Annotated in this window: 57 protein-coding genes (1 of these 57 only partly in view); 32 read left to right on the forward strand and 25 right to left on the reverse strand. The window is 64.7% G+C overall.

Annotated elements, in window-relative coordinates; genetic code table 11:
• Positions 1 to 178 precede the first annotated feature (178 nt).
• The 3 genes from IVA93_RS25150 to IVA93_RS25160 form a co-directional block, all read right to left on the reverse strand.
• Positions 179 to 490 carry a conotoxin gene (locus tag IVA93_RS25150; protein WP_231188696.1) on the reverse strand — a complete coding sequence of 104 codons (312 nt, stop codon included), beginning with the start codon at positions 488 to 490 and terminating at the stop codon, positions 179 to 181.
• A 153-nt stretch (positions 491 to 643) separates the two neighbouring features.
• Positions 644 to 1,552: a DUF1259 domain-containing protein gene (locus tag IVA93_RS25155; RefSeq protein ID WP_247370915.1), complete on the reverse strand. Its 909-nt coding sequence runs from the start codon at positions 1,550 to 1,552 to the stop codon at positions 644 to 646.
• A gap of 16 nt (positions 1,553 to 1,568) precedes the next feature.
• On the reverse strand, positions 1,569 to 1,802 hold the full coding sequence (locus tag IVA93_RS25160) for a hypothetical protein (RefSeq protein ID WP_026233600.1): 234 nt from the start codon (positions 1,800 to 1,802) through the stop codon (positions 1,569 to 1,571).
• Positions 1,803 to 2,283: 481 nt separating this feature from the next.
• Here IVA93_RS25160 and IVA93_RS25165 point away from each other — a divergent pair, with 481 nt between their 5' ends.
• From IVA93_RS25165 to IVA93_RS25175, 3 genes are read left to right on the forward strand one after another with little or no spacing between them, the layout of a single operon-like run.
• Entirely contained in the window at positions 2,284 to 3,318 is a 1,035-nt protein-coding gene (locus tag IVA93_RS25165) for a Cj0069 family protein (protein WP_204510700.1), read from the forward strand.
• Between the two features lie 3 nt (positions 3,319 to 3,321).
• The gene (locus IVA93_RS25170; RefSeq protein WP_085395539.1) at positions 3,322 to 3,918 is read left to right on the forward strand and encodes an ABC transporter ATP-binding protein; all 597 of its coding nucleotides are present in this window, start codon (positions 3,322 to 3,324) and stop codon (positions 3,916 to 3,918) included.
• Positions 3,915 to 4,715, forward strand: a complete 801-nt coding sequence (locus tag IVA93_RS25175; RefSeq protein WP_247370918.1) for an ABC transporter permease — start codon at positions 3,915 to 3,917, stop codon at positions 4,713 to 4,715. The genes IVA93_RS25170 and IVA93_RS25175 overlap by 4 nt, the downstream gene beginning before the upstream one ends.
• Positions 4,716 to 4,727: 12 nt before the next feature.
• On the opposite strand, the gene IVA93_RS25180 is transcribed toward IVA93_RS25175, so the two are convergent.
• From IVA93_RS25180 to IVA93_RS25190, 3 genes are all read right to left on the reverse strand, one after another.
• The gene (locus IVA93_RS25180; protein WP_247371111.1) at positions 4,728 to 5,909 is read right to left on the reverse strand and encodes an MFS transporter; all 1,182 of its coding nucleotides are present in this window, start codon (positions 5,907 to 5,909) and stop codon (positions 4,728 to 4,730) included.
• Positions 5,910 to 6,024: 115 nt separating this feature from the next.
• A complete protein-coding gene (locus IVA93_RS25185) occupies positions 6,025 to 7,392 on the reverse strand; it encodes an NAD(P)-binding domain-containing protein (protein WP_247370922.1) in 1,368 nt (455 codons plus the stop codon).
• A gap of 51 nt (positions 7,393 to 7,443) precedes the next feature.
• The gene (locus IVA93_RS25190; protein ID WP_018458504.1) at positions 7,444 to 7,761 is read right to left on the reverse strand and encodes an ArsR/SmtB family transcription factor; all 318 of its coding nucleotides are present in this window, start codon (positions 7,759 to 7,761) and stop codon (positions 7,444 to 7,446) included.
• Between the two features lie 129 nt (positions 7,762 to 7,890).
• Between IVA93_RS25190 and IVA93_RS25195 the strand changes: the two genes are divergently transcribed.
• Genes IVA93_RS25195 through arsC form a run of 3 tightly spaced genes read left to right on the forward strand, consistent with a single transcriptional unit; the run spans position 7,891 to position 9,348 of the window.
• Positions 7,891 to 8,253: an ArsR/SmtB family transcription factor gene (locus IVA93_RS25195; protein ID WP_247370925.1), complete on the forward strand. Its 363-nt coding sequence runs from the start codon at positions 7,891 to 7,893 to the stop codon at positions 8,251 to 8,253.
• On the forward strand, positions 8,246 to 8,950 hold the full coding sequence (locus IVA93_RS25200; RefSeq protein WP_247789261.1) for an aquaporin: 705 nt from the start codon (positions 8,246 to 8,248) through the stop codon (positions 8,948 to 8,950). The genes IVA93_RS25195 and IVA93_RS25200 overlap by 8 nt, the downstream gene beginning before the upstream one ends.
• The gene (gene arsC / locus IVA93_RS25205) at positions 8,947 to 9,348 is read left to right on the forward strand and encodes an arsenate reductase (glutaredoxin) (RefSeq protein ID WP_018458501.1); all 402 of its coding nucleotides are present in this window, start codon (positions 8,947 to 8,949) and stop codon (positions 9,346 to 9,348) included. The genes IVA93_RS25200 and arsC overlap by 4 nt, the downstream gene beginning before the upstream one ends.
• A gap of 34 nt (positions 9,349 to 9,382) precedes the next feature.
• On the opposite strand, the gene IVA93_RS25210 is transcribed toward arsC, so the two are convergent.
• From IVA93_RS25210 to IVA93_RS25225, 4 genes are all read right to left on the reverse strand, one after another.
• Positions 9,383 to 10,789, reverse strand: a complete 1,407-nt coding sequence (locus IVA93_RS25210; RefSeq protein WP_247370931.1) for a carbohydrate porin — start codon at positions 10,787 to 10,789, stop codon at positions 9,383 to 9,385.
• A 151-nt stretch (positions 10,790 to 10,940) separates the two neighbouring features.
• Complete coding sequence (locus IVA93_RS25215; protein WP_085362376.1) at positions 10,941 to 11,918, reverse strand: tripartite tricarboxylate transporter substrate binding protein; 978 nt, start codon at positions 11,916 to 11,918, stop codon at positions 10,941 to 10,943.
• A 75-nt stretch (positions 11,919 to 11,993) separates the two neighbouring features.
• A complete protein-coding gene (locus IVA93_RS25220; protein ID WP_247370934.1) occupies positions 11,994 to 12,899 on the reverse strand; it encodes a VOC family protein in 906 nt (301 codons plus the stop codon).
• Between the two features lie 16 nt (positions 12,900 to 12,915).
• Entirely contained in the window at positions 12,916 to 13,908 is a 993-nt protein-coding gene (locus IVA93_RS25225; protein ID WP_247370938.1) for a zinc-dependent alcohol dehydrogenase family protein, read from the reverse strand.
• Positions 13,909 to 14,020: 112 nt separating this feature from the next.
• On the opposite strand from IVA93_RS25225, the gene IVA93_RS25230 reads away from it, so the two are divergent.
• The 3 genes from IVA93_RS25230 to IVA93_RS25240 all read left to right on the forward strand — a co-directional run bounded on the left by IVA93_RS25230 (position 14,021) and on the right by IVA93_RS25240 (position 16,282).
• A complete protein-coding gene (locus IVA93_RS25230) occupies positions 14,021 to 14,722 on the forward strand; it encodes a GntR family transcriptional regulator (RefSeq protein ID WP_247370941.1) in 702 nt (233 codons plus the stop codon).
• A gap of 93 nt (positions 14,723 to 14,815) precedes the next feature.
• On the forward strand, positions 14,816 to 15,679 hold the full coding sequence (locus tag IVA93_RS25235; RefSeq protein WP_018458495.1) for a fumarylacetoacetate hydrolase family protein: 864 nt from the start codon (positions 14,816 to 14,818) through the stop codon (positions 15,677 to 15,679).
• A gap of 9 nt (positions 15,680 to 15,688) precedes the next feature.
• A complete protein-coding gene (locus IVA93_RS25240) occupies positions 15,689 to 16,282 on the forward strand; it encodes an amino acid synthesis family protein (RefSeq protein WP_018458494.1) in 594 nt (197 codons plus the stop codon).
• A gap of 9 nt (positions 16,283 to 16,291) precedes the next feature.
• Here the strand turns inward: IVA93_RS25240 and IVA93_RS25245 are convergent, their stop codons facing one another.
• The gene (locus IVA93_RS25245) at positions 16,292 to 17,119 is read right to left on the reverse strand and encodes an MBL fold metallo-hydrolase (protein ID WP_247541251.1); all 828 of its coding nucleotides are present in this window, start codon (positions 17,117 to 17,119) and stop codon (positions 16,292 to 16,294) included.
• 94 nt (positions 17,120 to 17,213) lie between these two features.
• Between IVA93_RS25245 and IVA93_RS25250 the strand changes: the two genes are divergently transcribed.
• Positions 17,214 to 18,071 carry a LysR family transcriptional regulator gene (locus tag IVA93_RS25250; RefSeq protein ID WP_247370944.1) on the forward strand — a complete coding sequence of 286 codons (858 nt, stop codon included), beginning with the start codon at positions 17,214 to 17,216 and terminating at the stop codon, positions 18,069 to 18,071.
• On the opposite strand, the gene IVA93_RS25255 is transcribed toward IVA93_RS25250, so the two are convergent.
• Together IVA93_RS25255 and IVA93_RS25260 are read right to left on the reverse strand one after the other, a co-directional pair.
• Complete coding sequence (locus tag IVA93_RS25255; protein ID WP_247370947.1) at positions 18,068 to 18,829, reverse strand: hypothetical protein; 762 nt, start codon at positions 18,827 to 18,829, stop codon at positions 18,068 to 18,070. The two genes, IVA93_RS25250 and IVA93_RS25255, sit on opposite strands and share 4 nt — an antisense overlap.
• 15 nt (positions 18,830 to 18,844) lie before the next feature.
• Complete coding sequence (locus IVA93_RS25260; protein ID WP_018458490.1) at positions 18,845 to 19,033, reverse strand: hypothetical protein; 189 nt, start codon at positions 19,031 to 19,033, stop codon at positions 18,845 to 18,847.
• Between the two features lie 254 nt (positions 19,034 to 19,287).
• On the opposite strand from IVA93_RS25260, the gene IVA93_RS25265 reads away from it, so the two are divergent.
• On the forward strand, positions 19,288 to 20,274 hold the full coding sequence (locus IVA93_RS25265) for a DUF2336 domain-containing protein (protein WP_085352274.1): 987 nt from the start codon (positions 19,288 to 19,290) through the stop codon (positions 20,272 to 20,274).
• Here the strand turns inward: IVA93_RS25265 and IVA93_RS25270 are convergent.
• The 3 genes from IVA93_RS25270 to IVA93_RS25280 are packed head-to-tail and all read right to left on the reverse strand — an operon-like array spanning position 20,271 to position 23,275.
• Entirely contained in the window at positions 20,271 to 20,615 is a 345-nt protein-coding gene (locus tag IVA93_RS25270; protein ID WP_018458488.1) for a DUF1491 family protein, read from the reverse strand. The genes IVA93_RS25265 and IVA93_RS25270 overlap by 4 nt on opposite strands.
• Before the next feature lie 55 nt (positions 20,616 to 20,670).
• A complete protein-coding gene (locus tag IVA93_RS25275; protein WP_018458487.1) occupies positions 20,671 to 21,366 on the reverse strand; it encodes a peptidoglycan-binding domain-containing protein in 696 nt (231 codons plus the stop codon).
• Positions 21,359 to 23,275 (reverse strand): PAS domain-containing sensor histidine kinase, encoded by a 1,917-nt coding sequence (locus IVA93_RS25280; protein ID WP_247370952.1) that lies wholly within the window; start codon positions 23,273 to 23,275, stop codon positions 21,359 to 21,361. Before IVA93_RS25280 ends, IVA93_RS25275 begins: the two co-directional genes overlap by 8 nt.
• 384 nt (positions 23,276 to 23,659) lie before the next feature.
• Between IVA93_RS25280 and IVA93_RS25285 the strand changes: the two genes are divergently transcribed.
• Together IVA93_RS25285 and IVA93_RS25290 are read left to right on the forward strand one after the other, a co-directional pair.
• Positions 23,660 to 24,085 carry a DUF5330 domain-containing protein gene (locus tag IVA93_RS25285; RefSeq protein ID WP_247370955.1) on the forward strand — a complete coding sequence of 142 codons (426 nt, stop codon included), beginning with the start codon at positions 23,660 to 23,662 and terminating at the stop codon, positions 24,083 to 24,085.
• A 68-nt stretch (positions 24,086 to 24,153) separates the two neighbouring features.
• Entirely contained in the window at positions 24,154 to 24,585 is a 432-nt protein-coding gene (locus tag IVA93_RS25290) for a SufE family protein (RefSeq protein ID WP_018456863.1), read from the forward strand.
• Positions 24,586 to 24,590: 5 nt separating this feature from the next.
• Here IVA93_RS25290 and IVA93_RS25295 read toward each other — a convergent pair whose 3' ends face one another.
• Positions 24,591 to 25,007 carry a Ros/MucR family transcriptional regulator gene (locus IVA93_RS25295; protein WP_018456864.1) on the reverse strand — a complete coding sequence of 139 codons (417 nt, stop codon included), beginning with the start codon at positions 25,005 to 25,007 and terminating at the stop codon, positions 24,591 to 24,593.
• Positions 25,008 to 25,198: 191 nt separating this feature from the next.
• Complete coding sequence (locus IVA93_RS25300; protein ID WP_166517692.1) at positions 25,199 to 26,074, reverse strand: DUF308 domain-containing protein; 876 nt, start codon at positions 26,072 to 26,074, stop codon at positions 25,199 to 25,201.
• A 313-nt stretch (positions 26,075 to 26,387) separates the two neighbouring features.
• Between IVA93_RS25300 and IVA93_RS25305 the strand changes: the two genes are divergently transcribed.
• Entirely contained in the window at positions 26,388 to 28,037 is a 1,650-nt protein-coding gene (locus IVA93_RS25305) for a glycosyltransferase family 39 protein (RefSeq protein ID WP_247370959.1), read from the forward strand.
• A gap of 187 nt (positions 28,038 to 28,224) precedes the next feature.
• A complete protein-coding gene (locus IVA93_RS25310) occupies positions 28,225 to 29,004 on the forward strand; it encodes a class II aldolase/adducin family protein (RefSeq protein ID WP_018456867.1) in 780 nt (259 codons plus the stop codon).
• A 196-nt stretch (positions 29,005 to 29,200) separates the two neighbouring features.
• Here the strand turns inward: IVA93_RS25310 and IVA93_RS25315 are convergent, their stop codons facing one another.
• The 3 genes from IVA93_RS25315 to IVA93_RS25325 all read right to left on the reverse strand — a co-directional run bounded on the left by IVA93_RS25315 (position 29,201) and on the right by IVA93_RS25325 (position 33,739).
• Positions 29,201 to 30,595, reverse strand: a complete 1,395-nt coding sequence (locus tag IVA93_RS25315) for a M20/M25/M40 family metallo-hydrolase (RefSeq protein ID WP_247541252.1) — start codon at positions 30,593 to 30,595, stop codon at positions 29,201 to 29,203.
• Positions 30,596 to 30,648: 53 nt separating this feature from the next.
• Complete coding sequence (locus tag IVA93_RS25320) at positions 30,649 to 31,977, reverse strand: glycosyltransferase family 87 protein (protein WP_026233257.1); 1,329 nt, start codon at positions 31,975 to 31,977, stop codon at positions 30,649 to 30,651.
• A gap of 133 nt (positions 31,978 to 32,110) precedes the next feature.
• Positions 32,111 to 33,739: a helicase HerA-like domain-containing protein gene (locus IVA93_RS25325; protein WP_085362366.1), complete on the reverse strand. Its 1,629-nt coding sequence runs from the start codon at positions 33,737 to 33,739 to the stop codon at positions 32,111 to 32,113.
• Between the two features lie 346 nt (positions 33,740 to 34,085).
• Here IVA93_RS25325 and IVA93_RS25330 point away from each other — a divergent pair, with 346 nt between their 5' ends.
• From IVA93_RS25330 to IVA93_RS25400, 15 genes are all read left to right on the forward strand, one after another.
• Positions 34,086 to 34,451: a hypothetical protein gene (locus IVA93_RS25330; RefSeq protein WP_018456871.1), complete on the forward strand. Its 366-nt coding sequence runs from the start codon at positions 34,086 to 34,088 to the stop codon at positions 34,449 to 34,451.
• A gap of 26 nt (positions 34,452 to 34,477) precedes the next feature.
• Entirely contained in the window at positions 34,478 to 34,885 is a 408-nt protein-coding gene (locus tag IVA93_RS25335) for a DUF4332 domain-containing protein (RefSeq protein ID WP_247370964.1), read from the forward strand.
• A 271-nt stretch (positions 34,886 to 35,156) separates the two neighbouring features.
• Entirely contained in the window at positions 35,157 to 36,017 is an 861-nt protein-coding gene (folP, locus tag IVA93_RS25340; protein ID WP_247370970.1) for a dihydropteroate synthase, read from the forward strand.
• Positions 36,014 to 36,382, forward strand: a complete 369-nt coding sequence (gene folB / locus IVA93_RS25345) for a dihydroneopterin aldolase (protein WP_018456874.1) — start codon at positions 36,014 to 36,016, stop codon at positions 36,380 to 36,382. Before folP ends, folB begins: the two co-directional genes overlap by 4 nt.
• Position 36,383: 1 nt before the next feature.
• Positions 36,384 to 36,875 carry a 2-amino-4-hydroxy-6-hydroxymethyldihydropteridine diphosphokinase gene (gene folK / locus IVA93_RS25350; RefSeq protein WP_018456875.1) on the forward strand — a complete coding sequence of 164 codons (492 nt, stop codon included), beginning with the start codon at positions 36,384 to 36,386 and terminating at the stop codon, positions 36,873 to 36,875.
• A gap of 81 nt (positions 36,876 to 36,956) precedes the next feature.
• A complete protein-coding gene (locus IVA93_RS25355; protein WP_247370974.1) occupies positions 36,957 to 38,828 on the forward strand; it encodes a methylmalonyl-CoA mutase family protein in 1,872 nt (623 codons plus the stop codon).
• Entirely contained in the window at positions 38,825 to 39,289 is a 465-nt protein-coding gene (locus tag IVA93_RS25360; protein WP_007608185.1) for a GFA family protein, read from the forward strand. Before IVA93_RS25355 ends, IVA93_RS25360 begins: the two co-directional genes overlap by 4 nt.
• A 9-nt stretch (positions 39,290 to 39,298) precedes the next feature.
• Complete coding sequence (locus tag IVA93_RS25365; protein ID WP_018456878.1) at positions 39,299 to 39,484, forward strand: hypothetical protein; 186 nt, start codon at positions 39,299 to 39,301, stop codon at positions 39,482 to 39,484.
• A complete protein-coding gene (gene scpA / locus IVA93_RS25370) occupies positions 39,481 to 41,637 on the forward strand; it encodes a methylmalonyl-CoA mutase (RefSeq protein WP_085362363.1) in 2,157 nt (718 codons plus the stop codon). The genes IVA93_RS25365 and scpA overlap by 4 nt, the downstream gene beginning before the upstream one ends.
• A 366-nt stretch (positions 41,638 to 42,003) precedes the next feature.
• The gene (locus tag IVA93_RS25375; protein WP_247370977.1) at positions 42,004 to 42,996 is read left to right on the forward strand and encodes a tripartite tricarboxylate transporter substrate binding protein; all 993 of its coding nucleotides are present in this window, start codon (positions 42,004 to 42,006) and stop codon (positions 42,994 to 42,996) included.
• 173 nt (positions 42,997 to 43,169) lie between these two features.
• Complete coding sequence (locus IVA93_RS25380) at positions 43,170 to 43,664, forward strand: tripartite tricarboxylate transporter TctB family protein (protein WP_247370982.1); 495 nt, start codon at positions 43,170 to 43,172, stop codon at positions 43,662 to 43,664.
• Positions 43,665 to 43,668: 4 nt separating this feature from the next.
• Positions 43,669 to 45,183 (forward strand): tripartite tricarboxylate transporter permease, encoded by a 1,515-nt coding sequence (locus IVA93_RS25385; RefSeq protein WP_027569048.1) that lies wholly within the window; start codon positions 43,669 to 43,671, stop codon positions 45,181 to 45,183.
• A 51-nt stretch (positions 45,184 to 45,234) separates the two neighbouring features.
• On the forward strand, positions 45,235 to 46,224 hold the full coding sequence (gene meaB, locus IVA93_RS25390) for a methylmalonyl Co-A mutase-associated GTPase MeaB (RefSeq protein ID WP_247370986.1): 990 nt from the start codon (positions 45,235 to 45,237) through the stop codon (positions 46,222 to 46,224).
• A complete protein-coding gene (locus IVA93_RS25395) occupies positions 46,221 to 46,874 on the forward strand; it encodes a pyroglutamyl-peptidase I (RefSeq protein WP_247370989.1) in 654 nt (217 codons plus the stop codon). The genes meaB and IVA93_RS25395 overlap by 4 nt, the downstream gene beginning before the upstream one ends.
• Before the next feature lie 103 nt (positions 46,875 to 46,977).
• On the forward strand, positions 46,978 to 48,348 hold the full coding sequence (locus IVA93_RS25400; RefSeq protein ID WP_018456885.1) for a TIGR03808 family TAT-translocated repetitive protein: 1,371 nt from the start codon (positions 46,978 to 46,980) through the stop codon (positions 48,346 to 48,348).
• 27 nt (positions 48,349 to 48,375) lie between these two features.
• Here IVA93_RS25400 and IVA93_RS25405 read toward each other — a convergent pair whose 3' ends face one another.
• From IVA93_RS25405 to IVA93_RS25420, 4 genes are all read right to left on the reverse strand, one after another.
• Complete coding sequence (locus tag IVA93_RS25405) at positions 48,376 to 49,017, reverse strand: TIGR03809 family protein (protein ID WP_018456886.1); 642 nt, start codon at positions 49,015 to 49,017, stop codon at positions 48,376 to 48,378.
• A gap of 508 nt (positions 49,018 to 49,525) precedes the next feature.
• Positions 49,526 to 51,232, reverse strand: coding sequence for a S8 family serine peptidase (locus IVA93_RS25410; protein ID WP_247455148.1), 1,707 nt, complete (start codon positions 51,230 to 51,232; stop codon positions 49,526 to 49,528).
• Between the two features lie 15 nt (positions 51,233 to 51,247).
• Positions 51,248 to 51,943 (reverse strand): hypothetical protein, encoded by a 696-nt coding sequence (locus tag IVA93_RS25415; protein ID WP_026233260.1) that lies wholly within the window; start codon positions 51,941 to 51,943, stop codon positions 51,248 to 51,250.
• Entirely contained in the window at positions 51,940 to 52,509 is a 570-nt protein-coding gene (locus tag IVA93_RS25420; RefSeq protein WP_007593582.1) for a sigma-70 family RNA polymerase sigma factor, read from the reverse strand. The genes IVA93_RS25415 and IVA93_RS25420 overlap by 4 nt, the downstream gene beginning before the upstream one ends.
• Before the next feature lie 433 nt (positions 52,510 to 52,942).
• Between IVA93_RS25420 and IVA93_RS25425 the strand changes: the two genes are divergently transcribed.
• Both IVA93_RS25425 and IVA93_RS25430 read left to right on the forward strand, forming a co-directional pair.
• Entirely contained in the window at positions 52,943 to 54,100 is a 1,158-nt protein-coding gene (locus tag IVA93_RS25425) for a GGDEF domain-containing protein (protein ID WP_247370999.1), read from the forward strand.
• 63 nt (positions 54,101 to 54,163) lie between these two features.
• Positions 54,164 to 54,883: the 5' portion of a DUF2336 domain-containing protein gene (locus IVA93_RS25430; RefSeq protein ID WP_026233261.1), read on the forward strand. It continues 384 nt past the right edge of the window; the window shows 720 of its 1,104 coding nt (coding positions 1–720); its start codon is at positions 54,164 to 54,166; its stop codon lies beyond the right edge, outside the window.

Genomic DNA, 54,883 nt, shown 5'->3' on the forward strand with positions numbered 1-54,883 from the left:
ATCGCTTCCCCGTGAGGCAAATATTACGCGCCGGTCGAATTTGTCAATGCCGTCGAAGCTTTGTTTCTAACCATAGACGGCGCGGATCCGACCAAGCTTCTCGTCACCTGCTGGTGCTCGTGAACGTGTCACCCATATATGTCGCTGTCGGCTTGGACCGCAGATGATTGATTTTGGCTCAACGGCGCTCGGCGTTGTCAGGCCGGGCCCGCCAATCACGTCCCACCGTTTGATGATCCTGATCCGATTGATCGGCTCGGCCGGCGCGATCGCCATCGGTGCCGCCTTGCGCCTTCCAATCACGTTCGATCTTAACGTCTTCGGCGTTCTTCCTGTCTTGGTCTCGGGCCTGTTCAGCTTGCTCGGGAGTTCGATCCGGCTGCACCGGAACGGTCGCCTGCGCCTGACGTGCAGGAGCCGTCTCGTCGGCGCGTGAGGGACTGAGCGTACAAGACAGTAATACTGCCGCGGTGATCACTAGGACACGCATGCCTACCTCCTCCGTTCGTAGAACGGTAACGACCGATACAAGCTTGGGTTCGGAACGGTCGGAGCCGTTTCAGTGCTGCAATGCGATACTTGCGCGTGAATTTGGCCAGCTCGCATTTCACCGAACCTCTTCGCGCGCAGCTCCCGCCTCGCATCAGCTCTTCGTGCTCGCCGCCTTGTCGAGCGCCGCGCGCAGGCCCTCCGCAAGCTTGACGGCATCATCGTTGGCCCAGAAGTGCATGAAGAAGAGCCGAGGCTGTTCGTCCAGCATGTGGCTGTGCAGCGCGGTCACCTCAATGCCGCGCGTCCGAAGCGCGAGGATAACCGGGTTCACTTCGTCGCTGGTCAGCACGAAGTCGCCCGTAATGGCCGCCCTACCCGCGCCCGTCGGCTGGAAGTTGATGGCGATTGCGACGCCCATGGCGGCGACGGGGGTCAACAGCATGCCGTCCTCCGTGATGGGGTCGCGCCGCTTCACGTTGAACTGGTAGACGCCGCCGTTCGCCTGCCCCTTGACGCCGATGATCTGGTCGAGCTTCGCCGTGTCGAGGTCGATGGCGGGCGGCGGATTCGCCGGCGCCGTGACCGTCAGCGGGGTCTTGCTTTCGGCCAGGGCATCATGGATCGCCGCGGCCAGCTTGACCGGGTCGCCATGTCCGGCGACGTGCATGTAGAACGTCGCCGGGCTCGCACGCAGCAGATGATTGTGCACGGCGGTGATCTCGAGCCCGCTCGCGATCATCTTCGCCATCACCGGATTGATCTCGGTTTCGAGCAGCACAAGATCGCCCATGACCATGGCGCCGCTATGCGCAGGCTTGAACGCGATCCAGCCACCGAGCGCCAGCGCCGGCTTGATCGCGACGCCGTCCAATGTCACGGAGAGATCGGTGCGGGGAAAGCCGTAACGGCGGACGTCGTCCGAGACGGCGGGCTTGCGGCCCAGGGTCTCGTCCACCTTCTGCCAGTCGGCATCCTGGGCATATGCCGGGATGAAGGGGCCGAAGCGAAATGCAAGAAGGCAGACGCCAATGCCGACCACGGCCCAGATGATTCTTTTCATCGTGCTACTCCTCGGCTTAGTTTCGCTCTTTAACCCGACCACTGCTGTCGACGACCAGCGTCACCGCCTTGCCGTTCTTCACCGCCTTGGCGGTGACGCCTTCAGCCGTCGACTTGATATCGCTGACTTGCGCGTAGCCGGCCGCCTGGATCTTGGCGACCAACTCCTCCTGTGTCAGAGCGTGCGCGCTCGACAGCACGCCCGCGATCGCAAGCAACAGGACCGTGCGGAAGATTGCTCGTGTTCGCATGATCATTCTCCTGGTCTTGTCCTGCCCCAAGTGAAGTCCGTTTCGCGATCTTCCCCTACTCGGTGCCAACACGGCGCAACAGGCCGCGGGCATCAATGCGCACAGCGATGCGACCGGCGCGGACGCCGTGCCGAGAAATCGAGCCAGTCTGCTGGATGCAATCGAGGAAAGTATGATGACATGGTGCGCCCTTGGTGATCAGGACGCGATGCTTGGGCATGTCGCCTCACGGGGAGATCGCACATCCCCGAACCCCAAGTAAAAACCCGAGGGCGGCGGCTGTCAACGGGCGTAGGCTTCGGGCGGCCCACCGAAGTCGCCGACGAACGTCACAAAGAATTCACCGCTCCGCGGAACCGCGCCAGCCATGTCTTGAAACTCGCGGACGGCCCCGCTAGTGTCCTTTGCGTGGGGACAAAGCAGACTCCCCGTGAGGCCTCGGTCCAAGCTCTGCGCAGCACGCCATTCGTGGAGCTTGCGCATGGACATCGAACGACACCCTTCTCATCGACACACCGTCGCCATCCTCTCACGCGGAGACGCTGCCGCGCGGCGGGATGCGACGGCGCAAAACAGCCGCTTCGTACACGTCTTCGAAGCACTCGCCGCCGTCGGCATTGAAGCCCAGCCGGCGATCTATGATGAAAGCTTCGCCGAGGACGTTCGTGAACAATTGCTCGCGATTGACGGCGTGCTGGTCTGGGTCAACCCCATTCAAGACCGTCGAGATCGCGCTGGTCTCGACGCATTGCTGCGGGACGTCGCGGCTCAGGGCGTGTGGGTCAGCGCTCATCCCGATGTCATCCTCAAGATGGGCACCAAGGAGGTACTCTATCGTACCCGCTCGATGGGCTGGGGATGCGACACGGCGTTATATCAAAGCGCCGAGGCCATGCGCGCCGAGTTGCCGACACGGCTCGCCGCTGGTCCGCGCGTGATCAAGCGCAACCGGGGCAATGGCGGCCAAGGCGTCTGGAAGGTCGAGAGTCTGCCGACCTCCTCCATGATAAAGGTGCTGGACGCGACGAAAGACGCGCCCGAGGAACTGACGCTGGATGATTTTCTCCGTCGTTGCGCGGAGTATTTCGAGAACGGCAGCGTGATCGACCAACCATTCCAGCCTCGCTTAAGCGAAGGCGTGGTGCGTTGCTACATGGCGGGCGATCGCTGTGCCGGCTTCGGCTATCACAAGGTCAAAGCCCTGGTCGACTCGCCGGCCGCCCGTTCCGAGGCCGGACCGCGCCTCTACACCTCGAACGCAGAGCCGCGTTTCCAGCGGCTGCGTCGGTTGATGGAAGACGAGTGGACGCCCCAGCTGACGTCGTTGCTGGATATTGCGCGACTTGACCTGCCTGCGATTTGGGACGCCGACTTCATGCTTGGTCCGGTCCTTCCCGACGGGACCGACAGCTATGTCCTCGGCGAGATCAATGTCAGCTCGGTGCATCCTTATCCGGACGAGGCGCCGGCGGAGATCGCGAGGCGAGTTGCCGATCGGCTCCGGCGCAAGCTTTGACACATGCTGACGGTCCGCGCGCTCAAGCGCTTGCACCTCTCCGTTTCATTCGACTTGCAGGACGGCGAATGCGTCGCCCTGCAAGGGCCTTCTGGCGCCGGGAAGACCCAGCTCCTTCGCTCGATCGCGGACCTCGATCCCAACGAAGGAATGGTCGAACTGGACGGAACGCTCAGGGAGGCCATGCCCGCTCCGGCTTGGCGCAAACGGGTGACCTACCTCGCTGCCGAGCCGGGCTGGTGGTCAGACATCGTGCAAGATCACTTCAGCTGCTGGGATGATGCCTTACCGCTGGTCATGAGACTGGGGTTGCCGTGCAGTTGCGGTCCCTGGCCGGTCCAAAGACTGTCGACCGGCGAGCGACAACGGCTGGGGCTGGTGCGGGCGCTGATGCTGCGGTCGCGGGTTCTTCTCCTGGACGAGCCGACATCGGCCCTGGATTCGGCATCGACGGCGGCAGTGGAATCTTTGATCGCGGAACGCATTTCGAACGGAACGAGTGTCGTCTGGAGCACTCACGACAACGCCCAGGCCTGCCGCGTCGGGTCGAGGGTCCTTGTGATGAATGCCGACGGCGGGATCGAGGACAATCGGCCGTGAGTTACATTCACTTGGCATACGGCGATTTGGTTCCGCCCGCGCTCCTTGTCGTCATGGACGGCGCTCTCTCGCTCGCTCTCCGCCTCAAGCTTGAAAAGCAGCTGGCCATCGCCACCGTGCGGATGGTGCTTCAGCTGGTGCTCGTTGGATACGTATTGACGTTCCTGTTTGCCGCGGTCTCGCCGCTCTGGACCGCCCTCGCCGCCGTCATCATGGTTCTCTTCGCGTCACGGGAAATCGTCGCTCGGCAAAAGCGACGCCTGCCGGGTATCTGGAGCTATGGCTTAGGAGCGGGATGCATGCTGCTGGCGGCCGGTACCGTCACGATGTTCGCGCTTCTGACGGAGCTACGCCCGGATCCGTGGTATCATCCGCGCTATGCGCTGCCATTGTTGGGCATGATCCTGGGCAACACCATGACGGGAATAAGCCTGGGCCTGGACGTGCTGACGAATACACTGGTGCGCGAACGAGCCGCCGTCGAAGCTTGCCTTGCTCTTGGCGGTACCCGGTATCAGGCGTTGCTGCCGGTCCTGCGGGACGCATTGAGAAGCGGCTTCACGCCAATCATGAACAGCATGGCTGCGATCGGCCTTGTCTCTTTGCCGGGGATGATGACCGGTCAAATCCTTGCAGGCGTCGAACCGATCGACGCCGTCAAGTATCAACTCTTGATCATGTTCTTGATCGCCGGCGGGACGGGATTGGGGACGCTCGCCGCCGTGACGGGAGGCGCTCGCCTTCTGACCGATCATCGGCATCGATTGCGCCTCGATCGATTTTCCACCGCCGAGTAGAATTGCGCGACCTCATATCGACTTCGCCCCACCAGGCTGCACCTTCCGCGCCCACAGCAGCGCCAGCGGCCCCAGTGCAATCCCGACCGCGAGGACGCTGAACGCCAAGAGCCAGCCGGTCGCGCTCTGCGGGCCGCCGGCTGCATCGAGGGCGGCGCCGGTGCCCCAGGCGCCGACCGCCGACAGGCCGAAGCCGACCGTCGAATGCAGAGCTAGGGTCGCGCCGCGATGTTCGGACACAGCCGCGGCCGACATGCCGGCGGTCAATGCGCCCGAATCCGCCGGCACGGTCAGGCCATAGACGAGCAGCAGCAGTGCCAGCACCCATGCCGGCGCTGTCGCGTTGAGGCCGATGACCAGCGCGACGCAAGCCGACGCGATCATCACGACCGTGATCGCGCGATGGCGCCCGAATTTCAGCGCGGCCTCGTTGCCGAGGATGCTGGCCGGCATCGAGATCACCGCAAAGCAGAAGCTCAGCACGACGGGGCTCAACCACGACGGGGCGCCTTGATGGGCGACGACGAAGGTCCAAAACCCGACCAGCCAGGTGCGGATGCCGTAGAGCTCGAAGCAATGGGCGCCGTAGCCGAAGATGTATCCGAGCGCCCCGCGATTGGCGAAGACGGGCGCGAAGTTGAGCAGACGCCCCGCCTTCGGCGCGGGCCGCTGCTCCTGCATCAGAAGACACGCGAGGACCATCGCGATCGGACCGAAGCCGGTGACAAGAAAGGCGGTCCGCCATCCCCAACGGTCGGCGATCAGCTGCGCGACCAGGAACGAGAGACCAACGCCGACCGAGAAGCTCGACGTGTATAGCGTGACGGCGCGTGAACTATCGCCGGCGGGAAGCCGATCCGTCAGCGCCTTCAGGCCCGGCATGTAGGCGCCGGCAAATCCAAGCCCTGCCAGGGACCAGATCGCGGTCGCGGACCAAAACCCTTGCGCGAAGATTCCGAACGCTGCGGTCGCCAGCCCGCTGACGATCGAGCCCCAGAGCAGGACGAGCCGTGCGTCGATCCGGTCGGTCAATGTCGTCAGCACGGGCACGGCGAGCATGTAGCCGAACGCGTAACCGCTCGCCATCAAGCCGCCTTCGGCCGCCGAGAGGCCCCACGCCGGCATCAGATGCTGCGCCAGATTGGCGGATAGCGTCACGTGCGGCAGCAGATTGCCGACCTGGCCGATGCACATCACCGCGATCAGAGACCGGCCGCTCAAGTTACGAATGCTGTCCTCCCGCCCCCACGCCGAAACGGCGCACGAACCACAATGGATAACTCTCCGGCATCAGCTGCAAGAACCGACTTCATGAACAACCGCACCCCGAAGCGCCGGCCTTCTTTGCTGCTTCGTCGGCGGCGCAACAGGCCGTTGATTCCTGCTTCGCCGGCCCACCGCAACATCCTGATACGGCGCCGGCGGCTTCGACGCCGCCGCGCGTGCAGACGCCGGTCTCCGGTAGCACGAGCTCCACCCTTGCGGCGGCTTTCTTATCGCCGGCGAGATCGGCCGCAATCGAGCGCACCTGCTCATATCCTGTCATCATGAGAAAGGTTGGCGCGCGACCATACGACTTCATGCCCGCCATGTAGAAGCCCGGCTCTTCGTGCGCGAGCTCGCGGGCGCCGTGCGGGCGCACGGTGCCGCAGCTATGCTCGTTAGGATCGATCAGCGGCGCCAGGGCGACCGGCGCCTCGATAGCGGGATCGAGCCGCAGGCGCAATTCGGACAGGAACGAAAAATCGGGACGAAAGCCCGTCGAGACGATCAGCTCGTCCACGATCACGCTCCGTCCGCTGCAACCCGAGCCGGCCGCGATCTCGAGGCGGCCCTCGGTCTCAGCCAGATGCGTGACGCCGAATTCGGTTTCCACCCTGATCTTGCCGGAGGCAACGAGCGCAGCGAACGCACTGCCGAGCTCTCCGCGTGCAGCGAGCTTGTCAGTCCGGCCGCCACCAAACGCCTTGGCGGGATCGGCGGCGCGCAACAGCCAGATAGCTTGCGTCCCCGGCGCCTCGCCCGCGAGATGCACGAGATCGATCAGTGTGCCCACCGCGGAGTGGCCAGCGCCGAGCACCGCAACGGTCCTCCCGGCATATCTGGCGCGACCGGCACCACGGACATCGGGCATGCCATAGGCGATGTGGCCGGCGCATTCACGCTCGCCGATTGCGGGCAGACCGTTACCTCCGGCGGGATTGGGAGAGAACCATGTGCCTGATGTATCGATCACGGCATCGGCGCGCAGCACTTCGGGACCTTTGCCGTTCTGGTAGCGAATTTCGAACGGCGCCTGCTCACGCCCTTTCGTCTTCGCCTTGTCGAAACCGACGCGGCTAATGGCCGAGACGCGACTGGATGTCCGGATCAGCTCGCGCAGCGGCGTTCGCGTCGCAAGCGGCGTCAGATATCGATCGAGCAGTTCGCCACCGGTTGGATAGGAGCCCGGGTCCGGCGAATTCCATCCCGTCGGCGCGAGCAGGCGCGCCGCGGCCTTGTCGATATTGTATTCCCACGGCGAGAACAGCTGGACATGCTGCCACTGGCGCACCGCGTGCCCCGCTTCGGATCCTGCCTCCAGAACGATGGGTGACATGCCACGCTCCAGGACGTGCGCAGCTGCTGCGAGGCCGACAGGCCCTGCCCCGATGATGGCGACCGTCTTAGCGTTCATTCGGCTCCTCCCATACTTCTAGAATCATCGAACAACACTAGCCAAAAAAGATCACGCCGCCGTTTGCGTCGTCTTGCATCCGACCTCGTCGGCACAGCACTCCGCCGCCAGGAAATCGACCAGACCCCGCATCGCGTCGAAGTTTGCGTGGCAAATCAGAGTCGTCGATTCCCGGACCTGGCTGACGAGCCCGACCGAGACCAGGGTCTTGATGTGATGCGACAGGGTCGACGCCGGTACCTTCAGCTTGTCCTGCAAGCGACCGACGGGCATGCCGGAGTGCCCGGCCCGGACCAGGGCACGATAGATCTGAAGTCGCGTCCGGTTGCCCAGGGCCTCCAGGCGTGCTGCTGCGTCGTCGATCTTCATGGCCGCCACGATGCGCCTGCCGATGTCAACTGTCAAACCATATTTCTAGAATATTCGAAATAACTATTCGGTCGCCCACCATGGAATTCCGGATTGACGCGTTCCAATTAGTTCCATAAGTCTGGATATATGGAAACAGAAGAAGCCGTCCTGGCGCTCGCCGCGCTGTCCCAGCCGACCCGACTGGAGGCGTTCCGAACGCTTGTCCGGCACGAGCCCGATGGCCTTGCGGCGGGCGATCTCGCCCGCCTGCTGGAAGTCCCATCGAACACGCTATCTGCCCATCTGTCGATCCTGACGCGCGCGCGCCTCGTCACCTCCGAGCGGCACAGCCGTTCGATCGTCTACCGCGCCAACCTCACCGAATTCCGCGACGTCGCGGTTTTCCTGCTGCGCGATTGCTGCGGCGGGCGGCCGGAAGTCTGCGAGCCCGTCATCGAAACCCTGCAAGCCTGCTGCAAGCCGAGACGAAAGGAGCGGAGCCGTGCCTGATCAATTCGATCTTCCGCGACGCCTCGCAGCCGAGGCGCTGGGCACGGGCATTCTCGTTGCCACGGTGGTCGGCTCCGGCATCATGGCCGAGACGCTGACCAAGGATGTCGCGCTTGCGCTTCTCTGCAACACGTTGCCGACCGGCGCCATTCTGGTCGTCCTGATCACGGTGTTGGGCCCGATCTCCGGCGCGCACTTCAATCCGGCAGTGACGCTGGTTTTCACCGGCAAGCGCGAGCTGCCGGTGAACGACGCCGCACTTTACGTCGTCGCGCAGGTTGCCGGCGGCATCGCGGGAACGATGGCGGCGCATCTGATGTTCGGGCTGCCGCTGCTCGATTTCTCGGCGAAGGTGCGAACCGGGGGACCGCAATGGTTCGCCGAAGCCGTCGCCGCCTTCGGTCTCATCGCGACGATCCTGGCCGGCATCCGGTTTCAGCGGACGGCGGTCCCTTGGCTGGTCGGCCTGTACATCACGGCGGCCTATTGGTTCACGGCCTCGACCTCATTCGCCAATCCGGCCGTGGCCATCGCAAGGTCGCTGACGAACACGTTCTCGGGCATACGTCCCGCCGACCTGCCCGGATTCATTCTCGCGGAGCTCTGCGGAGCCTTAGCCGCCATGCTGTTGATGAATTGGCTGCTCGGACAGCCCCAGGCGCGAGGCCCCATCCCAATCGCGGAGACAACCCGATGAGCGTCACGATCTATCACAACCCCGCCTGCGGCACCTCGCGCAACACGCTGGCGATGATCCGGCAGAGCGGCGTCGAGCCCGACGTGATCGAGTATCTGAAGACGCCGCCGTCCCGCGAAAAGCTCGTCGAGCTCGTCAAGGCCCTCGGCATCTCCGTTCGCGCGCTGCTGCGGGAAAAAGGCACGCCCTACAAGGAGCTCGGCCTCCACGACCCCAAATGGTCGGACGACGAGCTGATCGACCAGATGCTCGCGCACCCCATCCTGATCAACCGTCCAATCGTGGTGACGCCCAAGGGCACACGCTTGTGCCGGCCCTCGGAAGCCGTCATCGATCTCCTGGACAATCCCGTCGGCCGGTTCGTGAAGGAGGATGGCGAGGTGGTCGAGGCGCGATGATTGCCGACATGGCCTCACTCGCGTTTGCCTCGACTTAAAATTTCAGGGTCGTGCGCAATCCGAAAACCGAGGCATTGCGCAATGCCCGTCCCGGCAGCGGACTAGCCGGAGCCGTCGCGCCGCCACCGGGATGGACGATGTATTGAAAGTTCGGCTGAACGGTCCAGCCATCCTTGATCTGGTATTGATAGACGGCCGTGAGCAGCCCCTCGAAGCTTCGCACCGGCCAGCGCGGATCGACGAACCTGGCATAATCGGTGTCGAGCGTCTGGGCCCGTTTTGAGACATGCGCATATCCGGCGGCAATGCCGAACTTGTCGTCGGGGCGTGCATTGCTGAGCCCGATGAGCTCGACGCCGCCATCTGCATAGACATCGACCAGATTGCAGTCAGCCGGCGCGCCGGACACGCGTGCGAAAATGCCGATGCCGCGATCGTCGCTGTTCGGCATCCGATAAATCTGCTGCTCGAAGACCGCCCAGGCTCCAATATCGCCCGACAAGAGCCGCGGTTCCCCGCTGCTCGTTGGCGCGGCCAGCGAGACGCCGTTGGATGCGAAGCGCTGATCCCCGAACGATCCGAAATGACGCCAGCCACCGACCTTGAATTGGCCGGTCAAGTTCGGGTCACCCTTTCTGTTATTCCAGGCATATTGAACCTGGCCGAGCAGAAGCGGCGGATCGTTGACCCGGAAATTGACGCCATACCGGTTACGCTCCTGCGGATCGCCGGAACCGGGCCCGGCCTGGTCGCCGTCGAAAATCGCGCCAAGGACGGACAACTGGTCCGTCACGTTCCACAGGAGGCGCGCGCCCACGGCCGCCAAGGGCGGCGACGGCCCGCCGCTTGGCAAAGCAAGCGACGTGATCGCCGGCCAACCCATCGAGGCGTTGGTGAACACATCCGTGTACTTGGTATTGAAGAACTCGCTGTCGGCCGCCAGCTGCCCGAGCTTGAGCGATAGTTTCTTGTCGCCCCACTGCTTCTCGAAATAGGCCTCGTAGAGTCGCGTCGAGGGCAACGCTTCGATCCCGCTGACGACGAAGAAATTCTGCAGATTCGAGCGCGAGAGGCCTTCGCCGTGGATCTGAAACATGTTGGCGTGAAAGGTCAGCTTGTCGATGCCGACGAGTTTTTCGAAATCCAGATCGACGGCGAGATTGAGCCGGCCTTCGTAGACCGCACCCTTCTTCAGACCGCCGGTCGGATTTCCGAGCACCTCGCCGATATAGGTGGCCGCAAACTTCACCCCGTATCTTTGACAGGGGTTCGGCAGCAGCCCGAGCGTTTTCTCCTCGATGGTGCTCTCGCCTGTATCGGGATCGGCAGGCTTGTCGTCGTCGGTTTTCTTGTCTTCCTGAGCCGCGGACTGGGCAGCCGCGACCAGGCAAGCCGCAACGATCAACGCCCGCGTCAAATGCCTGATTGCTGTCGCGTCCACGCTCACCTCCCGAGCGATCAATGACGCACGCCGCTGCCCGGCATTCAAGCCGGTCGTCAAACAATGTGCGCAGGCGCGGCAATCCGATTCGCGCGCTGTGAACTACCGCATGCGTGAGGCGGTACTATGTTCACTTTTGCACTTTCGACCATCAGATCTTCGGGATCTTCGCCCGCTCCACCACGCCGATCCATTTGCTGATCTCGGTCTCGATCAGCGTCTTCATCTCCTCCGGCGAGCTGCCGCGAACCTCGCCGCCGACGGCGGTCTCCAGGCGCTGTTTGAGGTCGGGATCCTTGAGAGCGTCCAGCGTCGCCGCATTGAGTGCGGCGATGATGCCGGGCGGCGTTCCCTTCGGGGCCAGCAGGCCGGCCCAGGTGCGCACGTCATATCCCTTGATACCGGCTTCCTGAACCGTCGGCACGTCGGGCAACAATGCGGTGCGCGCCGGCGAGGTCACCGCCAGGCCGCGGATCGCACCGCCCTGAATCTGCGAGGCGAGCAGGACGGGGGTGCCGACGATCACCGGAACCTCTCCGCCGAGCAGCGCGGTGACGGATTGGGAATCGCCGCGATAGGGCACGTGCACGATCTCGACGCCGGCGGCTGCGTTCAACAGCTCTCCTGCAAGATGGTGCGTGCTGCCGAAACCGACCGATCCGAAGCTGAGCGCACCGGGCTTCTGCTTTGCCATGGCGACGAGCTCGCCCAGCGATTTTGCCGGGTAGTCGCTACGCACGGCAATGACGAGCGCGTAATAGACCAGCGTCGAGATCATCTCGAAGCTCTCGGCCGGCTGGTAGGCGAGGCTCTTGTAGGTCGCCGCGGAAATGGCGTGAGCGCCGGTGACGAGCCCGATCGTGTAGCCGTCGGCCGCCGCTTTCGCGATGGCATCCGCGGCGATGTTGCCGCCGGCACCGGGCTTGGCCTCGACGATGATCGGTTGTCCGAGCTTTTTCGAGAGCCCGTCGGCGATGATGCGCGACAGCGTGTCGGCCGCCCCGCCCGCGGCAAATCCGTGCAGCAGGCGGATCGGGCGCGATGGATAATTCTCCGCCGACGCCGAAGTGGTTGCGAAGAAACCGCCAAACAGAAAAATCGCCGCAGCAAGCCGCTTCATCCGTTGCATGGATGCGTCCTCCCTTTTGATTGTTCTATCGTTGGCCGCGACGAGGCGGCGTTTCTTCAACTCGCGTTTGATCCGCTACCGGGCGAACTCCGTGCATTCAGGCGATGGCGGCATGCCCCAGACATCGCGCGGCAGGCCGACCCAGACTTTTGGCCGCTGCGGTCGGTCGCGATGCCAGGGACGCGGCTCGAAATAGCCGAGCGCCTCGTCGGTCATGCGGTCGAGATCGAAGAACAGCTCGACCACATGCCCGTCGGGATTGCGGTGGTAGATCGCGGTGTTGTGCCCCGGGCCATGACGCACCGGTCCCCAGAGAACCGGCAGCTTGTGCCGCGCGAGATGATCGCAGGCCTCGTGCATGTGGGCGGCACCACGCAGCTCGAACGCGACATGATGCAGGCCACGGACGGGCGCGCGGGCGAAGTTCAGCGTGTGATGTTCGAAGCCGCTGCGCATGAACACGAAGCGATCCTCGATCCAGTCGGAGACGCGCAGGCCCATCATGTTCGCGTAAAACTCCGAGGCCGCGCGCGGATCGGGCGTAGCAAGCGCGACATGGCCGAGCTTGCTGACGGCAAGCGCTCCGATCCGCTCCTGCGCGGGCGTCGGCGTCCAGCCCTGGATCAACTCGAAGCGCGTTCCTTCGGGATCGCTGAACGACAGCAGCCTGGAAACGCCAGGCAGCGGATCGCTCTGAAATTCGGGCCGCAGATCGGCCTGCTTCAGCGCCGCGCCGAGCGTCTCGATCTGGACCTCAGGAGATATCTCGAAGGCGATGCTCGTCAGCGCCGCGTCGCCGAGTTCGATCACCAGCGAAAGCTGCTCGGCATCGTTAGCGAGGAAGATGCGGTTGCCGTCGCGGCCGACGCGGCCAAGACCGATCACGGCGCGGTAATAGTCGAGCAACCGCTCGGGATCTGGCGAGGCAAAGCTCGCGTGCCGGAGCCGGGTGAAGCGTGCAATGGGTGCTTGTGTCGTCATCGTGCGATCCACCCCCTCATGGCGTCATGATGATCTTGCCGAGCGCGGAGCCCTGCTCGAGCAGCGTGTGGGCCTGCCTGACCTCGTCGAGCTTCAGGACCGCCGAGATCGCCGGCTTGATCGCATTGCGGCTCAGCGCGTCAATCACATTGCGCATGAGCGCGCGACGCCCGTCGCGATCGTGGTCGTAGATGTGAAAGGAGAAGCAGCGTATCGCCGGGCAGATGTCGAGATGGTCGCGCATCGCCGCCATCAGGTTTTCTTCCGGCAACCCGGCGAAGGCGTTGTACGACAGCAGCGTCCCCCATTTGCCGAGCGCGCCGAGATAGCCGGTGAACTCAGGCCCACAGACGTGATCGAGCACGAGGCCGACGCCCTCGCCCTTCGTCAGCTCGCGGGTCCGCGCCACCACATCTTCGCGGCGGTAGAAGATGATCTCATCGGCGCCGTTGCCCCGCGCGAATGTGGCCTTCTCCTCGGTGGAGACCGTGCCGATGACATTCATCTGTGCGAGCTTGGCAAGCTGCACCAGCGCTGTGCCGACACCACCCGCCGCCCCGATCACCAGCACGCTCGCCGGTGCGCGCGGATGGCGGCACTCGTGCAGCAGCGCGTAAGCGACCTGGTAGTTCGACAGGCACACGGCCGCCCGCAGATCGACATTGTCGGGCATCACATGAATGGCGTCGGCGGGCGCGACCACATAATCGGCGTAGCAGCCGCCGCGCTGCGACAGGTCGCGTGCGCTCAGCAGCACCTTCTGGCCGATCGCAAGCCCCTCGACGCCGGCCCCGAGCGCGGCAATGCGGCCGGTGACGTCGTTGCCGGGATTGGCCGGCAGCGGCGGCATCCATTTGTAGACGCCACGCCGGATCAGCACATCGGGCTGCCCAACGCCGAACGCTTCGGCGCGAATCTGCACCTGGCCTGGTCCGGGCACAGGCACCGGAAGCTCAACCAATTCGAGTGCATCCGGCCCACCCGGCTGACGCACCAGCACCGCTCTCATGATGTCACACGCCTCCCCAGCCATATTTTCGAAAATCATACCGTTTACGAAAATTATTGCAAGATGGTCGTTTGCGCGGCATGTTGAGCCATCGATTCAAATGACAGAAATCATGTCCGAAAGCGCCATTGGCTCCCGCAAGGAATTCGGCAAGACCGTTGCCGCCGACATCACCCATCGGCTGCGCGAGGAGATCATTGCCTGCGGCCTGGCGCCGGGCGAGCCGCTGCGATTCGACGTCCTGCGCGAACGATTCGGCGTAAGTTTCACGACGCTGCGCGAGGCGCTGACGGCGCTTACCGCCGAAGGCCTGGTCGACGCGCAGGAGCAGCGCGGATTTCGGGTGGCGCCGGTCAGCCGCCAGGACCTGGTGGAAGTCACCGATGCCCGGGTGCTGATCGAGGTGGAATTGATCCGCCGCGCGATCGAGCGGGGCGACGACGACTGGGAAATCGCCGTCATCTCGACCCTGCACAGATTGAAGCGAATCGAGCAGCGCGATCCGGAACATCCCCTGCGCGATCCCGAATGGAAGATCGCCCACCGCCAATTCCACCAGGCGCTGGTGTCCGCCTGCGGCTCCGCGACACTCCTCGCCATTCGCGCCGATCTGTTCGATCGCGCCGAGCGCTATCGGCACCTTTCGGCCAATTTCCGCCCCCGCCCGCGCGACAAGGCCGGCGAGCACCAGGCGATCATGCAAGCCGCCATCTCGCGCAATCCGGATCTCGCGGTGCAGCTGATCGAGGCGCATATCCGCACGACCGCCGACAACGTGGCGACCTACGCCGCGCATCTGCTCGATACCGAATAGGCGGCAACGGCTTTTTATCGCCGCGGGCTTGCGCCTCGCCTGATTTTCGAAAATAATAGGCAAGATCGAAAATGCCAACCTTTGAGGCGTACCATGAAGCTGCTGTCGTTCTTGGATGGGAATCGGGAGAGCTGGGGCGCCGTTGCCGAGAATGGCGTGGTGGATCTCGGTCGCGCCCTGCCCCAGTATCCTGTTCTCGCGGACTTCCTCGGCAGCGACGACTATGCGCGGCGCGAGGCCATCGTCGCCGGGCACAAGCCCACAATGGCGCTCAGTGACGTCAAATATCTGCCGGTGATCCCGCGTCCGGAGAAGATCGTCTGCGCCGTGCGCAATTATCTCGACCACCACAATGAAGCCGTGGCGTTCGGGATGAAGCGCGAGATCACGGAATTTCCGCCGATCTTCCTCCGGGTCTGGCGCTCCCAGGTCGCGCACAACGCGCCGGTGATCCGGCCGAAAGTCTCGGACAATTTCGACTGGGAGGGCGAGCTTGCCGTGGTCATCGGCAAGAGCGGCCGTCACATCAGCCAGGCCGACGCCTGGGATCACGTGGCGGGCTATTCGATCTACAACGACGTCAGCGTGCGCGACTGGCAGCGTCACGCCCAGCAGATCGCCTCCGGCAAGAACTTCGTCGGCACCGGCCCGTTCGGACCATGGCTGGTGACGCCGGACGAGATCGGCGATCCCACCAAATTGAAGCTCGAGACGCGCGTCAACGGCGCGGTGGTGCAGTCGTCCGACACCTCGATGCTGATCTTCTCGATTCCGCGGCTGATCGAGTACAGCTCGACCATCTTCGACCTCGTCCCCGGCGACGTCATCGCCACCGGCACGCCGGCCGGCGTCGGCTTCACTCGCAAGCCGCCTGTTTTCCTCACGCCCGGCGATGTGGTCGAGGTCGAGATCGAGAACATCGGCGTGCTGCGCAATCCCGTCGTCGACGAAGCATAGCACCTGCGCATGTCGTCTCAAGACGTGTCCCATGACATCCGCAAGACCGCGCTTAGCGTCGAGACCACCTGGCACGAGCGCGGTCCCCGGCTGGAGAAGCCTCTGCTGGTCGGGACGGCCATTGCGGTGATCCGCAATCCTTTCGCGGGCCGCTTCGAACCCGACCTGATGCCGTTTCAGGCATCCTTGCGCGAACTCGGGCGCGAGCTCGCAACACGGCTGATCGCGCAGCTCGGCGGCGCCGCGCAGATCGAAGCCTATGGCAAGGGCATCATCGTCGGCGAGGACGGCGAGCTCGAGCACGGCGCGGTTTGGCACGAGGCCGGCGGTCAGGGCATGCGCGAGGTGCTCGGTCAGCCCAAGGCGATCGTTCCGGCGGCGAAGACCATCGGCGGTCCGGGCACGCGGCTCATGGTTCCGCTCGGGCACATCCACGCCGCCTATGTCCGCAGCCATTTCGGCACCGCGGAGATGACGCTGTGGGATTCACCACGGCGCGACGAGATCGCCTTCGGGCTCGTGATGGCGACCGGCGGCCGGCCTCACGCGCGCATCGGAGGCCTCGCGGCATCCGCGATCTCCGCGCACGACGGACAGCGCTGACGGGCGCGATCAATGCGCGTTGCAGCGGCAACGCTCGTAATCGACGGGATCATGGCTGTTGACGATCGTGACGCGTTCGCCGTGGTTCAGCTTCAGCGCGCGCAGTCGCACCTGGTTGGCGATCCGCATGCCGCGGTCCATGTCGGCGCGACGCTGGAAATAGCCCAGCACCAGCGGCATGCGGGGCGATGCGTCGAGCTGGCCGTGATGGAAATAGCTGTCGCCGGCGTGCAGCAGCCATTTGTCGCCTGATCGCACCGCGATACCGCAATGGCCGAGCGTATGGCCGGCGAGCGGGATCATCAGGATGTCCGCCTCTGCGTCGCCGAGGGCGCGCACGCCCTTGAAACCGAACCAGTCTTCGCCGGCTTCGCCATAGAATGTCCAGCTCGGTCCATGGCTCCACTGCTCGGTGACATAGCGCCCTTCCGGCGGCGCCGGCTTGCGCTGCACCGCCATGTCGTATTCGGCGCGATGGACATGGATCGCGGCATGCGGGAAGTCCGGCACGCCGCCAGCGTGATCGCGGTCGAGATGGGTCAGCAGCACATGGCGCACGTCCTTGGGGGAATAGCCGAGTGCCTTCACCTGTTGCACCGCCGTCTCCGCCGGATCGAGCCTTGGCGCGGTCTGCCGCAGCCATCGTCGTCCCAGCCGATCGGGCGTTGCGATATCGCCAAGTCCAATGCCGGTATCGACCAGGGCGAGCCCGTCATTGGTCTCCACTAGCAGGCAATGGCAGACCATGCGGGCGCGCTGGAACAGGCTGCCGGTGCCGTTCACGAGGCGCCGCCCCATCGGGCACATCGTGCCGGTGTTGAGATGGTGAATTTTCATCGCGCGTTCCCTGCCTGTTGTGAGCAGAGCGTTCTTGTCATCGTTAGATCCTAGGTAAAATATCGAATATTGATAATATCTCTAGGCATATCCTATGGACATACGCGAACTCCGCTACTTCGCCGCCGTCTACCGCGAGCGCAACCTGACCGCGGCGGCGCGCGTCTGCTTCGTTTCGCAGCCGTCGATCTCCACCGCGATCACCCATCTGGAGGCCGAGCTCGGCACCACGCTGTTCATCCGGCACAAGAAGGGCGTCGCGCCAACCGCCTCGGCCGAGCAGTTTCACACGCTCGCCCGCCGCATCATCGACGAGACCGACGCGGCGCGCAGCCTGTTCAGGAGACCGAGCACCAAAACCAATGTGACGCTCGGCCTGATGCGCACGCTCGACGTGCCCCGGACGATCGCACTGCTCAAGCCGGTGACGGCGCGCGCCGACATCGCACTCCGCCTCGTCGGCAGCGACGAGCGCGCCGACGCGCGGATCATCTCCAAGAGCATGCTGCGCGCTGACGAACATTTCGTGGCGCTGTGGAGCGAGCGCTATGTCGCAGCGCTGCCGCCGTCGCATCCGCTGGCCCTGAAGGAGAAGCTTCGCACCGCCGATCTCGCCGGCGTCCCCTTGATCGACCGCTGCCATTGCGAGCAAAGCGAGTTCTTCCGCCGCAACCCGCAGGCCCGACAGACCGCGGCGATCGCGCAATCAGAGGATTGGGCCATGGCGCTGGTCGCAGCCGGCGTTGGCATCGCCATCGTCCCGGAAGGCGTAGCGCGCGGCAATCCGGATGTCGCGGTGCGCGAGATCGAGGTCAAGGTCAAGCGCGAGGTCGGGGTCGCCTATCGCGCATCCGTGTCGCTACCGGATGCGCTGAAGGATCTTGTCAGCAAGCTCCGGAAGCAGCGGCGCAAGCCCGCGGGGCAACGATCGCGCGCCCGCGGAAAATCCTAGCCCTTCGAGACGACCGCACGGCCGTAGGGCGGCTGGGCCGCGACCGGCGGGTTGGCGGTCTGGGCGGCGAGTTCGCCGATCAGGCGGTCGGCGTCGGCGGCCATGCCGTCGGGCGCCTGGATCACCAGCCGCTCCAGCCCCCAGCGATAGGACGAGACGCGCTGCTCGAGGCACTGCTGCACCCACTGGATGATCAGCGAATTCTCCTGCATGCGCTCGACCGCGTCCTCCTTCTCCTTCGGCGAGAGGGAGGAGACGCGCGCCATGCTGGCATTGCGCTTCTTGTCGAGGTCGATGACGCGGATCGCGGAGGCGAAGAACGGCTCGAAGCGGGTGATGTCGTTGCGCACGTCCTCCATCAGCTGCGTATAGCGCGAGGAGTGCGAACGGTGCGGCTCGTCGATCAGCGTGCGTCCGTACATGGTGCGGTCGAACACGATCTTTTGCCGCCAGGGTGAGGGCAGCGTCTTGTAGTCGCCGAACACGCTCTTCCAGGCAGGCCGCGACAGCGGCGGCTCGATCAGGGGATAGGCGAGGTCGCGAAGCTGGCGCTCCTCGTCGGTGAGCTGGAATTGGGATGGCTTCAGGCCGACGCTGGAGGTGACTTCCGCGCCCAGCCAGCGATGCATGTCGTCGCTGCGCATGTCGGCACGGGTCCGGCCGAAATCGCCGCCACTACAGGCGGCAAGCGTCGCGCCCAGCACTGCGAGCATGAGGGCCGTTACGACGGGCCGGATCTGGCGGAGGTTCTCCGGCATTGCATAGGCCGAAGGCTAACGGCGACGACGACGGCGCCCCGGCGCTGTGCCCTGCTCCGGCCCGTGATCGCCGCTGGTTTCGTCGCTCTCGCGCTCGATGCGGATCACGGGAAGGATCAAAATCGTGCCCATGTCCGCGCGCGGAGCCACGTCCACCGACGCGCCCACCCGGCGACCGGCCGGAAATTCGATGATGGTCCCCATATCAGCTCTCTTCAATTGCCGCGCGACCCGGCGCGCCTCTGCAACATGGGGATCATTAAGATCAGTTCATGGTTAACGGGGTGTAAACGTGCCGGCGGCACCGTAACCGCACGGGCGGGACCCACCGTCCCGTTGCGGCACGAGAACGCTTCAAAGCAGGCGTTCGGCTTCACGCCTCGTTTTCCTTAACGAGCCTTTAAAAGAGCCCGCGATAGGCTGCCGGCGAGTATCTCTTCCAGGTCGCGTATCTCTCCATGACCAAGTCGTTGTTTCCAGGATTCGACGGGCTGATGACCCTCTCCCGTCGCGAAGGCGTCGATGTTCGTCCGACGCTGCTGCGCGTGCTGACCGACCTCTATGTCCAGTCGAGCACCCACAGCGACGACGAGCAGCGCCAGTTCGTCGAGCTCGCCACACGACTGATCGACCAGGTCGACGACGCGACGCGCGCGGCCGTCAAGGCGCGGCTTGCGATCTATCCGTCGACGCCCGCCCCGATCATGCAGAAGCTCGGACTGTCGGCCGCGCAGGAGGGCCGCAGGGTTCCGCTCGCGCGCGAAATCCCGGCGCCCGCCTCTGCTCCCCCTCCTGCCCCCTTGCCGGTTCGCACGCCAAGCGACGCCGAGCTGCGCATGGCCTCGAACATGGCAATGCAGCCAACGGACGCGGCCGATATCCACGACATGTTCTTCCGCGCCGGCGCCCCCGAGCGCGCGCTGATCCTGCACAATCTGGCGCAGACCCCGCTGAAGGCGGCGCCGCGGATTCCGATCGTGCGCGCCAAGCGCGCGATCCAGATCCTCGAGATGGCGGCGATCGCGGGCGATGTCGAGAATTTCACCTCCGAGCTCGGCGACAGCCTGATCCTGCCCTCGCGCGTCGCAGCCCAGATCGTCGACGATGCAAGCGGCGAAGCGCTCGCAGTCGCCGCGCGCGCGCTCGACATGCCGAGCCCGGTGTTCCAGCGTATCCTGCTGTTCTTCAAGCCGGAGATCGGCAACTCCGTGACCGACGTGTACCGGCTGTCGCGTCTTTACGATCGCCTCAGCGATCGCGCGGCGCTGGTGATGCTGGCCGCCTGGCGCGGCTCGACGCTCGCCGTCACCCGCGCAAAGTACCAGCCCTCGCTGCATGACAGCGAGCGCCAGCGCGCACGTGCGGGCGCAAGCCAGACGCGCCCGGGCGTGCAGCCCGGCTCCGCGCCCGCGGTGCGGACAGGGACTGACGGATCGGATCGTTAGGCCTTCGCCAGCTCGAGAAAATGTCGCCCGGCGCGGTCTTCGGTCTCGACGATCCAGATATCGGAGTCGAAGCGGATTTCCTTGGTCAGGCGCTCCTCCACCGCGGGCTCCGGCATCGGTTGCGGCGCAAGCGGCACAAAGAAGCGATCGACCGGCCGACCGTCGTCATAAGAGGTCTGCGGCGCCGGCACATAGAGCATCGCATTGCCGTCAAGCAGCGAGACCTTCACGAACACCGCACCCGCCTCCTCCGCGCCGCGACGCCGCACCGCGCCGTACACGCCCTCGGTCTGGCACCGGCGCAGATAGGCTGAGACCCAGATATTTGATTTCAAACGCATGGAGCGCACGATAGGACAGCGCTGCAATCAGCACCAGCCTTCGCAACAGTCACGACTATTCGACGGGGTGTCCGATCGCGGCGCCGAGCTCGCGGAGCAGGCGGTCGGACAGCTGGCCGGTGACCTGCATCTTGTGCTCGCGCTCGAATTTCTGGATCGCGGACTGGGTCTCGGCGCCCATCGCGCCCGTGATCTTCAAATTCCCGTAGCCATATTCGGACAGCGCGCGCTGCACGCCGGCGATGCGCCGCGCGGCCGGGCTCTGCTGCACGGGGATCGGCGCCGGAGGACGCGTGACGGAGGGCGGCGCCGAAATCGTTTGCTTGACCAGATTGGTCATGGGATCGCCCGAGCGCGGCGTCGATGCGGTCGCCTCGACAGGCCTTTCAGGCGGCTTTTCCGCAGGTCTGGGTTCGGCACGAAACTCCGTCGCTCTCGGCTCGAGCGGCGAAGTATCGGCGCCGACGGGACGCGGACGCGGCAAGGGGTTCGACAGCGCCAGGGACGACGGTGCGGGAAGATTGATCACGGTGCCGAACATCGGCGCTGGATGCCGGCCGGTCTGCAGGAACAGCGCATTGGCAACGATCGCGCCGATGGCGGCAACGGCGACGAGACCGGCCAGGGTATCCTTGGGGCTATGCAGCAGCACGCGCAGCACGAGATTGCGCTCGGTCTCGACATCGATGACCGCGGCCTTGGCGCCACGGCGGCGCGGAGCGGCTTCGTCCTTGGCAGACTTTTTAGGCACTTTTCTTCACCAGAGCGGGTTGGTCCTGAACTTGGTCGTGAGGATGGTCCTGAACTTCCTGGCGTAGCACCGGCGTCAGGGTCGCGATCTTGCTCTCGCTCGCCTTGCTGTCGGACATCTTGCCATCAGAAGTCTTCATATCAGACGTCTTGGCTTGCGGCGTGTAGACGAGCGGCAGCTTGACGGTGACGGCAGTGCCCTCGCCGAGCCTGCTTTGTACCGTCAATTCGCCGAGATGCAACGCCACGAGGCTCTTCACGATCGAAAGTCCGAGGCCGGTGCCTTCGTGACGGCGCTGATAGGTCTTGCCGGCCTGGAAGAACGGCGCGCCGATGCGCTTGAGATCGTCAGGCGCGATGCCTATACCGGTGTCGCTGACGCGCAGCGCAAGCTGCGAGCCCGAGACCGCGGCCGTTACGGTGACCTGACCGCCACGCTCGGTGAACTTGACGGCGTTCGCGACGAGGTTGAGCACGATCTGCTTGAAGGCGCGCGGATCGCCGGTCATGACAGGCAGATCCTGCGGCGCATCGGTGACGAGATCGACGCCGTTCTCCCGCGCCTTCAGCGCCAGCAGATTGCAGCAATGCATCAATGATGCACGCGGCGCGAACGGTTCGGACGCCATCTCGAAATTGCCCGACTCCATCTTGGACATGTCCAGGATGCCGTTGACGACCGAGAGCAGATGCTGGCCGGAATCGTTGATGAGCTGGGCGTATTCCCTCCGCTGGGCCGCGCCCAGCATCAAGGTCTGCTCCTGCGTGATCATCTCGGAGAAGCCGATGATGGCGTTCAGCGGCGTGCGCAGCTCATGGCTCATGGTGGCGAGGAAGCGCGTCTTGGCGGCGTCCGCCGCCTCTGCAGCGCTGCGCGCCTGATCGAACGCCTGCTCCCCGAGCTTGCGGTCGGTGACATCGCGCATCACGGCGACGACATCGGCCTCGCGCGTGGCATCACGGCCCATATCCTGATCGAGCGGGCGGCAGCGCATCTCGACCCAGATGAAATCAACCTGGCCGCGCTCAGAGCCGGCACGCTCCCGGCGCAACCGGAACTCGACACTGCGCACGTCGCCGCGCGCGGCATCGGACAGCGCCGTCAGATACGCCGGCCGATCGGCGACATGGACGCGATCGAACAGGCCGTGGCCGAGCAGTTGCGCGACGGGCACGCCGAGCATGGCTTCCACCGCCGGTGAAATGAACTGCACCGCGCCGTTGCGCTGATGCCGCGAGATGACGTCGCTCATGTTCCGCGCCAGGAGGCGGTAACGCTCTTCCTCACGCAACAGGAGCGCAACGCTGGTGCGCGCGAGCGATTCCGCTCCGAAGGCCAGACCTGCGGCATAGAGCGTCGCCGAGGCGACGCCGAACGCTATCAGCACGCCGCGTTCCGCAGCGCTGGTATCGCCAATCGGCAGCCAGCCGAGCTGGCTGACGAGGATCAGGATGCCGGCGCAGGACAGCGCCAGCAGCGAGGCAAAGGCCGCGACGCGGCGCGAGGCCGACAGCGCAGCTTCGAGGGGAACGACAACCAGCCAGATTGCGGCGAATGATTCGATGCCGCCGGTCGTCACCGCAACCGCCATGATCAGGCCCGAGAGCGCCAGCGACGACAGCACATGCGCGCCTTCGTAACGGCCGGTGCGCGACAGGAACCAGGACAACAGGATCGGCGCAATCAGCCAGGCGAAGGCTGCCACCTCGATCGCGCTCGGCGCGCCGCGCATGGCGAGATAGACCGGGAATGCGGCAAAGGCGGCTAGGCTGCCGAGCAGCCGCGGGGCCATGAAGGCACGATGGCGCGCTCGCGTCAGCGCGTCGTAACGCGCGGAGGGATGCAGCAGCGCATCGAGACAATCGCGGATGATACTCAAAACTGTCACGGGTCTCGCGCTTCGGCTCATTCGTCGGGAAGACGCGCCGGAACGCCTCCTTATCGTTGAGCCACCGTGTCAGAGCGACCTTAAACGAACACTAAGGCATCGCGGCGCGCCGCCGGACACCCCGTCATCGCAGGGCTTTTTAGACGATTTGACGACGTCATCGGCGAGGATGGTGAACACAGGGTTTCACCGTGATCCGCATGGTTTCGAAATGGTGGACGGGCGTGGCGGCAGCGCTCACGGCACGGACGTCAATCGAAAATTTACGACACCATCGATAGCAAAGATTCTTGAGTCAATTTTCCGCGAATTAAGCGGAAGGCAATCACTTGCGATTTATCGAGAGTTGCTAGGTCCGACATCCGCGGAGATCGCCGCGGCGGGATCTAACATACAGGTCGCAAGATGCGCTTTCTGCTTCGCATCACATTCTGGCTCGGGCTGGTGCTGGTGCTCCTGCCGCGGGACAAGACGCCCGAATCGGACAAGCTGCCGCAGATCGGCGCTGCCGACGCGGTGCAGGCTGCGACCGCGGCCGTCTCCGACATGACCCAGTTCTGCAAGCGCCAGCCGACGGCGTGCGAGGTCGGCGGACAGGCCGCCACCATCATCGGCCAGCGGGCGCAGGACGGCGCAAAGAAGATCTACCAGATCATTAACGACAAGAAAGAACAGCTCGAGAAGCCCGACAAGAAGGCGCCCGACCACACCGGCTCGATCGCGCTGGCCGGCGAAGGCGATCTTGCTGCGAGCGAGGCGCCGCGCGACACCCTGTCCCAGGACGACCTCGCGCTGGAATGGCGCGGCTTGGCGCCCGCGACAGCGAATTAGCGCCCAAACCCTATCGATTTCGGCGCTTTGCGTCCCTATATTGGCCTGAACGGGAACTTTGGGCCAGCATGACGACGATCGATGAAATCAGGGACAATTTCGAGATTCTGGACGAGTGGGACGACCGCTATCGGTACGTCATCGAGCTCGGCCGCACCCTGGAACCGATGTCCGAAGCCGAGCATTCGGCCGAGAACAAGGTGAATGGCTGTGTCAGCCAGGTCTGGCTTCAGAAGCTGATTGATCGTCGCGATGACGGCGCGCCGATCCTGACATATCGCGGCGACAGTGACGCCCACATCGTGCGCGGGCTGGTCGCGATCGTTCTGTCGCTTTACTCCGGCCGCACGCCACAGGAGATTCTTGCGACCGACGCCATTGCCGTATTCGACGAGTTCGGCTTTCGCGACCATCTGACGCCGCAGCGTTCCAACGGCCTGCGCTCGATGGTCGAGCGGATCAAGACCGACGCGAAAGAGGCGCTCGCGGAAGCGTCGTAGAAACTCTACTTCCGCTTCCGCTGCTGCTGTCCCAGTCCCATCTGCTTCGCAAGCTGCGAGCGGGCCACCGCATAGTTCGGTGCGACCATGGGATAGTCGGCCGGCAGGCCCCATTTCTCGCGATATTGCTCCGGCGTCATGTTGTATTGGGTGCGCAGATGGCGCTTCAGCGACTTGAAGCGCTTGCCGTCTTCCAGACAAACCAGATAATCGGGCGCGATCGACTTCTTCAGCGAGACCGCCGGCTTCGCTGGCTCGAGCGGCGCCGTCTCGGTGCGGCCTGACGAAACGCGCACCAGCGCGCCATGCACCTGGCTGATCAGATTCGGAATCTCAGCCGCAGGCGTTGGATTGTTGCTGAGATAGGCCGACACGATGCCCGCCGTCAGCTCAACGAAATTCTTAGCCCCAGCATCCGACATCGGCCCCGCCTTTCTCCACCTTGCGTCTCACGCGAGAGATGACGCCAAAGTATTCCGTGTCAACAATACGTTCGGCTGAAATGGGACGACTAAGGAATCCGGGCTGATTTACTGACGAAGTGACAAGAACACCACCGCTTTACTTGTCTACCCTAGCGTTTTGCCTGCACCAGATTTGCCTGCGCCCGCTCTCAAGCGCCGCGCTGGTCGAGGTGGGAGCGCAGCTCGTCGATCGAGGCAAAGCGCATCATCCCCTCAGGCATCTGGGCTTCGATCGAGCCATCGGAATAGAGCGAATAAGCCATGCCGTCGACGATGCCGGATTTGAGCACGGTCACAGGCGTCTGCTCGGCCGCAGCCGCAGGCTCGGGTGCGGGCGGCGGAGCAGGCTCAGCGAAGGTCGACGGCGAGCGCGGTGGCGGGCGCCGCGCGGCGGCCGGCGGCTCCGGAGGCCTCATACGGTCCGGCTTCGGCCAGGCGTCGTCAAAGCTCGCAGGCGGCGTCTCCGGGGCGGCAGGCTCCGCCGACGGCTCGGCATGCGGCAGCGGCGGCAAGCCCTCGCCGGTCTTCGCTTCCGCGCGCTCACGCTCCTTGCGGGAGGTCGAGGCGAACAACAGGTTGCGCCGGCGCGGCGGTTCCGGAACCTCAGGCGGGCTCGGAGCTTCCGGCGCTGGCGGCGGCTCGACGCGCGGACGCTCGCGCGCGGCTGCTTCGTTCTGCCAAGGCGGCGGTCCTGCGGCCGGCAATGGCGGCGCCGGCTCCATCTTCTCGGCGCCCGCCGGCTCAGGCGCGGGGGCAGGCGTCCCGGCCATCCCGAGACCCGGCAGCACGGGCCTGACCCGAACGTCGGATGGTGCAATTGATCCAGCCAGCCGGCGGGCGATGCCCTTCAACTCCGCGACCACCACGTAGAGGCCGGCCAGTAACAGTCCGGAGCAGACGCCGATGGTACCGGAGATTATGAGGGTACTGCCGAGACTGAATTCCCTGACGGTGAAGCCGAACAGGATCGCAAGGAGGCCCGCCAAAACGGCGAAAATCCCCGCGATCAACAATGCCAACGCCATCGAACTCACCCCCGGCCGCGCAGCCATACGCGACACTCGTCACGCCACGATACCGTCATCCGGTGTTCCACGCCAACGTCGAATTATAGGCTGCGTTCCTAAAGGAAAGGAAATCAGGGACTTATTCACATTCCCTTCAGCTACGGCTCGCTACTTCTAGGCTGCTCTCAAGTTGGTCGGATTTGCTGCGTTGCATCAGGAATTTAGCCATAATGCCCAATTACTTGGTAATGGAACTGCGCTATAGGGATTCCGGGGAGCAGGCCCGCGCGCACCAGCAGGGCCAAGAGGGGATTCCGGGTCACCAATAGCCATGACATCCATCACGACTTCGGCGATCGACACGCCTCTGCGGCGCTCGGTTGAACGGACTTGCGACGATCTCGCCATGCTGGTGCTGGCTGCGGTCGCCGTCATTGCAGGCTTGACCTTCCGCGACTATGGGCTCGGCTGGGACGACTACACCCACGCCGAATATGCCGACCTGCTGCTGCGCTTGTTCGGTTCCGGTTTCAAGGACACCGCGGCACTCTCCTTCGCCAACCTCTATATGTATGGCGGCGGCTTCGACATGGTCGCGGCCCTCCTGCACAAGGTGATTCCGCTCGAGCTGTTCGAGACGCGCCGTCTGGTCGGCGCCGTCGTCGGCGTGATCGGACTTGCCGTGACGTGGCGGCTCGGCCGCCGTATCGGCGGCCCGCTTGCGGGACTTGCCTCGCTCTTGCTGCTCGCGCTCTGCCCGATCTTCTACGGCCACATGTTCATGAACCCGAAGGATGCGCCCTTCGCCGTGGCCATGATCATCCTGATGCTGGGCCTTGTGCGCCTCGCCGAGGAATATCCGCAGCCTTCGCCGCGCACGATCTTGATCGTCGGCCTTGGTGCCGGCCTCTCGCTCGGCACCCGCATCCTCGGCGGCCTTGCGCTGGTCTATGCCGTAATCGGCTTCATGCCGCTGTTCCTGGAGGAACTGCGCAGTGAGGGCCTGCGCGAGTCGGTCCGACGCTTCGCTCATGTCGTCTACGTGCTGCTGCCCGGCCTCGTGCTCGGCTATCTCGTGATGGGGCTGATCTGGCCGTGGTCGATCATGGAGCCCGGCAATCCCTTCGAGGCGCTGACCTACTTCTCGCACTTCTTCGAGAAACCCTGGAAGGAGATGTTCGACGGCGCGATCGTATCCGTGCCTGACATGCCCTGGTCCTATCTGCCGACGCTGTTCGCACTTCAGTTGCCCGAGGTGATGCTGGTGCTGACGTTCGGCGCCGTGATCGGCACCTTGGTTATGCTGCCCCGCCGCGAGGTCCCAGCCCGCCGCAAGACCATCCTGCTGATGCTCACGCTCGCCGCGACGCTGCCGCTCGCGATCGCGATGGTGAAGCGACCGGCGCTGTACAATGGCATCCGCCATTTCGTCTTCGTGATCCCGCCGATGGCGGTGCTCGGCGGCCTCGCCTTTGGCTGGGCCATGGAGCGCCTGCGCGCCAATCATCGCACCTGGCAGCCGGTCGTGCTCGCCACCTTCTGCTTTGGCCTTGCGCTCTCGCTCGCCGAGATGATCCGCCTGCATCCCTATCAATACACCCACTTCAACCACATCGCCGGCACCGTGCGCGGCGCCGACGACCGCTTCATGCTGGATTATTGGGGCCTCGCGCTGAAGCAGGCCTCCGACGAATTGCGCGAGCAGCTGGTCGAACGCCAGGAAGTGCCGCCGCGCAATCGGAAATGGAAGGTCGCCGTGTGCGGTCCGCAGCGTCCCGCCCAGGTCGCGCTCGGCCCCGACTTCACCATTGGCTGGGATTCCAATGCCGCCGATTTCGCCATGACGCTCGGTGAGTTCTACTGCAAGGGCCTCACCGCCCCCGTGCTGGTCGAGATCAAGCGCGACGACGTGGTGTTCGCCCGCGTCTACGATATCCGCGGCAGCAGCATTTCCAGCCTGCTCTCGATCCCGGCGCCGTAAAAATTCTTCTCTCTTGTAGGACCGTAGCCCGGATGAGCGCAGCGACATCCGGGGCCTATCAGGCAGCCCCGCATGTCGCTTCGCTCATGCGGGCTACGCTGGACTGCCGCGCTTTGTGTGCCTTGCTGGCAGGTCGCGGCAGGACTACGCTCCCTCCCTGCAACAACGATGTTCGGAGAGATCAGCCATGTCGCCAGCGGAAGCGCGCCTGAAGGAAGTGCCGTCGAACATGACGGAGGCCGAGTGGCAGCAACGGGTCAATCTCGCCGCCTGCTATCGCCTCGTCTCGCTCTACGGCTGGGACGACTTGGTCGACACCCACATCTCAGCGCGCGTGCCCGGCCCCGACCATCATTTCCTCATCAACCCCTACGGGCTGATGTTCGACGAGATCACGGCGTCGAGCCTCGTCAAGGTCGATCTGCACGGCAACCAGCTCTCCGAGAGCGAATACAGCGTCAACCCCGCCGGCTTCACCATCCACTCGGCGATCCACGAGGTTCGCGAGGACGCCATCTGCGTGCTGCATCTTCACACCCTCGACGGCACCGCTGTCTCGAGCAGCGCCGAAGGCCTGCTGCCGCTGAACCAGACCGCCCAGCTCGTCACCCACGACCTCGCCTATCACGACTATGAAGGTATCGCCCTCGACCACGACGAGCGGCCGCGGCTGCAGAAGGACCTAGGCGACCACAACCACATGCTCTTGCGCAACCACGGCACGCTGACGGTCGGGCGCTCGGTCGCCTCGGCCTTCGAGCGCATGTATCACCTCGAGCGAGCCTGCTCGATGCAGGTGCGTACGCGCGCGCTGGGCACGCCGGTCTACCCGGTCGACGATGTCGCGATCGACAAGAACACCGAGCTGCTCGCCAACCGCGACCGCGCCGAGCTGCGCGCCACCAACCTCGTGTGGCCACCGCTGCTACGCAAGCTGGACCGCGAGCTTCCGGGCTACCGCTCTTGAAATTTTCGGGATTTGGTGTAGGGTAACAGTCAACGAACCTCTACGCGTTTTGGAATGAAACGCCGCCCAATTCCGGGCGGCGTTTTTATTTGGCCCCGTCATTGCGAGGAGCGAAGCGACGAAGCAATCCAGGCTGGCGCCGGAGAGAGATTTCTGGATTGCTTCGCTACGCTCGCAATGACGAGGAAAGAGCGCCCTACTTCACCTCCGCCAGCGCCGCGAGGATGCGAGCCCAGGAACGGATGCCTTTCTGGAAACTGCGGAGGTCGTACTTCTCGTTCGGCGAGTGGATATTGTCGTCGTCGAGGCCGAAACCGACGAGCAGCGAATCCAGCCCAAGCGTACGCTTGAAGTCCGCGACGATCGGGATCGAGGCGCCCGAGCCCATCAACACGGTCTCCTTGCCCCATTCCTCGGTCAGCGCGGTCTTGGCCGCGGCGAGCGGCTTCATGTTCCAGTCGAGCGCAATCGCAGGCCCGGCAGAGTGGTCGCCGAACTCGACCTTGCAGTCTCCCGGAATGCGCGCCGTCACGTACTCACGGAAATCCTTGCGGATCTTTTGCGGATCCTGCCCTTCGACCAGTCGGAACGAGACCTTGGCCGAGGCGTGCGACGGGATCACCGTCTTCGAGCCCTCACCGATATAACCGCCCCAGATGCCGTTGACGTCGCAGGTCGGACGCGTGGAAGCTTGCTCGACCAGGAGCCTGCCCTTCTCGCCGGCCGGTATCGATAGCCCAACGGGCTTGAGGAATGTGTCCGGCGTGAAATCGAGCTTCTTCCACTGCGCGAGAATATCCGGCGGCGTGTCCTTCACCCCATCATAGAAGCCCGGAATGGTGATGCGATTGTCGTCGTCGAACAGCGCGCCGAGAATTTTGGTCAGCACCCGGATCGGGTTCATCGCGCTACCGCCGAACACGCCGGAATGCAGGTCGCGATTGGCGGCGGTGATCTTGAGCTCCTCATAGAGCAGGCCGCGCAGCGAGGTCGTGATCGCCGGCGTGTTGCGGTCCCACATGCCGGTGTCGCAGACCAGCACGTAGTCAGCCTTAAACTCGTCCTTGTTGGCTTCGATGAAGGGCACGAAGTTCTTCGAGCCGACTTCTTCCTCGCCTTCAATCAAAAACGTGACGTCGATCGGCAGCGACCCCGTCACCTTCTTCCAGGCGCGGCAGGCCTCGACGAAGGTCATGACTTGGCCCTTGTCGTCCTCGGCGCCGCGCGCCACGATGATCTTGCGGCCATCGGCATGGTCGGTCACAACAGGCTCGAATGGCGGGCGGTGCCAGAGCTCGAGCGGATCGACCGGCTGCACATCATAGTGGCCGTAGAACAGCACATGCGGACGGCCGCCCGCGAAGCTCTTGCCGACGACCGCAGGATGGCCGGCGGTTGGCCTCACTTCAGTGGCAACGCCGAGGCTCGCGATGTCCCTGGCAAGATGCTCGGCCGCCGCCTTGCAATCGGCCGCGAAGGCCGGATCGGCGGAGATCGACTTGATCCGCAACAGCGAGAACAGGCGCTCCAGGCTGTTGTCGAACTCCTTGTCGATGTGGTCGAGCACGGATTGAAGCTGCGCATTTGCCATTGGTCGTATTCCCTGCGTTCGAATCCCAAGACGTCGGGGCTCAAGATGTCTTCTCAAGAACTATCGGCTTTTAGCGCTGCCGCGGCGTTGGGGCCAGCCGCAACCGGCGGATGCCGGATGTGCCATGCGAGACTAGCTGCGAGCACCGCCGTGGCGACGAGGTTGTTGCCCCAGGCCTGCAAGACATTTGGAAACCACGGCAGCGCCAGCAGCATGAGGATGCCGGCGGCGCCAAGGGCGAGCCAGGTTCCCAGGCGCACGTTCGCCCGCTCGTCGAAGGCGGCACGATGCATCAGCACCGTCATCGGGAAGAACAGCCACATGAAGTAGTATTGCCGCGCCAGAGGCGATGCCACCGTCATCAGGCAGAACAGGATGCCGAGTTCCTCGGCGTCCGAACGCGCCGTGCGCCGCGCTTGCCGTGGCATGACCGCGACGAAGCCGAGTCCGAGCAACGCCGACAGCGCCAGCACGATCCAGTTCGCCGTCCTGTAATCGACGTCGATGACATTCATCGTGCGCGGCGGCTTGCTCGGATCCTCCTGATTGTAGTTGATTGGCCGGACCAGCCGGTGCGTGACAGCAATGAGTGACTGGTTCACCCACGACCAGTTCTGCTCGTCGCGCTGGCCAAATCCTTTTTCCGAACTCGACCCGACCATGCCCTGATACCAGGTCTTGACCTCGGCGGCGTTGCGCTCGAAGCCGCGAATGGGGGCCGGCACGATATAGAGAAGTATGCCGGCGAACGCGACCGTAGCGACGGCGGCTCCCCACTTTCGCCGCCAGACCAGATAGGGCAGCACCGCAATGGGAAACACCTTGATGGCGGCGGCGAGCGCGAACATGAAGCCTGCGAGCCAGGAGCGCTGATGCTGCAAACTCCAGAAGCCGTAGAGCATCATCGCCAGCAAGACGAGGTTCGGCTGGCCAAGATCGAACATGTCGAACACGAAGGTCACGGTGACGAGAGCGGGCAGCGCCTCCAGCCAAGGGCCAGGCGTGCGGCCCGAACCGCTCATGGCATTGGAGAGCATCCCGGTGTACCACCACGCCGCAATATTCAGGATCGACAGCACGCTGTAGAGCGCGATCTTGCCGAACCAGCTCGGGACTGCCAGCAGGATCGCCGGCAGCGGTGGGTAGATGAACTCGAAGTACTGGTGGATATCGCCGGGATAGAGCGGCCCACCCTTCAAGACCTGCTGCCCGGCCCAGTACCACAGGCCGTAGTCCTTGGTCTTGCCGTGCCCGAATATCTCGGGACCAAGGACATCGGCAGCCAGGATGAAGCAGCAGAGCAGGAAGAGCAGGTCGAGTGGCGCACGCAACGACAGGGTTCGGAGTGCGCCGGATCGAACGAAAGATTTAGGTGAGGTCACGATGTGGTCCAGTCAGGGGCCATAGCACCTAGCAGACCAACGAACGCTTGGAGAGTCCTGATCACCCGAATTTGTACCCGCCGCGCACAAGCGGCGGGTTTGCGGAGGAGTTGCCTCAAACGAGGCTTTCTGCCTACCTGCGCAGCAAGCCGCCGAGCGCGCCGCGGACCAGCGTGCGGCCGATCGAGCCACCAAGCTGGCCGGCGACGGACTTGCCGATATTGGCCGCCATCCCCCCGATTACCTGATTGGTGACCGATCGGGTCACGTCGCGGGCGATGACCTGGCCCGTCGAGAGGCGGCCGCGCTTGACGTTCGTGCCGAAGATGGTGCCGACCATCGAGCCGATCTGGCCGAGGATGCCACCGCCTCCAATGCCGCCAGCCGCGCCGGGGTCGGCAGTCGCCGCCGTGCCGGCAATGCGCTTCTGGATCATCTCGTAGGCGGACTCTGCATCAACGGCGGTGTCGTATTTGCCCTTCACCGGACTTGCATCCATGATCGCCTTGCGCTCTTCCGGCGTGATCGGTCCGATCCGGGCCGATGGCGGCCGGATCATCACCCGCTCGACCATCGCCGGCGTGCCGTTGCCTTCGAGAAAGGACACCAGCGCCTCGCCCTTGCCGAGCTCCATGATCACCTTGGCGGTGTCGAGCTTCGGGTTGGGGCGGAAGGTCTGGGCCGCAGCGGCGACCGCCTTCTGGTCGCGCGGGGTGAAGGCGCGCAGCGCGTGCTGCACCCGGTTGCCCAATTGTCCGAGCACGCGGTCGGGCACGTCGACCGGGTTTTGAGTCACGAAATAAACGCCGACGCCTTTGGAGCGGATCAGGCGCACCACCTGCTCGATCTTGTCCATCAGCGCCTTGGGCGCGTCGTTGAACAACAGATGCGCCTCGTCGAAGAAGAAGACCAGCTTCGGCTTGGGCAGGTCGCCGGCCTCGGGCAGCTCCTCGAACAATTCCGACAGCATCCACAGCAGGAATGTCGCGTAAAGCCGTGGGCTCTGCAGCAGTTTGTCGGCGACGAGGATGTTGACCATGCCGCGGCCGTCGCGGTCGGTCTTCATGAAGTCCTTCAGCGTCAGCGCCGGCTCGCCGAAGAATTTGGTGGCGCCCTGGTTCTCGAGCACCAGAAGCTGGCGCTGGATGGTGCCGACCGTGGCCTTGGTGACATTACCAAAACCCTGCGCCGCCTTCTTGATCTCGGCAAGCGGACTGTCCTCGGCATCCGTCCCCTTCTTGCCCGCATCGGGCACGATGGCATCGAGCAGCGCGCGCAGATCCTTCATGTCGATCAGGGTCAGCCCGTTGTCGTCGGCGACGCGAAAGGCGACGTTGAGCACGCCTTCCTGCACGTCGTTCAGGTCCAGCATACGTGCGAGCAGCAGCGGGCCCATTTCTGTGACGGTCGCACGGACCGGGTGGCCCTGCTCGCCGAACACGTCCCAGAACACCGTCGAGAACTGGTCGGGCTCGAACGTCAGTCCCATCTCGGTGGCGCGCTTGACGATGAAATCCGCGGGCACGCCGACCTCGGAGATGCCCGAGAGGTCGCCCTTGATGTCGGCCGCGAAGACCGGAACACCGGCGCGCGCAAATCCTTCCGCCATAACCTGCAGCGAGACCGTCTTGCCGGTTCCGGTTGCACCTGTGACGAGGCCGTGGCGATTGGCGAACGCCAGCGTCAGCCAAGCCTGCTCGTTTCCTTTACCGACGAAGATTTTGTCGTCGGTATCACCGAGCTTGCTGTCCTGTGCGGTCATTATTCCCTGATCTCTCTGCCCTGTTTCGCATATCGAAACTCGAATGCACAGTTCCGTAGTTTAACGCATGTCGCGCGCTGATTGAAACCATTCAACGCGCTCCGGGCATGCGACATCGTCGGAAATATGCAGGTGGACATCCGCCGAAAGTAGGAAGGACGCATTCGCATCGCGGCATTTTTTTGCCGATTTCATCTCCGCTCTTGCATCACTGCAACACTTCTCGCGCGTTCGAGAATGAATCGGAACGTTGATGGCGTTCATCGCTTGTATTTCACACCACACCGGCTCAAGATCATTTTCGAAAGCAATACTCCGGCATGTGAACCGGCTGAGGGGCGGCCATATGGACGAGCTAATCGGGCGGCTGGCGACAAACGCCAGCATAGATAGTGCTGTCGCCGAAAAGACCGTCGGCATTATCTTGGGCTTCCTCCGCAACGAGGGTCCTTCCGACAGCGTCCAGGTCCTGATCGACCAGATTCCAGGTGCAGAAGCGGCAATCGAGGCATCCGGCACCGGCGGAGGACTGTCGCGGCTGATGGGCGGCGGCCTGATGGCGGTCGGCACGCGCCTGATGGGCCTGGGACTTGGCATGTCCGAGATTCAGAACATCGCCCGTGAACTTTTTCGCTTCGGCCGAGACAAAATCGGAGCGGATCAGATGGGCAAGATCATCGCGGGGACCCCGGGCCTCAGCCAGTTCGCCTGACGCCTGCGCATTTCACATCGAGTATCATGACATATCCGATCTCCGAGATTGAGGGCCTGTCGGCCTTTGCCGCCAACAAGTTGAAGGCGCAGGGTATCCGCACCACCGACGCGCTGCTCGAGGCGGCTTCGACCGTGAAGGGCCGCAAGGCGCTCTCCGCGAAGACCGGCATCAGCGAGCAGTTGCTGCTGGAATGGGCCAACGTCTCCGACTACATGCGCATCCCCGGCATGGGCAGGGCCAAGATCGGTCTGGTCCGCGCCGCCGGCGTCACCACCGTGCGCGAGCTCGCCTACCGTAACCCGGCAAGGCTCGCCCAGAGCATGCGGGACGCCAACGAGAAGAAAAAGCTGCTCCGCATCCTGCCCTCGGAGAAGTCGGTCGGCGACATCATCGCCAAGGCGAAGAAGCTGCCGCCGAAGATTTCGTATTAGGACTGCTGCTCTCCGCATACGGGGTGGGCGCTACTCTCTCGGCATTGTTTTGCCCGATGAGCAACAATGCATCCCAACTCTGCCGTCATACCCCGCGAAAGCGGGGTATCCAGTACGCCGCGGCTCCTCCGTATCGCGGCACTGTCTCTGGATACTGGATTGCCCGCTTTCGCGGGCAATGACAGCGAGGGTGTGCGACGCCCTGCCCAAACGCTGGCAACCCACGCCTTCCCGTCTTGACTCCCCCTCCGCGACCGCTAAAGCGGGCCGCATGAATGCCTCGCACTCCCCATCCGTCCCGGCGGCCGGTTCAGTCGGGCCTGACGTGCTGCGGACGCTGCTGGAGCGGCCGATCCCGGCGGTGATGGGCGTGCTCAACGTCACCCCGGATTCATTCTCCGACGGCGGCGAATTCATCGCGCCCGAGCAGGCACTCGCGCGGGCGCGGGCGATGATCGAGGTGGGGGTCGACATCATCGATATCGGTGCCGAGTCCACCCGGCCCTACAAGGGCGCCCGGCCGGTCACCGCGGCAGACGAACTGGCCCGGCTCAAGCCGGTGCTATCGGACATCGTGGCGCTCGGCGTGCCGGTCTCGATCGACAGCATGAAGGCGGAAGTGGTGGCCTTTGCGCTCGACCAGGGCGCTGCGATCGCCAACGACGTCTGGGGCCTGCAAGGCGACGCCGGCATGGCGCCGCTGGTGGCCGCGAGGAGCGTCCCTGTCATCGTCATGCATAACCGCGACAGGGTCGATCCCGCCATCGACATCATTGCGGACATGAAGGCGTTCTTCCAGCGCTCGCTGGATATCGCGGCACAAGCCGGCATCGCCCGCGACAAGATCGTGCTCGATCCCGGCATCGGCTTCGGCAAGACGGCAGAACAGAGCATGATTGCGCTGGCACGACTTCGCGAGCTCGACATGTTCGGCCTGCCGATCCTCGTTGGTGCCTCGCGAAAACGCTTCATCGCCTCGGTGTCGCCGTCGGAGCCGACCGAGCGGCTCGCCGGCTCGATCGCCGCACATCTGCTCGCCGCACAACGCGGCGCGAAAATCATCCGCACCCACGACGTCGCCGAGACCTTGCAGGCCCTGCGAGTGGCGCACGCAATCGAGAGCAAGCCATGACCGATACGATCTTCGTAACCGGCCTGTCGATCCATGCCCGCCACGGCGTGATGGAGCACGAGACCGAGGTCGGCCAACGCTTTGTCATCGACCTCGAGCTCTATACCGACCTGTCGGAGCCTTCCCGCAGCGACCGGCTCGCCGACACCGTGTCCTACGCCGACGTCGTGGCGACCACCACCGCGGCCTTCAAGAACACCAATTACAAGCTACTGGAGCGCGCGGCCGGCGCGGTGGCCGACGCCATCCTGTCGCACTTTCCGCGCATCCGTGCGGTCAAGATCACCGTGCACAAGCCGCATGCGCCGATCGCCGCGATCTTCGACGACGTCGGCGTCATGCTGACGCGCTCGCGGCACCCCTGACATGGCGAGCGTCCTGATTGCGCTCGGCGGCAATGTCGGCGATGTCCGCGCGACCTTCCAGAAGGCAATCGCCCATATCTGCGGCATGGCGCAGGCCGCTTTGATCGCGCGCTCGTCGGACTATGCGACGCCGCCCTGGGGCGACGAGGACCAGGCTCCCTTCATCAACGCCTGCATCGAGATCGAGACCAGCCTTGATCCGCATGCGCTCCTGTTCGTGATGCAGAAGGTCGAGCAGAAATTCGGCCGCACCCGCGATAAAGAGCGGCGCTGGGGCCCGCGCACGCTCGATCTCGACATGATCGCCTATGACGATGTGTCGATGCAGAAGCCTGACCTGACCCTGCCGCATCCGCGCCTATTCGAGCGCGCCTTTGTGCTGGTGCCGCTGGCCGAGATCGCGCCCGACCGCGTGATCGCAGGCATTCGTGTCCATGACGGTCTCGCCAGCGTCTCGACACAAGGCATTGAGCGGCTTCCGGATACCGGTTAACCAAAAACAACCGTTTGCAGGGACGGCCGGCCGTGGCAATTTCGCCTGCGAACAACAAGATTTTCGGGAGCCCTTCGCCGCATGACCTCCGCGACTGACGACCTGCCGCTGGCGGCGGATTTTCCCAAGGCGACCGTCGACGACTGGCGCAAGCTGGTCGATGGCGTGCTAAAGGGCGCGCCGTTCGAGAAGCTGGTCGGCAAGACCTATGACGGACTCAAGATCGATCCGCTCTATCCGCGCGCCAAAGGTGTTGCGCCCGTGGTGGGCCGGCCGGCGGCGGCGCCCTGGCGGATCATGCAGCGGATCGACCATCCCGATGCAAGTGCGGCGAATGCGCAGGCACTGACCGATCTCGAAAATGGTGCGACGGGTCTGGCGCTGGTGTTCGCCGGCGGCAATGCCGCTCACGGTTTCGGGCTGGAACCGACCGCAGACGCAGTCGCAAGGATCTTGAAGGACGTCCATCTCGATGCCGGCATCGACCTCGAGCTCGAGATCGGTCCGCAATCACGGATGGCGGCGATCCACGTCGCGGAATATGTGAAGAGCAAGGGCATCGATCCCGGGGCCTGCGACATCCGCTTCGGGCTCGATCCGCTCGCGGCCTGCGCGGTGTGGGGCCACAGCCCCTATACCTGGGATGAGATCGTTCCGGCCATCACCGGCGGCGTCAAGGGCCTCTCCGCGCTCGGCTTCAAGGGGCCGTTTACATCGGCCGACGGACGCGTGATCCACGATGCCGGTGGCTCGGAGGCGCAGGAGCTCGCCTTCGCGCTCGCCTGCGGCGTCGCTTATTTCCGCGCGATCGAGGGCGCGGGCGTTCCTCTGGAGCAGGCGCAGGGCATGGTCTATGCGCGGCTTGCCGCAGATGCAGACCAGTTCCTCACCATGGCAAAATTCCGCGCATTGCGGCTGCTGTGGGCGCGTATCGAGACGGCGTGCGGGCTCACGCCAAAACCGCTGTACATCGCCGCCGATACCGCCTGGCGCATGCTGACGCAGCGCGATCCCTATGTGAACATGCTGCGCGCGACCATGGCAACGTTTGCGGCCGGACTTGCCGGTGCCAACGCGGTCACCGTGCTGCCGCATACGCTGGCGCTCGGCCTGCCCGATCCATTCGCGCGGCGCGTGGCGCGCAATACTCAGCTCGTGCTGCTGGAAGAGAGCAACCTCGCCAAGGTCAGCGATCCCGCGGCAGGCGCAGGCGGCATCGAGACGCTGACCGGCCAGCTCTGCGACGCGGCCTGGGCGCTCTTCCAGGAGAGCGAGAGAGCCGGCGGCGCCTTCGCTGCGCTTCAGCAGGGCCTGTTCCAGAGCAAGGTCGCGGCTGCGCGAAAAGCCCGCGACGCCAACATCGCAAAACGCCGCGACGTGCTGACCGGCGCCAGCGAGTTTCCGAACCTGCACGAGAACGAAACTGCGGTGTTGAAGGCGACGCCGATCGCGCTGGCGCCTTATGGCGAGCAAAAATACAAGTTCGACGCGCTGCCGCCGATCCGGCTGGCGGAACCGTTCGAGGCGCTGCGGGACGAATCCGATGCGGCCTTGAAGGCACACGGTGCGCGGCCGAAAGTGTTCTTGGCCAATCTCGGCACGCCCGCTGATTTCACGGCGCGCGCGACCTTTGCCAAAAGCCTGTTCGAGACCGGTGGCATCCAGGCCGTCGACAGCCAGGGCTTCGCCGATCCGGCCCAGTTGGCTGCCGCCTTCAAGGCCTCCGGCGCCGGGCTCGCCTGTCTTTGTTCCAGCGACAAGGTTTATGCGGAACACGCCGAAGCCGCGGCGCAGGCCCTGCAAACCGCCGGGGCCCGACTTATCTATCTGGCAGGCCGCCCGACCGAGGCCGAGGCGGCGCTGCGTGCAGCCGGCGTCACCGGCTTCGTCTTTGCCGGTGCCGATGCGCTTGCGACGCTGCAAAACACGTATCGACGGATGGAGCAGCTATGACGGAAGCAGGCAAACCCGTTCTCACCGGCGGCTGCCAATGCGGGGCAGTGCGCTTTGGAGTCATGACGGCGCCGAACAGGGTTTCGATCTGCCACTGCCGAATGTGCCAGAAGGCCAGCGGCGCGCCGTTCGCCTCTTTTGCCGACATCAACAAGACGGACTTCGCCTGGACCAAGGGAAAGCCGTCGTTCTTCCGCTCCTCTTCCATCGCCGAGCGCGGCTTTTGCGCCGCCTGCGGCACGCCGTTGAGCTTCGGCCGCATCGACGGCGACCGCATCGAGATCATGACCGGCGCGTTCGACCGCCCGGACCACGTGGTGCCGACGCGGCAGTTCGGCACCGAGTCCCGTCTCGGCTGGGTGGTCGGGATCGCCAATCTTCCAAGCCAGACCACGCAGCAGAATTACGGACCGGAGAAGATGGCGACCATCGTCAGCCATCAGCATCCGGACCATGATTGAGGCGCCGCCATGTTTCAGCTGCTCGGACAAACGTTGCTCGGTCTGGCAGAATGGAAGATTGGGAAGCTGTTCGCGCGGCTGCTCTGGGTTGGGACCGGCCAAATTACTCAGAGCCGCTTGGACGATCCCGTCTACAAGAAAAATGTGCAAAAGCTGATTGAGCGCAATCGCAGGTTTGAGGATCCCAAGGAATGACCCGCATTCCCAATTTCGCCGACGTCGCCTTCGAGCGCGCTGCCGCCGGCGCCCCGACCGGCAGCGCCGAGCCGTGGCTGACGCCCGAGGGCATTCTGGTGAAGCCCGCTTATAGCGAGGCCGATCTGGCCGGGCTCGACTTCCTCGATACCTATCCGGGCATCGCGCCTTATCTGCGCGGCCCCTACCCGACCATGTATGTCAACCAGCCTTGGACCGTCAGGCAATATGCCGGCTTCTCCACCGCGGAGGATTCCAACGCGTTCTATCGCCGCAATCTCGCAGCCGGACAGAAGGGCCTCTCGATCGCGTTCGATCTCGCCACCCATCGCGGCTATGACAGCGACCATCCGCGCGTCGGCGGCGACGTCGGCATGGCCGGCGTTGCCATCGATTCCATCTACGACATGCGCACGCTGTTTGCGGGCATTCCGCTCGACCAGATGAGCGTGTCCATGACCATGAACGGCGCGGTGCTGCCGATCCTCGCGCTCTACGTTGCGGCCGCCGAGGAACAGGGCGTGCCGCCGGAGAAGCTCTCAGGGACCATTCAGAACGACATTCTGAAAGAGTTCATGGTGCGCAACACCTACATCTATCCGCCCGCGCCTTCGATGCGGATCATCTCGGACATTTTTGCGTATACCTCGCAAAAAATGCCGAAATACAATTCGATCTCGATCTCCGGCTATCACATGCAGGAGGCCGGCGCGACGCAGGACCTCGAGCTCGCCTATACGCTGGCCGACGGCGTCGAATATCTTCGTGCCGGCCTTGCGGCGGGCCTCGACGTCGACCGCTTCGCGCCGCGGCTGTCGTTCTTCTGGGCGACCGGGATGAACTTCTTCATGGAAGTGGCCAAGATGCGCGCCGCGCGGCTGCTCTGGGCAAAGCTATTGAAGCCGTTCAACCCCAGGGATCCGCGCTCGCTGTCACTGCGCACGCATTGCCAGACATCCGGCTGGTCGCTGACCGCGCAGGACGTCTTCAACAACGTGATGCGCACGACTGTGGAAGCGATGGCGGCGACGCAAGGCCACACCCAGTCGCTGCACACCAATGCGCTCGACGAGGCGCTCGCTTTGCCGACCGACTTTTCGGCGCGCATTGCCCGCAACACCCAGCTCTTCCTGCAGCACGAGAGCGGCACCACCCGCATCATCGATCCCTGGGGCGGCTCGTATTATGTCGAGCGTCTCACCCGCGACCTCGCCGCCAAGGCCTGGGGCCACATCCAGGAGGTCGAGGAGCTCGGGGGTATGGCCAAGGCGATCGAGGCCGGCGTACCGAAGCTGCGCATCGAGGAAGCCTCGGCCAAGACCCAGGCCCGCATCGACGCCGGCAAGCAGGCGGTGATCGGCGTCAACAAATACAAGCCGACGGACGAAGCTCCGATCGATATCCTCAAGGTCGACAATACCAATGTCCGCCGGCTCCAGATCGACAAGCTGACGCGGCTGAAGTCCGAACGCAACCAAAAGGACGTCGAGGCCGCGCTCGCCGCGCTGACGCGCTCGGCGGGCGAAGGCAACGGCAATCTGTTGGCGCTGGCCATCGACGCTGCGCGCGCGAAGGCAACCGTCGGCGAGATCTCGGACGCGATGGAGAAGGTGTTCGGCCGGCACCGCGCCGAGATCAAATCCATCACCGGCGTCTACAAGCGGGAGGCGTCCAGCATGGGTAACCGGGTCGAGAAGGTTCAGGCGCTGATCGACGCCTTCGAGGAGGCGGAAGGCCGCCGTCCGCGCATCCTGGTCGCAAAAATCGGTCAGGACGGTCACGACCGCGGCCAGAAGGTGATCGCGTCGGCCTTCGCCGATATCGGCTTCGACGTCGACATTGGGCCGCTGTTCGCGACCGCCGACGAAGCCGCGCGCCAAGCGGTCGAGAACGACGTCCACATCCTCGGCGTCTCCTCGCTTGCCGCCGCCCACCTCACCGCAGTGCCGGAGCTCAAGGCCGCGCTGAAGAAGCAGGGCCGCGACGACATCATGATCATCGTCGGCGGCGTGGTGCCGCCACAGGATTACGATGCGCTCTACGCGGCCGGCGCGGAAGCCATCTTCCCGCCGGGCACGGTGATCGCGGACGCGGCCGAGGAGCTGATCCGCAAGCTGAACGCCCGGCTCGGGCATAGCGAGGCGGCAGAGTAATTCGGCCGCCGCTCGGCAATCCGCCCATTCTTCACCGAGACCGCCGACAACGACGCCGCCATGACCGCAATGGTGAAGGGGGTGACTGCATCGCTCATGGTCGCAAAGATGAAGCGCGATGCGAGCGCGACTGCGACGACTGGTTCGCGGAATTGAAGCGGAGCCTGCTCAGATGGGCGCGGTGACGTTTGCGTCCTCAACCGAGGCGGGCAAGACTCCCGGCCTCGCCTTCCACTATTCCACGCATGAGGGCCGCGTTGCCCGCAGAGCGCTGGTAGCGCTACCTTGCAGCCGCGCTGCAAAGCCGACTAGAATGTCGCCATTGACAAGAGCGCCCGAAATCATGGGCGCCGCTGGGAGGCATTCATGTCCAAGATTACGCGCCGCACCTTTGCGGCTTCATCTGCCGCAGTCGCGGCATCCGCCGCATTCGGCCTCACACCCGCACTTGCACAAGCCTATCCGGCGCGGCCCGTCACCGTGATCGTGCCCTGGGGCGCGGGTGGCGGCACCGACGCGACTGCGCGCATTGTCGCAGCGCTGTTGGAGAAGGATCTCGGCCAGCCCTTCAACGTGGTCAATCGCACCGGCGGCTCCGGCGTCGTCGGCCATACCGCGATCGCTACCGCGCAGCCCGATGGCTACACCATCGGCATGCTCACCGTCGAAATCTCGATGATGCACTGGCAGGGGCTGACGGAGTTGGCGCCGAAGAGCTACACCCCGCTGGCGCTGATGAACGAAGATCCCCCGGGCATCCAGGTCTCCTCCTCCTCGCCTTATAAGACGGTGAAGGAACTCGCGGAAGCCATCAAGGCGGCCCCTCCCGGCAAGTTCAAGGCCTCCGGCACTGGCCAGGGCGGCATCTGGCATCTCGCGCTGGTCGGCTGGATGCAGGCGATGGGCCTGCCCGCCAACCAGGTCGCCTGGGTGCCGTCGAATGGCGCCGCACCCGCGATGCAGGACCTCGCCGCCGGCGGCCTCGACCTCACCACCTGCTCGGTGCCGGAAGCCCGCGCCATCATCGAGGCCGGCAAGGCCAGGAGCCTCGCCATCATGGCCCCGGCGCGAAATCCGATCTTCAAGGACGTGCCGACGCTGAAGGAGGCGATGGGCATCGACTACGCGACCGGCGCCTGGCGCGGCATCGGCGCGCCGAAGAACCTGCCGCCGGAGATCGCAACGAAGCTCACCGCGGCGCTGAAGAAGGTCTATGACTCCGCCGAGTTCAAGGACTTCATGGGCAATCGCGGCTTCGGCACGGTGTGGGGCGATGCCGGTCAGTTCGCAAGCTTCATGGATAAGGGGGACGCTCAGATGGGCGAAGCGATGAAGGCGGCGGGTCTGAGCAAGGCGTGAGTTTGTCATCTCTCCCCGCTTGCGGGGAGAGATTGAATTTGAGCGCAGCCCAAATTCGGGTGAGGGGAGTCTCCGCGAGTCCAGCTTCACCGCCATCGTGGACGCAGCCCCTCACCCCAACCCTCTCCCCGTAAGAACGGGGCGAGGCAGAAGAAATCTCATAGGATCCTCCCATGCGCCTTCCCGACTCGGTCACGGGATCGTTTCTCGTCGTGCTCGGCACAGCAGCCGCCTATGGCGGCTGGCTGCTGCCGCCGGTGCCCGGGCAGCCGGTCGGCCCCAACGTATTTCCGCTCGTGATCGGCATCGGGCTTGCGCTGTGCGGGCTCGCGATCGTGTTCGGGATCGGCCACACCTTCGAGGAGGCGGAAGAGCTGATCCCGCTCGAGGATGGCCAGGCAGCGGCTGCCCCGCCGCCGCAGGGAAAGTTCTACGGCCTGCGCGCGCTGCTGCCGCCGGCGCTGCTGCTGTTCTACGTGGTCGCGGCCGACCGGCTCGGCTTCATCATCACCGCGGCGATCATGGTCTACGTCACCTCGACCGCATTGGGGGCGAAGTGGAAGTTGGCGCTGCCCCTCGCAGCGCTGTCGCCCTTCGCCATCCACCTGATCTTCGGCAAGCTGCTGCGCGTGCCGCTTCCCGCCGGCCTGCTGCCGACGCCCTGGTGATCCCATGCTGAAAACCCTGATTGAAGCGTTCGCACTGATCTCCACCTGGGAGGTCATCATCGCGATGTTCGCAGCCTCCGTGTACGGGCTCGTGATCGGCTCGCTGCCGGGCCTGTCGGCGACGATGGCAACCGCCCTGCTCGTCCCCGTCACCTTCTACCTCTCGCCGATCGCGGCGATTGCGACCATCGTGGCGGCCTCCTCGATGGCGATCTTCTCCGGCGACATTCCCGGCGCGCTGCTGCGCATCCCGGGCACGCCCGCCTCCGCCGCCTATGCGGACGAGGCCTACGCCATGACCCGCAAGGGACAGGCCGAGCTGGCGCTCGGGGCCGGCGTGTGGTTCTCGGCCGTCGGCGGCATCGCCGGCGTGCTGTCGCTGATGATCCTGGCGCCGCCGCTGGCCGAGATCGCGCTGTCGTTCTCGACCTTCGAGTATTTCTGGCTGGCGCTGCTCGGCCTGATGTGTGCGACGCTGGTGGCGCGCTCCTCGCCGGTAAAGGCAATCGCCGGCATGTTCCTCGGCCTGCTGGTCTCCTGCGTCGGCATCGAAAATCCCGGCGGCGTGCCGCGCTTCACCTTCGGCCTCACCGATCTGTTCGGCGGCATCGAGCCCATCCCCGCGCTGGTGGGCGTGTTCGCGGTGGCCCAGGTGATGCGCGCGATGCTGACCCCCGAGCCGCCGCCGCTGCCGCGGCGCAAATTCGGAAGCATCATGGCCGGCCAATGGAAGCTGACCAAGAAATACCATTGGCAGATGACGCGCGGAAACATCGTCGGCATCATCATCGGCGTGCTGCCCGGCGCCGGCGCCGACATGGCCGCCTGGGTGTCCTACGCGATGTCGAAGCGCTTCTCCAAGGAACCGGAGAAATTCGGCACCGGCCATGTCGAGGGCCTGGTCGAGGCCGGCGCCAGCAACAATGCCAGCATCGCCTCGGGCTGGGTGCCATCATTGTTGTTCGGCATCCCCGGCGACACCATCGCCGCGATCGCGATCGGCGTGCTCTACATGAAGGGGCTGAACCCCGGGCCGACGCTGTTCACCGAGAAAGCGTCGAGCATGTACGCGATCTATCTGATGTTCATCATCGCCAACATTCTGATGATCCCGCTCGGCATCGCCATGATCCGGGTTGCCGCCTACATCCTGCTGGCACCGCGCTCCGCCATCATGCCGATCATTATGCTGTGCTGCGCGGTCGGCTCGTTCGCGATCGGCAACAACATGTTCGGCGTCGTCACCGTCGCCGCCTTCGGCGTGATCGGCTATGTCATGGAAGCAAACGGCTATCCCGTCGCCGCGATGGTGCTCGGCATCGTCATGGGCACCATGGTCGAGCAGGCTTTTGTCACTTCGTTGATCAAGTCGGACGGCAGCATCCTGCCGTTTTTCGAACGCCCCGTGGCTGCGATCCTCGCCGCCATGGCGATCGGGGCGCTGCTGTGGCCGGTCATGGTCTGGGCGTGGCGGAAGGTGAAACCGGTGCGGACGGGGGTGGCGGCGACATCCCGGTGATATCGGGCGGGCGGCCCTCGCCTGCCCCGCGCGGGCGTTGTAAAGCAGGGCATGGTTGAGAAAAAGCCTTCACTGGACATCAAATCCCTCGCCCATGACCTCCGCGCCGGCAGCCGTGCGGCCCTCGCCCGGGCCATCACGCTGGTCGAGAGCCGGCGCAGCGACCATCAGGCGCTGGCGCGCGAGCTGGTGCAGATGCTCTTGCCCGATACCGGCAGGGCAGTCCGCGTCGGCATCACCGGCTCGCCCGGCGTCGGCAAATCCACCACCATCGACGCGCTCGGCACCCATCTCATCGAGCAAGGCCACAAGGTCGCGGTGCTCGCGGTCGATCCGTCCTCGGCCCGCAGCGGTGGCTCGATCCTCGGCGACAAGACGCGGATGGCCCGGCTCTCGGCCTCCGACGACGCCTTCATCCGGCCCTCGCCGTCCTCGGGCACGCTCGGCGGCGTCGCAGCCAAGACACGCGAGGCGATGCTGCTCTGCGAGGCGGCCGGCTTCGACGTCGTGCTGGTCGAGACTGTCGGCATCGGCCAGTCCGAGACCGCGGTCTGCGACATGACCGATTTCTTCCTGGCCCTGATGCTGCCGGGGGGCGGCGACGAGCTCCAGGGCATCAAGAAGGGCCTGGTCGAGCTCGCCGACATGATCGCGATCAACAAGGCCGACGGCGACAATCTCAAGCGCGCCAACATCACCGCCGCCGATTATCGCGGCGCGCTGCACATCCTGACGCCGCGCTCCGAGCACTGGCATCCGCCGGTCGAGACCTATTCGGCGCTGACCGGTGACGGCATCGCGAAGATCTGGCAGAAAGTCATCGATCACCGCAAGGCGATGAATGCATCCGGCGACTTCGCCGCAAGGCGACGCGAGCAGCAGGTGAAATGGATGTGGTCGATGCTGGAGCAGCGCATGCTGGCGCGGCTGCGCAGCGAGGCGTCGGTTCGCACCAAGGTCCGGAAGATCGAGACTGAGGTCGCCGACGGCCATCTCACGCCGGCGCTTGCCGCCGAAAAGATTTTGGAGTTGCTGCAATGAGCGACAAGCTCCGCATTCTCCTCACCGGCTTCGGCCCGTTTCCCGGCGCGCACTACAATCCGACCCAGCCACTGGTCGCCCGGCTGGCGCAATTGCGCCGTCCCGCACTCGACGATACCGCGATCTCCAGCCACATCTTCCCGGTCACCTATGCCGCGGTGGACCGGCAATTGCCGGAGGTGCTCGCGAAAGAGAAGCCCGACGCGCTGCTGATGTTCGGCCTCGCCGCACGCACGCCCTATCTGCGCATCGAAAGTCGCGCCCGCAACGCCGTCACCATGCTCTGGCCCGATGCCGCCAATACCCGCTCGAGCAAGCGCGGCATCGCCGGCAATGCGGACGCGATGATTTTCGGCCCGCACACCGCAAGGCTGCTGCGCGCCGCGCGCCTCACCGGCATCGACGCCCGTCCCTCGCGCGATGCCGGCGCCTATCTCTGTAACTACCTGAGCTGGCGCGCGATCGAAAACGTCAGGGGCGGCGGGCCAAAGCTCGCCGCGTTCATCCATATTCCCCTGCTCGCGCGCAGTGGCGCCGTGCGCCGCAAGGGCGCGCCGCGGATCACGCTGGAGGAACTGGTGGACGCCGGGGAAGCGATGCTGATGGAGATGGTACAGTTGGCACGGAAGGCCCGGAACACGACTGCGTAAACATTTAACCCTACCGCGAACTATCCTCACGGCCCCAGCGGCGCGGTCCCGTTTTTGCGCTACCTAACCGCTGCGGACCCCCGCGTCCGCCGGAGGACGCGTCATGGACCTCAATCGCCGCCATCTCATTGGAGCATCGACCGCAGGCCTCGCCGGCGCGCTCGCGATACCAGCCGACGCCGCGCGTGCGGCGCCGCTGACGTCGCTGCTCGGCCGCGATGCCACGCAATATGGCGTGCGGCCCGGCAGCAGCGAGGATCAGACCCGCGCGCTCCAGCGGGCGATCGACGAGGCTGCGCGGGCGCAGATGCCGCTAGCGCTGCCACCCGGCATCTACCGCAGTGGGTTGCTACGCTTGCCAAACGGCGCGCAACTGATCGGCGTGCGCGGCGCGACAAAATTCGTCTTCACCGGCGGGGCCTCGGCGATCCAGAGCGACGGCTCCGATGCAATCGGCCTTTCCGGCATCACCTTTGACGGCGGCGGCATTCCGCTGCCGACGCGGCGCGGGCTGATCCAGATCCTCGGCGGACGCGACGTCCGCATCACCGATTGCGCGATCACCGGCTCCGGCGGCAGCGGCATCTGGCTCGAGCAGGTCTCCGGCGACATCTCGGGCAACATCTTTACCAACATCGCGGTGACGGCAGTGGTGTCGTTCGACGCCAGGGGTCTCAGCGTCTCCCACAACACCATCACCGGCACCAACGACAACGGCATCGAGATCCTGCGCACGGCCATCGGCGATGACGGCACGCTGGTCACCGATAACCGCATCGAGGACATCAAGGCCGGCCCCGGCGGCTCCGGCCAGTACGGCAACGCCATCAACACGTTCCGCGCCGGCAACGTCATCGTGCGCGGCAATCGCATCAAGAACTGCGATTACTCCGCCGTGCGCGGCAACTCGGCCTCGAACATCCACATCACCGGCAACAGCGTCAGCGATGTGCGCGAGGTCGCGCTCTATTCGGAATTCGCTTTCGAGGCCGCGGTGATCGCCAACAACATTGTGGACGGCGCCGCGGTCGGCGTCTCCGTCTGCAATTTCAACGAAGGCGGCCGCATCGCCGTGGTCCAGGGCAACATCATCCGCAATCTGATCCCGAAGCGGCCGATCGGCACCGCGCCGGATGACGATGCCGGCATCGGCATCTACATCGAGGCGGATTCATCTGTCACCGGCAACGTGATCGAGAACGCGCCGTCCTACGGCATCGTCGCCGGCTGGGGCAAATATCTCCGCGACGTCGCGATCACGGGCAACGTGGTCCGCAAGGCACTGGCCGGCGTCGGGGTGTCCGTCGTGCCCGGCGCCGGCACCGCGCTCGTCAACAACAACATGATCTCGGAAACCCCGCGCGGCGCCGTGGTCGGGCTCGATCATGCGCGCGCCGTGACGTCCGATCTGTCGGTGGACGGCGCCCAGCGGTTTGCGCAATTGGTGGTCGGCGGGAATGCGGTGCGGCGATAGCTGCCGCTGCTCGCCTCCTCCCGAACGCTAGAACGCGTTCCGCAGCAGTGGATACTTCGCTTCGAGCCCGTCGAGGCTGAAGGTGAACTCAACCAGGCGCTCGGGGGCTGCGACAATTTCGGCTGCCGGCGGAGAGAACTGCGGCAGAAGCGCCGCCATCGCAGCCAGCGCCTTGGGCGCTGCCGTCGCGGCCGGCACCTTGGGCCCCGTCATCGCGACGGGCGCGGTGGGCGGCGCCATGGCAGCCGGCACTTGGAGCGGTGCCATCGGGGCAGGCGCGGCGACCCGCGCGGCCGGGGCTTCGGAGATGTCGGCGAGAACGCCCGGCTTGGGATCGAGCCTGACCGGCACGGCGGTCTCCGGGACGATGTGCACGGCCTTCGGTTGCACTGTCTGCGCCTGCTGCTCGCGCGGAAACATGCGGGGCATGGTCGCCGGCGACCAGCCGAATGCGGGCGACACGCTCGCGGCCGCCGTGGCGACGTCAGCGCCGGTGGCAAGGGCGCGCCAGGTCTGGACGGCGAGCTTCGCTTCCTGGATGTTTTCGAGAAATGCGATCTCGGAGTGATAGCGGCGCCAGCGCCCGGTCTCGAACATCTCGGAGAGATGCACCAGCCGCTGCTCGGCGAGAGCGCACCAGCGTGCCGCAATGTCGCGGCCAATAGCCACGTCGCGAATAGCCTCTTGGCGATGTGTCATAAATCAGCCCGTCAGGAGAAAATACGGACGCGACGCAACGCACACGAATCAATTTAGACGCGACGTGAATATTTTGTGGAAAAGTTTTGACTTGTCCAGCAACGACGATGTTTTCGTCGCCAAACTCCGTAGTCGTGCGGAGATTCAAGCGGTTTTGGAGTCAAGCTTCGCACAAGCATAGCGCGCTTGCGGCGTGCCGGCGGAGCAGTGGCGATGAGTGAGCCACGATCTCTCAACCGGAAGCTGATCTCGCGCAGGCTTCGAGGGATTGGACGCCCAAAAAGAAAAGACCCGTCCGGGGGGACAACCGGACGGGTCGAGCCATATGGGCGCTTGGGGTGGATGGGCGCTCGCGCCTGATATGACTTATGGGGAGGGATAACCGCTCCCACATAATTTGGTCGTGGCAGCGGGCCGAACGTTCAATGCGGCGTTTGATTTTTCAACCTTCGCGCCGCGCGCAAAGTTGTCGCAGCCGCTATCGCGTCGCCGGCCTATCCGCCTGAGAAACCGTGGCTTTATCCTCGGTGCTCGACAACGAGGGTTGCTCTAATGCGCAGATGCCAGGCTCGTCGCGACGCTTCTCGATATCTTCACGTTTTGTTGTACCGGATGCGGCCGCGACCGGCGTCGCGCCGGCGGCGGGAACGGCCATGACCGCGGCAAACGCGTCGGCCCCGCCATCGCCGAACAGATCATCACGCCCGGGTGAACCGAGGTCACGCGCCGTCTTCGCCAGCGTCGTGCGCAGCGCTTCCGGCTTCAAGGCGGAGTTGCGCTCGAGCAGCAGCGCTGCGACGCCGGAGACATACGCGGCCGAGAACGAGGTGCCCGACGTCATCTGGTATTTGCCGTCAGGCGCCGGCAGGAAGATATCGACGCCGGGAGCCGCGACCGCGATGTAGTTGCCACGGTTGGAGGCGGTGAACAGCCGGTCCTGCTGGTCGGTTGCGCTGACCGCGATCACGTTGGGATTGGCGGCCGGATAGAGCGGCGGCGACTTCGCGCCGGCATTGCCGGCGGCTGCGATCAGCACCAGGCCACGCGCGGCGGTCGCCGCGATGGCCCGCTCGATCACCGCGTCTTTGGGACCGGCAAAGCTCATGTTGACGATCTGCGCGCCGTGCTCGGCGGCATAGTTCAGAGAGCGCAGGATGATGTAGGACGAGCTCTCGGCCCCGCCGGTGGTGCCGCCGAAGGCGCGGATGGCGATGATGCGCGCCTCGGGCGCGCTGCCCATCAGCTTGGCATGCGCCACGATGGCGCCTGCAATGCCGGTGCCATGAATGTGCGGGCCTTCGGCGCTACCGAGCGCATCGAAATTATCGGCAATGGAATTGGCAAGTTCCGGATGTCGGGCGTCGATGCCGGAGTCGATCACAGCAACCGTCACATTGGCGCCATGCGCGAGAGTATGTGCCTGCGGCAGGCGGAGCTTGGCCAGCGCATATTGCGCGGGATCTCCCTCGGTCGGCACCGACGATTTCTGGTCCTGAAGCAGGTAGCGGAAGTTCGGCTGGACCGAACGCACGCTGCCGTCGGCCGCGAATTCACGCCGCACCGTCGCGGAGGGCCGGCCGTCGGTGATGCGGAACAGTCCGAACGTCGCCCCGATCAGCGGAAAATTCTCGGAGGACACGCGCGTCAGGCCATGGCGACGCGCAAGCTCGTCGGCCTCGGTCGACGACAGCCCGCCATCGATCTCGGCGACGAATTCGTCGGCGAAGGTACGCAAATCCGCGGCGACGGGCGCGTTGTTGCCGCGCCGCTTTCCGGCGGTCTTCTTGCCCGATTTGCCCGAGCCATCGCCGCCTGCGTTCTGCTGCGCCAGGCATTCGCCGGCGGCGTCGCGATCGGGCGCGGTACAGGCGGGATAGAGGTTCGGGGAGTAGCGCGCATAAGGCAGCACCGGCGTCGGCCCCATCCGCGCCGAAATCCTCGTCGTCACGATCGGACCGGGACCGCGGCCGACGGCCACCGCTCTGGCTGCAACGCCCGGACTGACGCGTGCGGCGATGCCAGGAGAAATGGTCGGCATTCGGGAGGGGACGCTGATCGTCGGCGTGCGCATGATCGCCTGCGCCTGCGCAACCTCGACGCCGAGACAGGCGGCGAGCAACAGCGCGGCTGCGACCGACGAAGCGCAGACCCCGGCTCTTACTCCACTTTCGGACTTGCGCGTCATCAGCTTGGAAGCGCCTTACGGCGCCGCGACGGCGAGGTTGACGAACTTCTCGCGCTGCATCTTGCCAAGCAGCGAGTTGAGTTCGTCACGGCTCATCGCCTTGTCGAACTGGAGGCGGAACATGCCGCCCTTGGCATCACCGATGATCGAAGCCTGGTAGCCGTCGAGCAATGCGGTGATGTCGGCGACGCGCGCCTCGGGCGTGAAGCGTACCAGCGCGCGCGCTGGCGGGACGGTCGTGCCGAGGTCGCGTGTGATCGGAGCGCTGGTCGAAAGCGAAGCAGTCTGGAAGGTCGCAGTCTGGGTCTGCGTCAACACCGCGCCGATGATTCCGGCTTGCAGCACGAGGGCCATGGCGCCAAGGCTCGCCGACCAGGCGAGAGTGCGCGGCGACAGGCTCGCAAAGAAGGTGGCGATGCGCGCCGACAGCGGCAGCGAACCGGCCGCCCGCGCGGGCTCGGCGTCGATCGCCGCGAACAGCTTCTGCATCGCGCGCGCCGACGGAGCACCCAGGCTCTCGTTCAGATGAATGGTCTCTTCATACTCGCCGCGGATCGCGGCATATTGCTTCGCGAGCTCGGGATCGCGCGCTAGCGCCTCGTCGACGCGGCGCGCATCGCGCGGGTTCAGCGTGCCGGCGGCGTGCCACGGCAGCAGCAGTTCAATTTCACCGGGCTCTTGCTCCAGCATCTTCTTGCTCAAAGCCATCATGGCCAGCCTCGCTCAATGCCGGCTGCCTTCAGCAGTTCGGCCAATTTCTTGCGCGCATAGAACAAGCGCGTCTTCACAGTGTTCTCCGGGATGCCAACGATTTCGGCCACCTCTTCCACGGATTTCTCGTGGTAGTAGACGAGATCGACGATTTCCCGATGATCCGGCGAGAGGCCCGTCAGACACTCCCGCAACGCTTCACTGGTATCCTTCTTCTGCACCGCCGTTTCCGGATTGTCGGACGTGTCCTCGATCGCGTTCGCGGCGTCGTCGTCCAACTCAAAATCCTTCCTGCGCCGAAGCGCAGACAGGGCCTTGAATCGGGTAATGGCCAGCAGCCAGGTGGAAACGGCGGATCGGCCCTCGAACTTGCCGGCTTGACGCCAGACGTCGAGAAATACCTCACTGATGAGGTCTTCCGCCGCCTGCTCGTCCCGCACGAGCCGAAGGCCGAACCGATACACCCTTACATGGTGCCGCCCGTACAGCACCTGCATGGCGAGCCGGTCGCCTTGAGCGATCCTGGCGATCAGGATCTCGTCCGAAGCCGCTTGTGTCACGCTCAAAGGCCGTCTCGCAAGATTGGTCGGGTCGATGCGGCAGACGGTTCGACGGGAGGGGTAAAATTGTTCAGCCTACCGCAGTCATACGGGAGGCTGTGTGATCTACCCCACATACGCGAAATTTCCTTTTGCCACCCGCGGCTGGGCGCCGCGCTCAAGAACGGTAACATAGTAATGAAGCACTTTCCTGAGCAATGCCGTCCAGCATAGAGAAGCCGACGTGCATGGAACCTTAGCAGCCTAGCACGACATATGTCTTCCGAAGCCCTGCTTTGGCTCGACCGCGTCGCACACGACGCCTCATGGCCGGCAAATTCCTCGGCCGCTCGACGTCCCCGCTCCTGCGCTGCACAGCGTGGATTCGGTTTCGAAGGATACCAAACCTAAAGGCTTGCCACGTAGATTTTTGGGCTGACATCCACCATTGGGCGGGACCATGAGCACGGCTGCGACGTCCTTTCCCGAGAGGAATGCCGCTGAGGCCGCGGATCTCGCCCTGACGACCGCGGCTGCGGCACCCGAGGTCCTGGCGCGCCGGATCCGGCAGCGGCGCCAGATGTATGTCGGCCAGGTGGCGAGCTACTCGCTCGGCGCCTCCGTCCTGCTGCTCTACGCCTATGACGGCGTCATCTCCATGGGCGTTCCGTCACTGTTCTGGCTCGGCGGCCTTCTGACCATCGGAACCTACACCGTGCTGTCGGAAGCGGGCTTCGGCGACCGGTTCGAGGATCATTACCTCACCGTCTTCCAGATCTCGGCGCATATGTCGCTGCAGCTGCTGTTCCTGCTCGCGGTGCCGACAGTCGGAGTTGCGTTCCTTGCCGTGCTGTTTCTGATCTTCGCCTTCGGCACGCTTCGTATGACATCGAGCCAGGCGATGCTCACCTGGGGCCTCGCCACTTGCGGGCTCGCCTTGGTCTTCCTCGCCTCGGACTTGCCAATCGGACTGCCGGTTACGACCCAGCTGCAACGGGCCGCCTCGATGCTGTGCTTCGTGCTGGTGATTGGCCAGTGCGCCTTCCTCGGCCTGTTCGGCGCCACGCTGCGCAAGATCCTGTACCGGCGCAGCATCGAGCTGAAGGCCGCCTATCAGCGCATCGAGGAGCTGGCGGAGCTCGACGAACTCACCGGCTCCTACAACCGCCGCTGCATCATGCGGCTTCTCGACGCCGAGATCGAAAAATCGCGGCAGACATCGACCCCTTGCGCGATCGCACTCATCGATCTCGACTGGTTCAAGCGCATCAACGACGCCCATGGCCATCCCGTCGGCGACGAGGTGCTGCGCACCTTCGCAATCACCATTTTCGCCAACATCCGCCCGGCCGACTGCTTCGGCCGCTACGGCGGCGAGGAATTCTTGCTGCTGCTGCCGGGGACGGACGGCGATGCGGCATCGCGCACGCTCGATCGGCTGCGCGGCATCGTCGCCGATCTGGACTGGAGCGCATTCTCCCCGGGCATGCGCGTGACCATTTCCGCGGGCGTCGTGACGCTGCGCGACAACGATACCGCCGACACGTTTCTCGTGCGCGCCGACAGCGCGCTCTATTCCGCCAAGGCACAGGGGCGCAACCGCATTGCAACCAGCTGATCAATCCATTTTCTCCCGGCGCGACCGAAGCCGCTGCCGGGCCGAACGCGCCAGGACAGGGCAATGAGATCTAAATCCGCCAAATCATCCGAGAATCTGCTCGAGGAATTGCAAACCGCGCTCTCGCACGGCACCGTCGCGCACCGGGTCGAGACGCTGCGCCGCGTCACAGATCTCTTCGTGGGCAACGCCTCGGACTATTCCGACGACCACGTTCGTGTGTTCGATGACGTGTTCCAATGCCTGATCGAGCAGATCGAGACGTCCGCCAAGGCGCTGCTCGCCGACCGCCTCGCACCGATCGCGGCTGCGCCGCCGAAGATCATCCGCACGCTCGCGCTCGACGAGGTGATTGAGGTTTCCGGCCCGGTGCTGTCGAAATCCGAACGGCTGGACGAGGAGATCCTGATCGAGATCGCGCGCACCAGGGGTCAAGCCCATCTCAAGGCGATCTCGCTACGGCGGGTGCTGTCGGAAGCGCTGACCGACGTGCTGGTGACCCGCGGCGACGAGGACGTGGTGCAATCGACCGTCAGCAATCCGGGTGCGCAACTGTCGGAGGGAAGTCTCGCCGACCTCGTGACCCGCGCCGAGCGTGACGACGACCTCGCCAGTTGCATCGGCCTGCGGCCCGACTTGCCCCGCCATCATTATTTGAAGCTGGTCGCAAAGGCCTCCTTGGCCGTGCGCAGGAAGCTGGAGGCCGCGCACCCCGAGTTCGCGGACGACGTGTCCAGCGTGGTCCAGGAAGCGGCCCAGCGAATCCGCGCCGCCAGCATGACC

It is taken from the genome of Bradyrhizobium sp. 155, from assembly GCF_023101105.1.
Lineage (GTDB): Bacteria > Pseudomonadota > Alphaproteobacteria > Rhizobiales > Xanthobacteraceae > Bradyrhizobium > Bradyrhizobium canariense_D.

What these genes read in the sequence shown, in the direction of transcription:
- IVA93_RS25150 (WP_231188696.1), bottom strand. Translation starts at nt 490, where the DNA reads ATGCGTGTCCTAGTGATCACCGCGGCAGTATTACTGTCTTGTACGCTC.
- IVA93_RS25155 (WP_247370915.1), bottom strand. Translation starts at nt 1,552, where the DNA reads ATGAAAAGAATCATCTGGGCCGTGGTCGGCATTGGCGTCTGCCTTCTT.
- IVA93_RS25160 (WP_026233600.1), bottom strand. Translation starts at nt 1,802, where the DNA reads ATGCGAACACGAGCAATCTTCCGCACGGTCCTGTTGCTTGCGATCGCG.
- IVA93_RS25165 (WP_204510700.1), top strand. Translation starts at nt 2,284, where the DNA reads ATGGACATCGAACGACACCCTTCTCATCGACACACCGTCGCCATCCTC.
- IVA93_RS25170 (WP_085395539.1), top strand. Translation starts at nt 3,322, where the DNA reads ATGCTGACGGTCCGCGCGCTCAAGCGCTTGCACCTCTCCGTTTCATTC.
- IVA93_RS25180 (WP_247371111.1), bottom strand. Translation starts at nt 5,909, where the DNA reads ATGTGCATCGGCCAGGTCGGCAATCTGCTGCCGCACGTGACGCTATCC.
- IVA93_RS25185 (WP_247370922.1), bottom strand. Translation starts at nt 7,392, where the DNA reads ATGAACGCTAAGACGGTCGCCATCATCGGGGCAGGGCCTGTCGGCCTC.
- IVA93_RS25190 (WP_018458504.1), bottom strand. Translation starts at nt 7,761, where the DNA reads ATGAAGATCGACGACGCAGCAGCACGCCTGGAGGCCCTGGGCAACCGG.
- IVA93_RS25195 (WP_247370925.1), top strand. Translation starts at nt 7,891, where the DNA reads ATGGAAACAGAAGAAGCCGTCCTGGCGCTCGCCGCGCTGTCCCAGCCG.
- arsC (WP_018458501.1), top strand. Translation starts at nt 8,947, where the DNA reads ATGAGCGTCACGATCTATCACAACCCCGCCTGCGGCACCTCGCGCAAC.
- IVA93_RS25215 (WP_085362376.1), bottom strand. Translation starts at nt 11,918, where the DNA reads ATGCAACGGATGAAGCGGCTTGCTGCGGCGATTTTTCTGTTTGGCGGT.
- IVA93_RS25220 (WP_247370934.1), bottom strand. Translation starts at nt 12,899, where the DNA reads ATGACGACACAAGCACCCATTGCACGCTTCACCCGGCTCCGGCACGCG.
- IVA93_RS25225 (WP_247370938.1), bottom strand. Translation starts at nt 13,908, where the DNA reads ATGAGAGCGGTGCTGGTGCGTCAGCCGGGTGGGCCGGATGCACTCGAA.
- IVA93_RS25230 (WP_247370941.1), top strand. Translation starts at nt 14,021, where the DNA reads ATGTCCGAAAGCGCCATTGGCTCCCGCAAGGAATTCGGCAAGACCGTT.
- IVA93_RS25235 (WP_018458495.1), top strand. Translation starts at nt 14,816, where the DNA reads ATGAAGCTGCTGTCGTTCTTGGATGGGAATCGGGAGAGCTGGGGCGCC.
- IVA93_RS25240 (WP_018458494.1), top strand. Translation starts at nt 15,689, where the DNA reads ATGTCGTCTCAAGACGTGTCCCATGACATCCGCAAGACCGCGCTTAGC.
- IVA93_RS25245 (WP_247541251.1), bottom strand. Translation starts at nt 17,119, where the DNA reads ATGAAAATTCACCATCTCAACACCGGCACGATGTGCCCGATGGGGCGG.
- IVA93_RS25250 (WP_247370944.1), top strand. Translation starts at nt 17,214, where the DNA reads ATGGACATACGCGAACTCCGCTACTTCGCCGCCGTCTACCGCGAGCGC.
- IVA93_RS25255 (WP_247370947.1), bottom strand. Translation starts at nt 18,829, where the DNA reads ATGCCGGAGAACCTCCGCCAGATCCGGCCCGTCGTAACGGCCCTCATG.
- IVA93_RS25260 (WP_018458490.1), bottom strand. Translation starts at nt 19,033, where the DNA reads ATGGGGACCATCATCGAATTTCCGGCCGGTCGCCGGGTGGGCGCGTCG.
- IVA93_RS25265 (WP_085352274.1), top strand. Translation starts at nt 19,288, where the DNA reads ATGACCAAGTCGTTGTTTCCAGGATTCGACGGGCTGATGACCCTCTCC.
- IVA93_RS25270 (WP_018458488.1), bottom strand. Translation starts at nt 20,615, where the DNA reads ATGCGTTTGAAATCAAATATCTGGGTCTCAGCCTATCTGCGCCGGTGC.
- IVA93_RS25280 (WP_247370952.1), bottom strand. Translation starts at nt 23,275, where the DNA reads ATGAGCCGAAGCGCGAGACCCGTGACAGTTTTGAGTATCATCCGCGAT.
- IVA93_RS25285 (WP_247370955.1), top strand. Translation starts at nt 23,660, where the DNA reads ATGCGCTTTCTGCTTCGCATCACATTCTGGCTCGGGCTGGTGCTGGTG.
- IVA93_RS25290 (WP_018456863.1), top strand. Translation starts at nt 24,154, where the DNA reads ATGACGACGATCGATGAAATCAGGGACAATTTCGAGATTCTGGACGAG.
- IVA93_RS25295 (WP_018456864.1), bottom strand. Translation starts at nt 25,007, where the DNA reads ATGTCGGATGCTGGGGCTAAGAATTTCGTTGAGCTGACGGCGGGCATC.
- IVA93_RS25300 (WP_166517692.1), bottom strand. Translation starts at nt 26,074, where the DNA reads ATGGCGTTGGCATTGTTGATCGCGGGGATTTTCGCCGTTTTGGCGGGC.
- IVA93_RS25305 (WP_247370959.1), top strand. Translation starts at nt 26,388, where the DNA reads ATGACATCCATCACGACTTCGGCGATCGACACGCCTCTGCGGCGCTCG.
- IVA93_RS25310 (WP_018456867.1), top strand. Translation starts at nt 28,225, where the DNA reads ATGTCGCCAGCGGAAGCGCGCCTGAAGGAAGTGCCGTCGAACATGACG.
- IVA93_RS25315 (WP_247541252.1), bottom strand. Translation starts at nt 30,595, where the DNA reads ATGGCAAATGCGCAGCTTCAATCCGTGCTCGACCACATCGACAAGGAG.
- IVA93_RS25325 (WP_085362366.1), bottom strand. Translation starts at nt 33,739, where the DNA reads ATGACCGCACAGGACAGCAAGCTCGGTGATACCGACGACAAAATCTTC.
- IVA93_RS25330 (WP_018456871.1), top strand. Translation starts at nt 34,086, where the DNA reads ATGGACGAGCTAATCGGGCGGCTGGCGACAAACGCCAGCATAGATAGT.
- IVA93_RS25335 (WP_247370964.1), top strand. Translation starts at nt 34,478, where the DNA reads ATGACATATCCGATCTCCGAGATTGAGGGCCTGTCGGCCTTTGCCGCC.
- folP (WP_247370970.1), top strand. Translation starts at nt 35,157, where the DNA reads ATGAATGCCTCGCACTCCCCATCCGTCCCGGCGGCCGGTTCAGTCGGG.
- folB (WP_018456874.1), top strand. Translation starts at nt 36,014, where the DNA reads ATGACCGATACGATCTTCGTAACCGGCCTGTCGATCCATGCCCGCCAC.
- folK (WP_018456875.1), top strand. Translation starts at nt 36,384, where the DNA reads ATGGCGAGCGTCCTGATTGCGCTCGGCGGCAATGTCGGCGATGTCCGC.
- IVA93_RS25355 (WP_247370974.1), top strand. Translation starts at nt 36,957, where the DNA reads ATGACCTCCGCGACTGACGACCTGCCGCTGGCGGCGGATTTTCCCAAG.
- IVA93_RS25360 (WP_007608185.1), top strand. Translation starts at nt 38,825, where the DNA reads ATGACGGAAGCAGGCAAACCCGTTCTCACCGGCGGCTGCCAATGCGGG.
- IVA93_RS25365 (WP_018456878.1), top strand. Translation starts at nt 39,299, where the DNA reads ATGTTTCAGCTGCTCGGACAAACGTTGCTCGGTCTGGCAGAATGGAAG.
- scpA (WP_085362363.1), top strand. Translation starts at nt 39,481, where the DNA reads ATGACCCGCATTCCCAATTTCGCCGACGTCGCCTTCGAGCGCGCTGCC.
- IVA93_RS25375 (WP_247370977.1), top strand. Translation starts at nt 42,004, where the DNA reads ATGTCCAAGATTACGCGCCGCACCTTTGCGGCTTCATCTGCCGCAGTC.
- IVA93_RS25380 (WP_247370982.1), top strand. Translation starts at nt 43,170, where the DNA reads ATGCGCCTTCCCGACTCGGTCACGGGATCGTTTCTCGTCGTGCTCGGC.
- IVA93_RS25385 (WP_027569048.1), top strand. Translation starts at nt 43,669, where the DNA reads ATGCTGAAAACCCTGATTGAAGCGTTCGCACTGATCTCCACCTGGGAG.
- meaB (WP_247370986.1), top strand. Translation starts at nt 45,235, where the DNA reads ATGGTTGAGAAAAAGCCTTCACTGGACATCAAATCCCTCGCCCATGAC.
- IVA93_RS25395 (WP_247370989.1), top strand. Translation starts at nt 46,221, where the DNA reads ATGAGCGACAAGCTCCGCATTCTCCTCACCGGCTTCGGCCCGTTTCCC.
- IVA93_RS25400 (WP_018456885.1), top strand. Translation starts at nt 46,978, where the DNA reads ATGGACCTCAATCGCCGCCATCTCATTGGAGCATCGACCGCAGGCCTC.
- IVA93_RS25410 (WP_247455148.1), bottom strand. Translation starts at nt 51,232, where the DNA reads ATGACGCGCAAGTCCGAAAGTGGAGTAAGAGCCGGGGTCTGCGCTTCG.
- IVA93_RS25415 (WP_026233260.1), bottom strand. Translation starts at nt 51,943, where the DNA reads ATGATGGCTTTGAGCAAGAAGATGCTGGAGCAAGAGCCCGGTGAAATT.
- IVA93_RS25425 (WP_247370999.1), top strand. Translation starts at nt 52,943, where the DNA reads ATGAGCACGGCTGCGACGTCCTTTCCCGAGAGGAATGCCGCTGAGGCC.